General features: G+C 71.3%; 49 protein-coding genes and 1 pseudogene (2 of these 50 only partly in view). 22 read left to right on the top strand and 28 right to left on the bottom strand.

All coding sequences use genetic code 11. The features are described from left to right. From RIU97_RS07735 to RIU97_RS07710, 6 genes are all read right to left on the bottom strand, one after another. Positions 1 to 492: the 5' portion of a MaoC family dehydratase gene (locus tag RIU97_RS07735; RefSeq protein ID WP_326587072.1), read on the bottom strand. It extends 21 nt beyond the left edge of the window; the window shows 492 of its 513 coding nt (coding positions 1-492); the start codon lies at positions 490 to 492; the stop codon falls past the left edge of the window. A 5-nt stretch (positions 493 to 497) separates the two neighbouring features. Continuing rightward, the gene (locus RIU97_RS07730; RefSeq protein ID WP_215146713.1) at positions 498 to 1,472 is read right to left on the bottom strand and encodes a CoA ester lyase; all 975 of its coding nucleotides are present in this window, start codon (positions 1,470 to 1,472) and stop codon (positions 498 to 500) included. Beyond that, on the bottom strand, positions 1,469 to 3,547 hold the full coding sequence (locus tag RIU97_RS07725) for a protein meaA (protein WP_404954489.1): 2,079 nt from the start codon (positions 3,545 to 3,547) through the stop codon (positions 1,469 to 1,471). Before RIU97_RS07725 ends, RIU97_RS07730 begins: the two co-directional genes overlap by 4 nt. Positions 3,548 to 3,578: 31 nt before the next feature. Beyond that, positions 3,579 to 4,916, bottom strand: a complete 1,338-nt coding sequence (gene ccrA, locus RIU97_RS07720; RefSeq protein WP_404954487.1) for a crotonyl-CoA carboxylase/reductase — start codon at positions 4,914 to 4,916, stop codon at positions 3,579 to 3,581. Positions 4,917 to 5,306: 390 nt separating this feature from the next. Continuing rightward, positions 5,307 to 6,119: a TetR family transcriptional regulator gene (locus RIU97_RS07715; protein ID WP_404954485.1), complete on the bottom strand. Its 813-nt coding sequence runs from the start codon at positions 6,117 to 6,119 to the stop codon at positions 5,307 to 5,309. Positions 6,120 to 6,282: 163 nt separating this feature from the next. Beyond that, positions 6,283 to 8,079 (bottom strand): 3-hydroxyacyl-CoA dehydrogenase family protein, encoded by a 1,797-nt coding sequence (locus RIU97_RS07710; protein ID WP_404954483.1) that lies wholly within the window; start codon positions 8,077 to 8,079, stop codon positions 6,283 to 6,285. Between the two features lie 429 nt (positions 8,080 to 8,508). Between RIU97_RS07710 and RIU97_RS07705 the strand changes: the two genes are divergently transcribed. Continuing rightward, entirely contained in the window at positions 8,509 to 9,060 is a 552-nt protein-coding gene (locus RIU97_RS07705; RefSeq protein ID WP_404954481.1) for an adenylosuccinate lyase, read from the top strand. Positions 9,061 to 9,103: 43 nt separating this feature from the next. Here the strand turns inward: RIU97_RS07705 and RIU97_RS07700 are convergent, their stop codons facing one another. Continuing rightward, positions 9,104 to 10,687, bottom strand: coding sequence for an alpha/beta hydrolase (locus RIU97_RS07700; protein WP_404954479.1), 1,584 nt, complete (start codon positions 10,685 to 10,687; stop codon positions 9,104 to 9,106). Between the two features lie 112 nt (positions 10,688 to 10,799). Then, complete coding sequence (locus tag RIU97_RS07695) at positions 10,800 to 11,639, bottom strand: radical SAM protein (protein WP_404954477.1); 840 nt, start codon at positions 11,637 to 11,639, stop codon at positions 10,800 to 10,802. A 552-nt stretch (positions 11,640 to 12,191) separates the two neighbouring features. On the opposite strand from RIU97_RS07695, the gene RIU97_RS07690 reads away from it, so the two are divergent. Continuing rightward, positions 12,192 to 15,134, top strand: a complete 2,943-nt coding sequence (locus RIU97_RS07690; RefSeq protein ID WP_404954475.1) for a hypothetical protein — start codon at positions 12,192 to 12,194, stop codon at positions 15,132 to 15,134. Between the two features lie 7 nt (positions 15,135 to 15,141). Here RIU97_RS07690 and RIU97_RS07685 read toward each other — a convergent pair whose 3' ends face one another. The 5 genes and pseudogenes from RIU97_RS07685 to RIU97_RS07665 all read right to left on the bottom strand — a co-directional run. Beyond that, a complete protein-coding gene (locus tag RIU97_RS07685) occupies positions 15,142 to 15,621 on the bottom strand; it encodes a hypothetical protein (RefSeq protein ID WP_404954473.1) in 480 nt (159 codons plus the stop codon). 1 nt (position 15,622) lies between these two features. After that, complete coding sequence (locus RIU97_RS07680) at positions 15,623 to 17,686, bottom strand: hypothetical protein (protein WP_404954471.1); 2,064 nt, start codon at positions 17,684 to 17,686, stop codon at positions 15,623 to 15,625. A gap of 164 nt (positions 17,687 to 17,850) precedes the next feature. Then, positions 17,851 to 19,596 carry a hypothetical protein gene (locus tag RIU97_RS07675; RefSeq protein WP_404954469.1) on the bottom strand — a complete coding sequence of 582 codons (1,746 nt, stop codon included), beginning with the start codon at positions 19,594 to 19,596 and terminating at the stop codon, positions 17,851 to 17,853. Next, positions 19,596 to 21,062: a tyrosine-type recombinase/integrase gene (locus RIU97_RS07670; protein ID WP_404954466.1), complete on the bottom strand. Its 1,467-nt coding sequence runs from the start codon at positions 21,060 to 21,062 to the stop codon at positions 19,596 to 19,598. The genes RIU97_RS07675 and RIU97_RS07670 overlap by 1 nt, the downstream gene beginning before the upstream one ends. Positions 21,063 to 21,166: 104 nt before the next feature. Further along, a pseudogene (locus RIU97_RS07665) lies at positions 21,167 to 21,391 on the bottom strand (radical SAM protein); the annotation flags it as partial. 257 nt (positions 21,392 to 21,648) lie between these two features. Here RIU97_RS07665 and RIU97_RS07660 point away from each other — a divergent pair. The 5 genes from RIU97_RS07660 to RIU97_RS07640 all read left to right on the top strand — a co-directional run bounded on the left by RIU97_RS07660 (position 21,649) and on the right by RIU97_RS07640 (position 26,732). Next, the gene (locus RIU97_RS07660) at positions 21,649 to 21,822 is read left to right on the top strand and encodes a hypothetical protein (RefSeq protein ID WP_404954463.1); all 174 of its coding nucleotides are present in this window, start codon (positions 21,649 to 21,651) and stop codon (positions 21,820 to 21,822) included. Positions 21,823 to 21,897: 75 nt separating this feature from the next. Next, the gene (locus RIU97_RS07655; RefSeq protein ID WP_404954460.1) at positions 21,898 to 22,341 is read left to right on the top strand and encodes an SRPBCC family protein; all 444 of its coding nucleotides are present in this window, start codon (positions 21,898 to 21,900) and stop codon (positions 22,339 to 22,341) included. A 147-nt stretch (positions 22,342 to 22,488) separates the two neighbouring features. Beyond that, the gene (locus RIU97_RS07650; protein WP_404954458.1) at positions 22,489 to 23,322 is read left to right on the top strand and encodes a M55 family metallopeptidase; all 834 of its coding nucleotides are present in this window, start codon (positions 22,489 to 22,491) and stop codon (positions 23,320 to 23,322) included. Between the two features lies 1 nt (position 23,323). Beyond that, positions 23,324 to 24,685 (top strand): M20/M25/M40 family metallo-hydrolase, encoded by a 1,362-nt coding sequence (locus RIU97_RS07645; RefSeq protein ID WP_404954455.1) that lies wholly within the window; start codon positions 23,324 to 23,326, stop codon positions 24,683 to 24,685. A gap of 13 nt (positions 24,686 to 24,698) precedes the next feature. Next, positions 24,699 to 26,732 (top strand): prolyl oligopeptidase family serine peptidase, encoded by a 2,034-nt coding sequence (locus RIU97_RS07640; protein WP_404954452.1) that lies wholly within the window; start codon positions 24,699 to 24,701, stop codon positions 26,730 to 26,732. Positions 26,733 to 26,740: 8 nt separating this feature from the next. On the opposite strand, the gene RIU97_RS07635 is transcribed toward RIU97_RS07640, so the two are convergent. Next, complete coding sequence (locus tag RIU97_RS07635; RefSeq protein WP_404954450.1) at positions 26,741 to 27,286, bottom strand: hypothetical protein; 546 nt, start codon at positions 27,284 to 27,286, stop codon at positions 26,741 to 26,743. A 24-nt stretch (positions 27,287 to 27,310) separates the two neighbouring features. Further along, positions 27,311 to 28,108 carry a hypothetical protein gene (locus tag RIU97_RS07630; protein ID WP_404954447.1) on the bottom strand — a complete coding sequence of 266 codons (798 nt, stop codon included), beginning with the start codon at positions 28,106 to 28,108 and terminating at the stop codon, positions 27,311 to 27,313. A 34-nt stretch (positions 28,109 to 28,142) separates the two neighbouring features. Here RIU97_RS07630 and RIU97_RS07625 point away from each other — a divergent pair, with 34 nt between their 5' ends. From RIU97_RS07625 to RIU97_RS07615, 3 genes are all read left to right on the top strand, one after another. Next, a complete protein-coding gene (locus RIU97_RS07625) occupies positions 28,143 to 28,721 on the top strand; it encodes a GNAT family N-acetyltransferase (protein ID WP_404954445.1) in 579 nt (192 codons plus the stop codon). A gap of 4 nt (positions 28,722 to 28,725) precedes the next feature. Continuing rightward, entirely contained in the window at positions 28,726 to 29,625 is a 900-nt protein-coding gene (locus RIU97_RS07620) for an arginase family protein (protein ID WP_404954443.1), read from the top strand. A gap of 87 nt (positions 29,626 to 29,712) precedes the next feature. Beyond that, on the top strand, positions 29,713 to 31,707 hold the full coding sequence (locus tag RIU97_RS07615) for a DUF5107 domain-containing protein (RefSeq protein ID WP_404954440.1): 1,995 nt from the start codon (positions 29,713 to 29,715) through the stop codon (positions 31,705 to 31,707). Positions 31,708 to 31,774: 67 nt separating this feature from the next. On the opposite strand, the gene RIU97_RS07610 is transcribed toward RIU97_RS07615, so the two are convergent. Further along, entirely contained in the window at positions 31,775 to 32,593 is an 819-nt protein-coding gene (locus RIU97_RS07610) for a methyltransferase domain-containing protein (RefSeq protein WP_404954437.1), read from the bottom strand. Between the two features lie 190 nt (positions 32,594 to 32,783). Here RIU97_RS07610 and RIU97_RS07605 point away from each other — a divergent pair, with 190 nt between their 5' ends. From RIU97_RS07605 to RIU97_RS07590, 4 genes are all read left to right on the top strand, one after another. Beyond that, positions 32,784 to 33,356 (top strand): TIGR03086 family metal-binding protein, encoded by a 573-nt coding sequence (locus tag RIU97_RS07605; RefSeq protein ID WP_404954435.1) that lies wholly within the window; start codon positions 32,784 to 32,786, stop codon positions 33,354 to 33,356. A 115-nt stretch (positions 33,357 to 33,471) separates the two neighbouring features. Further along, positions 33,472 to 34,698, top strand: a complete 1,227-nt coding sequence (locus RIU97_RS07600) for an aminotransferase class I/II-fold pyridoxal phosphate-dependent enzyme (protein ID WP_404954433.1) — start codon at positions 33,472 to 33,474, stop codon at positions 34,696 to 34,698. Positions 34,699 to 34,747: 49 nt separating this feature from the next. After that, the gene (locus RIU97_RS07595) at positions 34,748 to 36,043 is read left to right on the top strand and encodes an MBL fold metallo-hydrolase (protein WP_404954431.1); all 1,296 of its coding nucleotides are present in this window, start codon (positions 34,748 to 34,750) and stop codon (positions 36,041 to 36,043) included. Beyond that, positions 36,040 to 36,339: a hypothetical protein gene (locus tag RIU97_RS07590; protein ID WP_404954429.1), complete on the top strand. Its 300-nt coding sequence runs from the start codon at positions 36,040 to 36,042 to the stop codon at positions 36,337 to 36,339. Before RIU97_RS07595 ends, RIU97_RS07590 begins: the two co-directional genes overlap by 4 nt. A 40-nt stretch (positions 36,340 to 36,379) precedes the next feature. Here RIU97_RS07590 and RIU97_RS07585 read toward each other — a convergent pair whose 3' ends face one another. The 3 genes from RIU97_RS07585 to RIU97_RS07575 all read right to left on the bottom strand — a co-directional run bounded on the left by RIU97_RS07585 (position 36,380) and on the right by RIU97_RS07575 (position 38,381). Beyond that, positions 36,380 to 36,838, bottom strand: a complete 459-nt coding sequence (locus RIU97_RS07585; RefSeq protein ID WP_404954427.1) for a MarR family winged helix-turn-helix transcriptional regulator — start codon at positions 36,836 to 36,838, stop codon at positions 36,380 to 36,382. Positions 36,839 to 36,969: 131 nt separating this feature from the next. Further along, positions 36,970 to 37,608, bottom strand: a complete 639-nt coding sequence (locus RIU97_RS07580; protein WP_404954425.1) for a DedA family protein — start codon at positions 37,606 to 37,608, stop codon at positions 36,970 to 36,972. Further along, positions 37,605 to 38,381: an MBL fold metallo-hydrolase gene (locus tag RIU97_RS07575; protein WP_404962784.1), complete on the bottom strand. Its 777-nt coding sequence runs from the start codon at positions 38,379 to 38,381 to the stop codon at positions 37,605 to 37,607. Before RIU97_RS07575 ends, RIU97_RS07580 begins: the two co-directional genes overlap by 4 nt. Positions 38,382 to 38,500: 119 nt before the next feature. Between RIU97_RS07575 and RIU97_RS07570 the strand changes: the two genes are divergently transcribed. The 6 genes from RIU97_RS07570 (at position 38,501) to RIU97_RS07545 (ending at position 46,252) form a co-directional block, all read left to right on the top strand. After that, positions 38,501 to 38,905: a hypothetical protein gene (locus tag RIU97_RS07570; protein WP_404954423.1), complete on the top strand. Its 405-nt coding sequence runs from the start codon at positions 38,501 to 38,503 to the stop codon at positions 38,903 to 38,905. A gap of 214 nt (positions 38,906 to 39,119) precedes the next feature. Further along, complete coding sequence (locus RIU97_RS07565; protein WP_404954421.1) at positions 39,120 to 41,234, top strand: phage holin family protein; 2,115 nt, start codon at positions 39,120 to 39,122, stop codon at positions 41,232 to 41,234. A gap of 75 nt (positions 41,235 to 41,309) precedes the next feature. Then, positions 41,310 to 42,710 (top strand): amino acid permease, encoded by a 1,401-nt coding sequence (locus tag RIU97_RS07560; RefSeq protein WP_404954419.1) that lies wholly within the window; start codon positions 41,310 to 41,312, stop codon positions 42,708 to 42,710. Between the two features lie 42 nt (positions 42,711 to 42,752). Next, positions 42,753 to 43,202, top strand: a complete 450-nt coding sequence (locus RIU97_RS07555) for an SRPBCC family protein (protein WP_404954417.1) — start codon at positions 42,753 to 42,755, stop codon at positions 43,200 to 43,202. 103 nt (positions 43,203 to 43,305) lie between these two features. Next, the gene (locus tag RIU97_RS07550; protein WP_404954415.1) at positions 43,306 to 44,367 is read left to right on the top strand and encodes an ATP-binding protein; all 1,062 of its coding nucleotides are present in this window, start codon (positions 43,306 to 43,308) and stop codon (positions 44,365 to 44,367) included. 61 nt (positions 44,368 to 44,428) lie between these two features. After that, positions 44,429 to 46,252 (top strand): DUF2201 family putative metallopeptidase, encoded by a 1,824-nt coding sequence (locus RIU97_RS07545; protein ID WP_404954413.1) that lies wholly within the window; start codon positions 44,429 to 44,431, stop codon positions 46,250 to 46,252. Positions 46,253 to 46,256: 4 nt separating this feature from the next. Here the strand turns inward: RIU97_RS07545 and RIU97_RS07540 are convergent, their stop codons facing one another. Together RIU97_RS07540 and RIU97_RS07535 are read right to left on the bottom strand one after the other, a co-directional pair. After that, positions 46,257 to 47,840 (bottom strand): RNA polymerase sigma factor, encoded by a 1,584-nt coding sequence (locus tag RIU97_RS07540; protein ID WP_404954411.1) that lies wholly within the window; start codon positions 47,838 to 47,840, stop codon positions 46,257 to 46,259. A 214-nt stretch (positions 47,841 to 48,054) separates the two neighbouring features. Next, positions 48,055 to 48,816 (bottom strand): methyltransferase domain-containing protein, encoded by a 762-nt coding sequence (locus RIU97_RS07535; RefSeq protein WP_404954409.1) that lies wholly within the window; start codon positions 48,814 to 48,816, stop codon positions 48,055 to 48,057. A gap of 266 nt (positions 48,817 to 49,082) precedes the next feature. Here RIU97_RS07535 and RIU97_RS07530 point away from each other — a divergent pair, with 266 nt between their 5' ends. Continuing rightward, entirely contained in the window at positions 49,083 to 49,928 is an 846-nt protein-coding gene (locus RIU97_RS07530) for a bifunctional 5,10-methylenetetrahydrofolate dehydrogenase/5,10-methenyltetrahydrofolate cyclohydrolase (RefSeq protein WP_404962783.1), read from the top strand. Positions 49,929 to 50,015: 87 nt separating this feature from the next. Here RIU97_RS07530 and RIU97_RS07525 read toward each other — a convergent pair whose 3' ends face one another. From RIU97_RS07525 to RIU97_RS07500, 6 genes are all read right to left on the bottom strand, one after another. After that, the gene (locus tag RIU97_RS07525) at positions 50,016 to 51,227 is read right to left on the bottom strand and encodes an MAB_1171c family putative transporter (RefSeq protein WP_404954407.1); all 1,212 of its coding nucleotides are present in this window, start codon (positions 51,225 to 51,227) and stop codon (positions 50,016 to 50,018) included. After that, positions 51,224 to 52,657, bottom strand: a complete 1,434-nt coding sequence (locus RIU97_RS07520) for an NAD(P)/FAD-dependent oxidoreductase (protein WP_404954405.1) — start codon at positions 52,655 to 52,657, stop codon at positions 51,224 to 51,226. The genes RIU97_RS07525 and RIU97_RS07520 overlap by 4 nt, the downstream gene beginning before the upstream one ends. 86 nt (positions 52,658 to 52,743) lie before the next feature. Then, on the bottom strand, positions 52,744 to 53,325 hold the full coding sequence (locus tag RIU97_RS07515; protein ID WP_404954403.1) for a toxin-antitoxin system, toxin component: 582 nt from the start codon (positions 53,323 to 53,325) through the stop codon (positions 52,744 to 52,746). Beyond that, positions 53,322 to 54,323 (bottom strand): hypothetical protein, encoded by a 1,002-nt coding sequence (locus RIU97_RS07510; RefSeq protein ID WP_404954401.1) that lies wholly within the window; start codon positions 54,321 to 54,323, stop codon positions 53,322 to 53,324. The genes RIU97_RS07515 and RIU97_RS07510 overlap by 4 nt, the downstream gene beginning before the upstream one ends. A gap of 164 nt (positions 54,324 to 54,487) precedes the next feature. Then, positions 54,488 to 54,919: a hypothetical protein gene (locus RIU97_RS07505; protein WP_404954399.1), complete on the bottom strand. Its 432-nt coding sequence runs from the start codon at positions 54,917 to 54,919 to the stop codon at positions 54,488 to 54,490. Between the two features lie 89 nt (positions 54,920 to 55,008). Next, positions 55,009 to 55,716 carry a helix-turn-helix transcriptional regulator gene (locus RIU97_RS07500; RefSeq protein ID WP_404954397.1) on the bottom strand — a complete coding sequence of 236 codons (708 nt, stop codon included), beginning with the start codon at positions 55,714 to 55,716 and terminating at the stop codon, positions 55,009 to 55,011. A 167-nt stretch (positions 55,717 to 55,883) separates the two neighbouring features. On the opposite strand from RIU97_RS07500, the gene RIU97_RS07495 reads away from it, so the two are divergent. Further along, on the top strand, positions 55,884 to 56,300 hold the full coding sequence (locus tag RIU97_RS07495) for a hypothetical protein (protein ID WP_404954395.1): 417 nt from the start codon (positions 55,884 to 55,886) through the stop codon (positions 56,298 to 56,300). Here RIU97_RS07495 and RIU97_RS07490 read toward each other — a convergent pair. Then, positions 56,286 to 56,959: the 3' portion of a helix-turn-helix domain-containing protein gene (locus tag RIU97_RS07490; RefSeq protein ID WP_404954393.1), read on the bottom strand. Its footprint extends 160 nt past the window's final position; the window shows 674 of its 834 coding nt (coding positions 161-834); the start codon falls outside the window, past its right edge; its stop codon occupies positions 56,286 to 56,288. The two genes, RIU97_RS07495 and RIU97_RS07490, sit on opposite strands and share 15 nt — an antisense overlap.

Genomic DNA, 56,959 nt, shown 5'->3' with positions numbered 1-56,959 from the left:
CTGGGGGCGGCCGGGCTGCTCGCCGCCGCGCTCCTTGATGTACGTCTCGGTCGGGACCATCACCTTGCGCCGGAAGACGCAGACGAGGGTGCCGTCCTGCTTGTAGCCCTTGGTCTCGACGTAGACGATGCCGCGGTCGTTCTTCGACTTCGACGGGGTCTTGTCGAGGACCGTGGTCTCGCCGTAGATGGTGTCGCCGTGGAAGGTCGGCGCCACGTGCCGCAGGGACTCGATCTCCAGGTTGGCGATGGCCTTCCCGGAGACGTCCGGCACGGACATGCCGAGCAGCAGCGAGTAGATGTAGTTGCCCACGACCACGTTCTTGCCGAAGTCGGTGGTGTTCTCGGCGTAATTGCTGTCCATGTGGAGCGGGTGGTGGTTCATGGTCAGCAGACAGAAGAGGTGGTCGTCGTACTCCGTGACCGTCTTCCCGGGCCAGTGCTTGTAGACCGCCCCGATCTCGAACTCTTCGTACGTGCGTCCGAACTGCATGGGGATCAGGCCTCCGGGATCTCGAACTTGCTGGTGCGCTGCATGCCCGCCGCGCGGCCCTTGCCCGCGATGACCAGGGCCATCTTGCGGCTGGCCTCGTCGATCATCTCGTCGCCGAGCATCGCGGAGCCCTTCTTGCCGCCGGCCTCCGAGGTGCACCAGTCGTACGCGTCGAGGATCAGCTCGGAGTGGTCGTAGTCCTCCTGCGAGGGGGAGAAGACCTCGTTGGCCGCGTCGACCTGGCCGGGGTGCAGCACCCACTTGCCGTCGAAGCCCAGCGCCGCCGCCCGGCCCGCCACCTCGCGGTAGGCGTCCACGTCACGGATCTGGAGGAAGGGGCCGTCGATCGCCTGCAGGTTGTGCATGCGGGCCGCCATCAGGATCCGCATCAGGATGTAGTGGTAGGCGTCCGCGCCGTAGCCGGGCGGCTGCATGCCCACGACCAGCGACTTCATGTTGATGGAGGCCATGAAGTCGGCCGGGCCGAAGATGATGGTCTCCAGCCGGGGCGAGGCGGCGGCGATCTCGTCGACGTTCACCAGGCCCTTGGCGTTCTCGATCTGCGCCTCGATGCCGATCTTGCCGACCTCGAAGCCCATGGTCTTCTCGATCTGCGTCAGCAGCAGGTCCAGGGCCACGACCTGCTGGGCGTCCTGGACCTTCGGCAGCATGATGCAGTCGAGGTTCTGACCGGCGCCCTCGACCACCGTGATGACGTCGCGGTACGTCCAGTGCGTGGTCCAGTCGTTGACGCGCACGACCCGGGTCTTGCCCGTCCAGTCGCCGTTGTTCAGCGCGTCCACGATCGTGTGGCGGGCGCCTTCCTTGGCGAGCGGCGCGCAGGCGTCCTCCAGGTCCAGGAAGACCTGGTCGGCCGGGAGGCCCTGGGCCTTCTCGAGGAACCGCGGGTTCGATCCGGGCACCGCGAGGCAGGAGCGGCGCGGGCGGAGACGGTTCACCGGGTGGACTGGCGTGGTCATGCGGGGACCTCCGTGCTTGCAAGGTGTGCGGTGTCGTGAAGGGGGTCGAGCTTGTTCGCTTTGCGGATCTCGTCGACGATACGTCCGATGATCTCCGTGATGCCGAAGTCCTTCGGGGTGAAGACGGCGGCGACTCCGGCCGCCTTGAGCGTCACGGCATCCGCGTTCGGAATGATGCCGCCGACGATGACGGGGATGTCACCCGCCCCCGCCAGACGGAGCCGTTCCAGGACGTCCGGGACGAGAGCGCTGTGCGAGCCGGACAGGATGGACAGTCCCACGCAGTGCACGTCCTCGGCCAGCGCCGCGGAGGAGATCTCCTCCGGGGTCAGCCTGATGCCCTGGTAGACCACCTCGAAGCCCGCGTCGCGGGCCCGGACGGCGATCTGCTCGGCGCCGTTGGAGTGACCGTCCAGACCCGGCTTGCCGACCAGCAGGCGCAGCCGGCCCGAGCCGAGCTCGTCGGCCGTACGGGCCACCTTCTCGCGGACCTCGTGCATCGGGGTGCCGGGCTCGGCGGTGACCGCGACCGGGGCCGAGGAGACCCCGGTCGGGGCGCGGAACTCGCCGAACACCTCGCGCAGGGCGCTCGACCACTCGCCCGTGGTGACACCCGCCCGGGCGCACTCCAGGGTGGCCTCCATCAGGTTCTCGGTGCCCGCCGCGGCCTCCTTGAGGCGCTCCAGGGCCTGCTGGGTGGTGGGGAAGACGAACGGATCGCCGTTTCCCTGCCGGTCCGAGGACTCCTGACGCTCCGCCCGCCAGCGGACGATGCGCTCGACGGTGAGCGCCTCCACCGCCGGGTCGACCGTCATGATGGCGCCGTCCAGGTCGGAGGTGAGCGGGTTCTCCTCGGTCTGCTGGAAGCAGTTGACGCCGACGATCTTGTCCTCGCCGGCCTCGATCCGCGCCCGCCGTTCGGCGTGCGAGGAGACCAGCTCGCCCTTCAGGTACCCGGACTCGACGGCCGCCATGGCGCCGCCCATCTCCTGGATCCGGTCGATCTCGGCCAGGCAGTCGGCGACCAGGGAGTCGACTTTGGCCTCGATGACGTGGGATCCGGCGAAGATGTCCTCGTACTCCAGCAGGTCGCTCTCGTGGGCGAGGACCTGCTGGATGCGCAACGACCACTGCTGGTCCCAGGGCCGGGGCAGGCCCAGCGCCTCGTTCCAGGCGGGCAGCTGCACGGCGCGGGCGCGGGCGTCCTTGGAGAGGGTGACCGCGAGCATCTCCAGCACGATGCGCTGGACGTTGTTCTCCGGCTGGGCCTCGGTCAGACCGAGCGAGTTGACCTGGACGCCGTACCGGAAGCGGCGCTGCTTGTCGTTCTCGATGCCGTAGCGCTCACGGGTGACCTTGTCCCAGATACGGCCGAAGGCGCGCATCTTGCACATCTCCTCGATGAAGCGGACGCCCGCGTTCACGAAGAAGGAGATCCGGGCGACGACCTCGCCGAAGCGCTCCTCGGGCACCTGGCCCGAGTCGCGCACCGAGTCGAGGACCGCGATCGCCGTGGACATCGCGTACGAGATCTCCTGGACCGGAGTGGCCCCGGCCTCCTGCAGGTGGTAGCTGCAGATGTTGATCGGGTTCCACTTCGGGATGTGGTTGACCGTGTACGCGATCATGTCCGTCGTCAGGCGGAGGGACGGCCCCGGCGGGAAGACGTGCGTCCCGCGCGAGAGGTACTCCTTGACGATGTCGTTCTGGGTGGTGCCCTGGAGCTGGGAGACGTCCGCTCCCTGCTCCTCGGCGGCCACCTGGTAGAGCGCCAGCAGCCACATGGCGGTGGCGTTGATCGTCATCGAGGTGTTCATCTGCTCCAGGGGTATGTCCTGGAACAGCCGCCGCATGTCGCCCAGATGGGAGACCGGGACCCCGACCCGGCCCACCTCGCCGCGGGCGAGGATGTGGTCGGGGTCGTAGCCGGTCTGGGTCGGCAGGTCGAACGCGACCGACAGGCCGGTCTGGCCCTTGGCGAGGTTGCGGCGGTACAGCTCGTTGGACGCCTCGGCCGTGGAGTGGCCGGCGTACGTCCGCATGAGCCACGGACGGTCCTTCTGGCGCTCTGTCATCTCAGGCGATCCTTATGGCCTTTGAGCCGACTCAGACGTTGCGGAAGCGGTTGATCGCATCGAGGTGCTGGGCGCGCATCTCGTGGTCGCGGACGCCGAGGCCCTCCTCGGGGGCCAGCGCGAGGACGCCGACCTTGCCCTGGTGGAGGTTGCGGTGGACGTCGTAGGCGGCCTGGCCGGTCTCCTCCAGGGAGTAGACCTTCGACAGGGTGGGGTGGATCTTGCCCTTGGCGACCAGGCGGTTGGCCTCCCACGCCTCGCGGTAGTTCGCGAAGTGGGAGCCGATGATGCGCTTGAGGGACATCCACAGGTAGCGGTTGTCGTACTCGTGCATGTAGCCGGAGGTCGAGGCGCAGGTGGTGATGGTGCCGCCCTTGCGGGTGACGTAGACCGAGGCGCCGAAGGTCTCGCGGCCGGGGTGCTCGAAGACGATGTCGATGTCCTCGCCGCCGGTCAGCTCGCGGATGCGCTTGCCGAAGCGCTTCCACTCCTTCGGGTCCTGGGTGTGCTCGTCCTTCCAGAACTTGTAGCCCTCGGCGTTGCGGTCGATGACCGCCTCCGCGCCCATGGCGCGGCAGATGTCCGCCTTCTCGGGGCTGGAGACCACGCAGATCGGGTTGGCGCCGCCCGCGAGGGCGAACTGGGTGGCGTACGAGCCGAGCCCGCCGCTCGCGCCCCAGATCAGGACGTTGTCGCCCTGCTTCATGCCGGCGCCGTTGCGGGAGACCAGCTGGCGGTACGCGGTGGAGTTGACCAGGCCGGGGGAGGCGGCCTCCTCCCAGCTGAGGTGGTCCGGCTTCGGCATCAGCTGGTTCGACTTGACCAGGGCGATCTCCGCCAGGCCGCCGAAGTTCGTCTCGAAGCCCCAGATGCGCTGCTCGGGGTCGAGCATCGTGTCGTTGTGGCCGTCGGAGGACTCCAGCTCGACCGAGAGGCAGTGCGCGACGACCTCGTCGCCCGGCTTCCAGGCGTTGACGCCGGGGCCGGTGCGCAGCACGACGCCCGCGAGGTCGGAGCCGATGATGTGGTACGGGAGGTCGTGGCGCTTGGTGAGCTCCGACAGGCGCCCGTAGCGCTCCAGGAAGCTGAAGGTGGAGACCGGCTCGAAGATCGAGGTCCACACGGAGTTGTAGTTGACCGACGAGGCCATGACGGCGACGAGGGCCTCGCCCGGACCCAGTTCCGGCACCGGGACGTTGTCCAGGTGAAGGGACTTGCGCGGGTCCTTCTCGCGCGTCGTCAGCCCCGCGAACATCTCCGTCTCGTCCTTGTGCACGGTGATCGCACGGTAGGAGTCGGGCAGCGGCAGGGCTGCGAAGTCTGCGGCGGTGGCGGACTGCGACTGAATCGCGTCCAGGATGTCCTTCACGGTAGAGCCTCCGGCTAGCGCTGATGAGGGTGCGCTGAGGTAAACGGGGTGCGGGGTGCAGGTGTGGTGTGCCGTCGGTCCGGCGGGTGCGGTGGTGCTGGGCGACGCCCGTGGTGAGGCGTGCGGTGCCTGGTGACGCAGGCAATCCGGGGCGCGTTCCGTGCGGTGTGGGCACGGGTCGCGGGGACATCCGGACGAGATTCAACGTATGGCACCCCGTGTCACCCGGCAAGGCACCGCGTGCCAAATCTTTCTCTCATTTGCCGATTGACCTGCACCGATGAGCGATGATCGATCAGAGTTACCCGCGAGTAGGGGCAAGCCGGACATACGCCGGACACAAAAAAGCGGCCGCCCCCGAAACGGGGGCGGCCGCTGTGACGAGAGTCGCTACTTGTTGCGCAGGGCCTCTTCGATGGTCCGCATGACCTCGTCGAGCGGAGCGTCCGTACGGGCCACCGCGACCAGCACCTCGCCCTCCGTACGGACCGCCGCGGGCGCGGCCGGCGCGGTGCTCAGGGTGCGGCCCGCGCCGATCCCCGTACCGAAGGTCTTCCGGACGATCGAGAAGGCGTGGTCCAGCTGCGCCTCCACGTCCCCCTGCCCGCCCGCCCGCAGCCAGCGCCGCAGCACGTGGTTGTGGGCGGTGACCACCGCCGAGGCGGCCACCTCGGCCAGCAGCGGGTCGTCGTTGCCGTCGTGGTGGTCGTGCTCGTCGAAGTGGGCCAGCAGGTAGCGCGTGAACAGCCGCTCGTACCGGGCCACGGAGGCGATCTCCCGCTCCCGCAGCGCCGGCACCTCGCGGGTCAGCCGGTAGCGCTCCACCGACACCGCGGGGGAGGCGGCGTACATCTTCATGACTTCCTTGATCCCGCGGCACACCGTGTCGAGCGGGTGCTCGTGCGCCGGGGCCACGTCCAGGACGGCCTCGGCGCGGGTCAGGGTGTCGTCGTGGTCCGGGAAGATCGCCTCTTCCTTGGACCGGAAGTGCCGGAAGAAGGTCCGGCGCGCCACCCCGGCGGTCGCGGCGATCTCGTCGACCGTCGTCGCCTCGTACCCCTTGGTCGCGAAGAGCTCCATGGCCGCGGCGGCGAGCTCGCGGCGCATCTTGAGCCGCTGGGCGGCCGCCTTGGTGCCGGCCGGGCTCTCCGGGGTGTCGGAGGCCGTGGCGGTGCGGGGCGAGGTCTTGGCGGGCTGGGACATAGAGCGAAAGTACTTCATTCGGGCAGGGGAGCGCGCCTGCGGGGGGTGGGAGAGGGGTGGATGCGGGGGAGAGCCCGCACTGGGCTCGGGAGGGTCAGTCCGCCGTGAGGGTCCGGCGGACCCGAGCAGCCCTCCCCACGCATCCGGCTCGTGGCCCGACCGGTTACCGGCGGGCGTACTCACGGAATCCGCGGCCGGTCTTCCGGCCCAGGCAGCCCGCCGCCACCAGGTGCTCCAGCAGCGGGGACGGGGCCAGGCCGGGATCGCGGAACTCCTTGTGGAGGACCTTCTCGATGGCCAGGGAGACGTCGAGGCCGACCACGTCGAGGAGCTCGAACGGCCCCATCGGGTAGCCGCCGCCCAGCTTCATCGCCGCGTCGATCTGGTCGATGCCCGCGTAGTGCTGCTCGACCATCTTGATCGCGTTGTTGAGGTACGGGAACAGCAGCGCGTTCACGATGAAGCCGGCCCGGTCCCCGCAGTCCACCGGGTGCTTGCGCACCTTCACGCAGATCTCGCGGACCGTGGCGTGCACGTCGTCGGCGGTCAGGACGGTCCGGACCACCTCGACCAGCTTCATCGCCGGCGCCGGGTTGAAGAAGTGCATGCCGATCACGTCCTGCGGGCGCGAGGTCACGCGGGCCACCGCGATCACCGGCAGCGAGGAGGTGGTGGTGGCGAGCACCGCACCCGGCTTGCAGACCTTGTCCAGGCCGGCGAACAGCTCCTGCTTGACCGCCAGGTCCTCGGCGACGGCCTCGACGGCCAGGTCCACCTCGGCGAAGGCGTCCAGCGAACCGGCCGGGGCGATCCGGTCCAGGGTCTGGTCCGCGGCCTCCTGCGTCAGCCGGCCCTTGGACACCGCACGGCCCAAGGACTTGCCGATGGCGGCCTTCGCCGCGTCCGCCTTCTCCTGGCTGCGGGCGGCCAGCACCACGTCGTACCCGGCCTGGGCGAAGACCTGGGCGATGCCGCTCGCCATGGTGCCGGAGCCGGCCACGCCGACCGAGGCGACCGGACGGCCCGCACCGAGCAGGGACCCGTCCAGCGGGGTCTGGAGGTCGCGGACGACGGTCGAGCTGCCGGCCGCCTCGTACGTGTAGAAGCCGCGGCCCGACTTCTGCCCGGTCAGGCCCGCGGCGGCGAGCTGCCCGAGGATCGGGGCCGGGGCGTGCAGCCGGTCGCCGGAGGAGGCGTACATGGCCTCCAGGACGGTACGGGCGGTGTCCACGCCGATCAGGTCGAGCAGGGCGAGCGGGCCCATCGGCAGACCGCAGCCGAGCCGCATCGCCGCGTCGATGTCCTCGCGGGAGGCGTACTTCGCCTCGTACATGGCGGCGGCCTGGTTGAGGTAGCCGAAGAGCAGGCCGTCGGCGACGAAGCCGGGCCGGTCGCCGACCGCGACGGGCTCCTTGCCGAGTTCGCGGGCCAGCTCGGTGACCGCCTCCACGGCCGGCGGGGCGGTCAGGACGCAGGAGACGACCTCGACCAGCTTCATCGCCGGGGCCGGGTTGAAGAAGTGCAGGCCCAGCACGCGCTCGGGGCGCTGGGACTCGGCGGCCAGCCGGGTCACCGAGAGGGCGTTGGTGCCCGTGGCCAGGATGGTGTCGGGGCGCACGATCGCGTCGAGCTCGCGGAACACCTGCTGCTTGACCTCGTACGACTCGGGCACGACCTCGATCACGAGGTCGGCCTCGGCGGCGGCGGCCAGGTCGGTGAAGGTGCGGAAGCGGGCGAGCACGTCCGCCCGCTCCTGCTCGGTGAGGCGCTCCCGGGTGACGGAGCGCGCGGTGGCCGACGCGAGGGCGGCCGCGGCCCGGCGGGCGGCGGTCTCGCTGACGTCGATGCCGATGACCTCGCGGCCGGCCCGGGCGAGGACCTCGGCGATGCCGGTGCCCATCGTGCCGAGGCCGACGACGGCGATGGTCTGGAGGGCGGGCTGACTGGACTGACGGTCCATCGAGGGACTCCAGTGGAAGAGGGTGACGACTGAGGGACGCGCGGTGCACAGCGCGCGGGTGCCGTACGGAAAGCCGTGCGGAGGGTCGTACGGAATGCCGTGCGGTGAAGAACCCCGGGCAGAGGGCCCAAGGGGAGGGAACCCGGCGGGAGGGCCCTGAGGGAGGGCAGCCCGGAGGGTGGAAGCGGTGCAACCCTGTCCCGGGGTCACACCGTGCGAGATCGAACCGACCGGCACGAGGCGGCTGCGTCACCAGGCCGCCCTCGTACGTGTTGTAAGGACAGTAACTCGCCGGTAACTGGTGCGCCAGAGCACGGAGATGTGACCTGTACCGCCCAAATGTACCGATCATCGATCATCGATCAACCAGCCTCCGCCGATCTCCCGGAACCCGGCGTGGCGCTCCCCGCGTCGGCCTAGGGTGGCCGCGTGAACGACGTGCTGGAGCGCCTGCGGGCGGAGGCGGGGCAGTCCCCCGATTACGAGGTGCTGCTCACGGCCGGCCCCGACGACCTGGCGGCCTCCCTGACCTCCGCCGGGCTGCCCCTGTGGGCCCGCGAACTGGCCGCGTACCGGCTGGGCCTCGCGGGCGACCGCCGGGCCTTCGAATCCCTCGTCCTGCTCCTCAACCACCGGGACCCGCCCCGCTGCGCGGCCGCCGCCGAGGCGCTGGCCGTCCTGGACGACCCGCGCACCGCCCGCGCGGCCGCGGCCCTCGCCACCAACGGCCTGCGCACGGCCTACGCCCTCCAGCCCGTCCGGCTGCTCACCGCCCTGCGCGCCCCCGAGTCCGTACCGGCCCTGCTGACCACCCTGTCGCGGCTGCTGTCCCCGAACGACCCGTACTGGCGGGTGGCCCTCGCCTGCGTGGAGGGGCTCGGCGCCCTCGCCGATCCCCGCGCGCGCGAACTCCTCACCCGCGCCCAGTCCCACCCGCGCCTCGCGGTGGCGGCCACGGCCGCGCTGCGCGCGCTCGCCTGACGGGACCGGCGCCGGCCGGCCCGCCGGCCGGCCGGCGGGCCGTTCAGCCCCGGAAGCCGAGCAGCCCGTGCAGGGCCGCGCCGCCCGCTGAGGGCGGGACCGCGCGGGTCGCCGCGGCCGGCTTCGGAGCCGCCTGGGCAGGACAGGTGGCGTCCGCGGCCTTCCCCGTCCTCAGGTACGCCGACACCTTCTCGTCCAGGCACTTGTTGCCGCTCAGGGCGATGCCGTGGTTGCCGCCGCCCTCCTCCACCACCAGGGCCGAGCCCTTCAGCTTGTCCCGCATGCTGAGCGCACCCCCGAACGGGGTCGCCGCGTCCTCCGTCGCCTGGAGGAGGAGGGCGGGCGGCAGATCCGCGTTGGTCACGTCCGGGGCCTGCAGCGCCTCCGTCGGCCAGAACGCGCACGGGGCGTTGTACCAGGCGTTGTTCCAGGTCATGAACGGGGCCTCGGCGTGCGTGCGCCACATGTCCGCGCGCCACTGGTTCCAGTCCCTCGGCCAGGCCGAGTCCCGGCACTGCACCGCCGTGTAGACGCTGTAGCCGTTGCCCGCGGAGGGCTCCACCGCGCCGAACCGCTCGTACGCCGCCACCAGCGGCTTCGGGTCCTGCTTCACCGCGTACGCCGCGAAGGCCTCGGCGAGGTTCGGCCAGTAGCCGTTGAAGTAGCCGCCCGGCATGAAGGTGTCCTCCAGCTCGGCCGCACCCACCTTGCCGCCCGCCGGCGTCTGCCGCACCCCCTCGCGCATCGCGTACCAGCGCTCCTCGACCGCCGCCGCGTCGGTGCCGAGCCCGTACGTGGCGTCGTGCGCGGCCACCCAGGCCAGGAACGCCTTGTGGCGGGCGTCGAAGGCCCGGTCCTGGGCCAGGTTGTCCTCGTACCAGACCCCGCCCGGGTCGACCACGGAGTCCAGGACGAGCCGGTGCACCCGGCCCGGGTGGAGCTTGGCGTACACCGCGCCCAGGTAGGTCCCGTACGAGTAGCCGAAGTAGCTGATCCGCTGCGCGCCGAGTGCGGCGCGCAGCAGCTCGATGTCCTGCGCCGCGGACACGGTGCCGATGTGCGGCAGCACGTCCGCGTGCTTGGTCCCGCAGGACTCGGCGAAGGCCCGCACCCGCTCCAGGTTGGCCCGCTCGGTCGCCGCGTCGCGGGGTACGGAGTCCGGGCGGACGGGGGCGAAGTGGCCGGGTCCGCAGTCGAGGGCGGGCTCGCTCTTGCCGACGCCCCGGGGGTCGAAGCCGATCACGTCGTACTGCGCGGCCACGTCCTTGGGGAGGGCGGAGGCGATGAATCCGGCCAGGCTGCGGCCGCTGCCGCCCGGTCCGCCCGGGTTGACCAGCAGCGGGCCCTGGGAGGTGGCGGCGGTGTGGGGGACCCGGGTCAGGGCGAGGGAGATCTGGCGTCCGGCGGGCCGGGCGTGGTCGAGGGGGACCTTGAGGGAGGCGCACTGCAGGGCGGGATAGCGCGGGGTCGCGCAGCCGGTCCAGCGCAGCGCGGCGGCCTGCTCCGCTCCGGCGGCCTGCTCCGCTCCGGGGGCCGCGGGCGCCGCGGTGACCGGGCTCGCGAGGGCGGCGGCGACGGTGGCGATCGACAGCAGGACAGCGGCGCGCTTCTTCAAGGGGTGGAGCATGGGGCCTCCCAGCCGAGGGTTCTGGGCGGAATCGTCCCGGAAACCATGCCTGGAAGGCGGGATTTGGCTGCTCATTGGCCCGATGTGATGAGCCTTCAGCGCCCGTCCGAGGTCACAGCAGGGTGAGCTGGGTGGCCCCGGCGGGAGCCTCCGCGGCGGGACGCTCGGGTGTCACGACCCGGTGGGCCTCGCCGCGCCGGGACGGCCCGATGCCGAATTCGGCCGCGAGTTCGTGGACTTGGCGGGTGATCTGGCGCTGGTACCAGGTGGGGGCGTACGAGCCGCCCGCGTACATCCGCCCGTACCGCTCCACGAGGTGCGGATGGTGCTCGCGCAGCCAGGCCGTGAACCACTCGCGGGCGCCGGGGCGCAGATGGAGTACCAGGGGTGTCACGGAGGTCGCCCCGGACTCGGCGATGGCGCGGACGGTGGCTCGCAGCTGCTCCGGGCGGTCCCCGAGGAAAGGGATCACCGGGGCCATCAGCACCCCGCACTCGATGCCGGCGTCCGTGAGGGTCCGTACGGCCCCCAGCCGGGCGGCGGGGGAGGGCGTGCCGGGCTCGACGGTCCGCCACAGCGAGGTGTCGGTGAAGCCGACGGAGACGGAGATCCCGACCTCGGTGAGCGCGGCGGCCTCCCGGAGGAGGGGGAGGTCGCGCAGGATCAGCGTGCCCTTGGTGAGGATCGAGAAGGGGTTGGCGTGGTCGCGCAGCGCCTCGATGATGCCGGGCATCAGCCGGTAGCGGCCCTCGGCGCGCTGGTAGCAGTCGACGTTGGTGCCCATGGCGATGTGCGCGCCGCTCCAGCGGGGCGAGCCGAGCTCGCGGCGCAGCAGCTCGGGGGCGTTGGTCTTGACGACGATCTGCGAGTCGAACCCGAGTCCGGTGTCGAGGTCGAGGTAGCTGTGCGTCTTGCGGGCGGAGATTATCCCGGCACTATTCGGGTCCCCCACAGGACGTGTCGCTTTATGGCTGCACAGGGTAACCAGCCCACACCATGAGCCGAGGCGAGTGTTGCGACGCTGGCGGGCAGGATGCCGCCGGCGTGGATCTGGTTGCGGTAGGTGCAACGGTCGTAGCTCCGACCCGCGATGAGCGCCTTTGGGCCATGGCAGGGACGGACGACGCTGCGGCTGAGAACCGGGACTGCCCAACGATGATGCGCCGTTTGGTTCGGCCGGCAGGACTTCAGCTTCTGTCAGGCTTCATTCGAGTTGCACAGCTTGCACCTGGTCACGCGTGGCTCTGTCTCATCGGGAATGGGCGGTCCTGGCACCCGGCCTGCGGTGCCGCGTGACGCCTGACGGGCGTCCACAATCCGTCCACTGCTTCCACGTAGAGCTGCCAGGCTCGTTGGCCGCCACGCCGTGATTACCACTGGCGCGAGCCGTCGGTGCAGCGCATCGTGGAACTAGTGGGCGTTGAGTGCGGAATGGGTGCACGGCGCGAGGCCGGAACCCGTTCCTCAGCGGAGCACGCACCGGCATTCCGGTCCGGAGTGAACAATGATTGAGCTTGAACCGCATAGTTTTTCCACCAGCGGAATCAAAATACTTGATCGTGCACTTGAACGAGCGTCGAATTCGCCGGAAGTTGCAAGCGCCTCAAGGCTACTTAGCGAGGGGGCGCGAAAAACGCTATGGGAGGAACTCGCCAAAAGCCGTGACGAAATGCTGTCGAGGGTAGCCCGAGAACGCCGCCGGCTGCAATCCGTTGAACTCGGACTGCGAGAGAGTGAATGGGCTGCGCGTCAGCAGTTTCCACCTATTATCGGTGGAGATAAAGATCTCGAAACCGCTGCAGGCAGGTTTGAGTCCAGGCACGGCGAAATTATCGCTCAGGCGCAAGAAGCAGGTGTTGACCTCTCTCCGTCAGTTTTGGAGATGAAGCCTTTTCAGCAGCTAGCACGGGAAACTCCAGGTGCCCCGAAGCGCCCAGAAAATTCTAGCCAAGAAATTTCCCTCAGCAAGCTTGTGAGCCAGCTACGCAATGAGGCACTTTCAGCACTCTCGGCCACGTCGATACTGGAGGAGGAAATATGGGAAGACTTTATTGAACCCCCCGGTAGAGAGGGGAGCGAACTGGCTCTCCAGTTTCTCCTTAAAGGTAAGCTTCAAAGGTTTTATCACCATTATCTTCAGTTTAAGAGAGCCGTGTCTCGGCGTGAGCAGTTGATTAGGTACTATCTCATGCTGCGCCTACGGGAGCCCGAGTACATCACAGGAATTGCCGAGCTCGAGTCATTGAGTCTTTCACTGGAAGACTCCTTGCTGAATGACGCCGTGCTTCCCGAGTTTCGCCGGCTACTCAACGAGAGTCTTACTGGTAGAAACGTAACCAGAATCCGAGTCCAGGATGCGCCGGGGCTGCACGACCCAAGCCCTGACACGCCTACACCCACTCGCGCTATCACTCGAATCCAAGAGTTGATGCAGAGCAACATGAATGGAATGAGCATTGGGCTCGCCGGACCTCGTGGTGCGGGAAAGACAACGGCGATAGAAGGATTCTGCACCGGAAGAATAAATTCAGGCGGTTCGGAAATCCGAGACGAGCTTCTCGGGGTCAAAGTGTCTGCGCCAGTGGCATACGATGCCCGAGAGTTTATTTTGCACCTCTTTTCTGAGGTGTGTCGAAGAGTGCTTGAATTGAATGGAGCGTCAGATGAGGTGGATGAACATGAATTGGAGGGCAAGTCGTGGGCTGGAGTGTATCTGATTTGTGGAGGGTTTGTTGGGTCGGTGCTCCTTGCTGTAGGAATGGCTATATGTGCACTCTCGCTCCGAACTGAGTTTACGGACGACTCGGCCATTGTCATGGCGTCTGGACTGACGATTCTGGGAGCTGCTGCACTAGTAACGCTGCGAAGATGGCCCCGAAAGCATAGTCGTGGTCAACTGCGCTTCTTTAGATACCGCGTCCGAATAAGGGCGGCCTCCCTTCAATTCGAAGGTTCGTTGCCCGGCGCAGACGTACTGATTGTCGCGGGTTCTGGGATATTGGCCAGTTGTGTGCAGCTGGTGGATCCTCGTGAACCAGCTGGATATCTGCTGGGTTGCGTAGCGCTTGCATTGAGCGCTGTGCCACTAGGAATCAATAGGGCTATTCATCGCGCTCCGGAGGAGACTCGACTTGCGCGCAACCCGCTGGAGGGATCCAAATATCCCTCTTGGCTAAGTGCATGTCTGCTCTGGAGCTTCACACTGCTCTGTTCATCCGGCGTGGCGATGGTCGCGCTCTCGATTTGGGAAAGACGCGTAAGTCTGGCAACCGTAATAGGTTGTGGTCTCGCACTCTTTGGCTGGGGCATTCTATGGATTCTCATGGGGCAGTCGCGGCATGCTCCCGGAATATCCTACACTGATATTGTTTCCGAGGCTGGCTTGGTGATACAGGCGCGCGCTTGCCTCGACGCTATCAATTTTCAGCGAATATTCAGCATGGAGCGGTCGGCCATCGTCCGTCTAGCCGGCACCCCCAAGCTTCCAGCGGGGTTCGAATCTCAGTTGAAGTCGGGGATGTCCTGGTCGAAGCAACCACAGAGCTATCCTGCTCTCGTAGACAGGTTCCGCGAATACATTGAGGCCCTGGGTCGCGAATACACTGTGATCATAGGTATTGACGAATTGGATAAACTGGGATCTGCGGCGACAGCAGAGAATTTCCTGAACGACATAAAGGGAATATTCGGGATCCGTGGATGCTACTTCTTGGTATCGGTCTCAGAGGAAGCCGCTGCGAGTTTTCACCGGCGTGGGGTCCCGTATCGTGATGTCTTCGACAGTTGTTTCGACGATATCGTGCATGCTGACTATCTGGACCACGAATCAGCTCAAAATCTTCTGTATGAGAGAGTTACCGACATTCCTCTACCGTTTGTTGGCCTCTGCTACGCTTTGTCGGGCGGCCTGGCGCGTGACCTTATCCGCACTGCGCGCAGCCTCGTGGAATGCGCGGGTGAAGAGATAGACGTGGCCACTGCGGCCGAATTGTTGTGTCGTGCCGAGGCGATATCGAAGACTCGCGGGATTCAGTATGAACTCTCGCTGATCTCGGGGAACCCTGCGGTCTCTGATCTTCTCACTCATGTGGCAAACATGACGCGAGGGGCTACGTCGACTACCCAATATTTGGCGTGGAGCGAGGTTGTGTCCCGCTGGGTCACTCGGATGGCTAAAGTTGCAGCGCGAGAGGCCGAAGGAGTCGGCGGCAATTGTACGTCCGCAGTTCACCTGGCTGCCGAACTGTCGGCCTTCTATCTATTTTTGGCAACTGTACTCGAGTTCTTCGGTGACGTCCTGGGTGGCATTAGGATGCAATCCGTCGAAGAGTACGGGAAGTATGTTGAATATCTCGACCTTCTTGCGTCGGTTCGCCAATCCCTGGCGGTGAATCCTCGAATATCGGTGAGTCGTGTCGAGAATATTCGCAGCGTATGGCATCCTTGAGAGTGGATCACATTTTCGAAGGGTCGTGTACGCGTAGGGTGCGCATGTTCCTGGGCTCAGATAGGTACTCCCTGAGGCTGATAATTTCTTCATGCTGGGCGGCCAGGCGAGAGAGTGCCTTCTTCTGGAAGTTGGTGAGTTCCTGGATCCTGTCGTTGCGTTTGGCTACGCGCTCCTGCAGGTCCTGGTTGGCTGCCTTGAGGCGGGCGATCTGGGCGTCCCGTGGGTCCACGACTTTCCCAGCCTCCTGAAGCATGGCGAGGCGCCGTAGGAATTCCTCGCCGAGATGCTGGTACGGGCCGGGTCGCTCCGAACCGTCGCGGTTTTTCTTTGCGTAGAATCCGGTGCGCGGGACGCCGGCCTCGGCCGCCAGTGTCTTCAGGTCCAGCTTCCCGCCGTTCTGGAGGTCGCCGCGCAGGAGACGGTCCATCGCCGCTCGGACAGCCTCTTCGTTTTGGGCCTTCACGTCGTCTGTCAGCCGTGCCATGTCACTGCCCATCCCTTGCTGAGGCGGTGAGCGCAGCGGCATCGATCTCTTCCAGTACCCGCCGACTTCGGTCCACATCAGCTTGGAGGGCCGCCTTCGCTACCTTGTTGCGGCCGATGGTTCTGAGGAAGACCTTCTGGCTGTCGTGACTGCTCTGCCAAACCTCGCGGTGGCACGGGTGGTGTGTGGCCTGCGAACACCGGGCGGAGTCGCACATCCCGACCATCGGTTTGCTGTCGGCCTTGGGTGTGGTGCCGGCGAGTTTCCAGCACAGCATCTTGTCCGGATCGCGGTTCCAGCAGTAGTTCGCCACCCCGACGTGCAGGTTCTTGGCCTCACGCTGTAGCAGGTTCTCTAGGCGGCGATCACTGTCCAGTACTTTGGCTTCGCCCGCCTCGTGTTCTCTGAGCTCGGCGTCGATGTGGGTAAACGCGGCTATCAGCCCTGACGCACCTGGCCCGGCTGGCATGACCCCCTTCTGGAAGTCCCTGAATGCCTCGCGCGTCAGCTCGACATGATGTTCTTCCTCTGCCTCCCGGACCTCCTCGAGGAAGACGCCCTGCGATCCGCCGGGTAGGTGCGCGTATCCCTCGGTGGTCGCCACACTTACGTGCTTGAGGTGGATCTTCGCGGCCAGCAGCCCCATGGGCCGGTGGGCCAGGGCGAGCGCCAACGTGCGTCGGAGCATACGGGCGTTGACCGGCCCCGCCGGAATGATCGGTAGTCCGAGGCGCTGACCGGCCGGTCCGTTCACCCATTCCCGGAACCCCGTGTAGGCCTTGCCGACGTCGAGCGTCTCGCCGCCGAACAACGCACTGTTGCTGTTGGGGTCTGAAAAGCGGATGGCGAGTTGGACGGCCCGGTACGGCTCCTCGATGACAACCCATTCCTCAGGGGTGCCTCCGAACTTACGGCCCTTGATCAATCGTGATCCGAGCCGGTGGCGGACGCCGCCGCCGATTGTCTCGGTCGGTGGTAGGCACGAGGACGAGTCGAGTTCTTCGAGTTCGCTGGCACGCATGCCGCTGATCGCGGCCGTGACCAGCAGGCAAGCCGACAGCACGACCTTGGACAAGGCCCGCAGCTCGCTTCCTTCTAGAGGCAGCGTCCACGGGATCTTGACCGACGGCTCGTCGTGGCGCGGGACGAGTTCGGCTCGCAGGCCACAGTCCCCGCCGACTCCCACCGCCGCTACGGCGGCCTCCCAGGCCGGTCTCAGCATCGCCAGGTCACGGGCGTTGAAGTTGCGGACGCCGATGACCATCTGCGCGAATCGCTGTGTGTTCACCGTCAGGAGCGGGTCGTCCCGTCGCCAACCCTTGTTGACGCGGAGACTAACCTTGTTGCCCACCAACCGTGGGAACGGCAGGCCGTCACGGGCATACTCCTCGATAGCGGCCAGGATTCGACTGCGGTCGGTTCCGGTCAGTGACCGGTGCTGTGGCATAGCCCTTGCGGATGCTGCGAAGTCAAGGAATTTCCTCAGCTCGGCGGCGACGTACGGGCCGATCGTGTCCACGATGTAGAGGGCGGAATCTAGCATCGGTTGGAACACGTTGTCCGGAACAGGCGGGGTCACATTTCCCGCGTTGCGTTGTATCCATCCTGCTACCTGTCCCGCGGGCCGCCCATCCCACGGGAAGAACCCCGATGTGTAGGCGTCCGCCGTGAACAGTTCCCCGTACCTGGCGAGGTACAGGATTGGCCTGACGATGCTAGCCAAGCTGCTGGGCTCGATCTCCCCGGTGCCGTCCATACGTCGCCTCCGGATCTCGAGGTAGGCGTCGCAGTGCTCCTGCCGGACGTCTTCCAGCGTCACGATGCCCTGCCCGGTGAGGTGGTTGAGCCAGTGGGTGAGCGCCATCAGCGTGCCGTAGACGCTGTTCGGTTTGATGGGCGTGCGAAAGGCGTGCGGAAGTTCAGCCACAGACTCGTGGTTCGGCACGAGCAAGGCGAGCACGAGTTCCTTCGCGACCAGCCGCCAAGCCGGATTGAGGATCGGGGCGAAGCTCCACCGCTTGTAAACCCGTCTCATGGACGCCGGTGCGTGAGCGAGGCCTTCCAAGATCCACAGATCCTCTTCGAAGCGAGGGCGGTGTGCGGTGGGAACCAGCTCCAGTCCGGCCGCCTCGCAAATGTCCACATGTGCGAATGGGGACCGGTTGGAGAGTGAGGACGGGATGGGTGCATATGCCCGGACTGGAACGGTTGGCATGACTGCCGCAATCGTCATGCGGTCAACTCCTCGGGCCGAAGCGGGATCTCCGCGTCACGATCGATGACGGTCATGGCGGCCCGTTCCAGTACGGCAGTTGGGAATCTGGCCAGGATGTCTCGCTCCAGCCGATCGGCGTACGGGCCGAAGATGGCGATGAACTGGGCATTGGTCATCTGGCGGAACTGGCGGGAGAAATAGGCCTTGAGTCGGAGTAGGTTTGGCGCATGCCGGGGCATGAACACCGACAGCGGGCAGAGCAGGCAGACCCAGGGCCGAGCCGGGCAAGGTTTCCCTTTTGGTCCGTGAATCCCGGCCAGCTGGTTCTTGCACGATGCGGTGAACACGTCCCGCTCGCCGCCAAGCAACTCCGCCAACTCATCTCCGTCCAGCCCGAGTCGTGCTGCTGCGTCCGGTAGGCCGGCGGCAACAGAGGCCAGTTCGTCTTGAGTCAGTACGGTCGGTGGCAGGGCCTTGCGTAGAACGTCGGCCTGGGCCTCCTCGACGATCGTCCCGATGGCGTCCTTCTGTGCTGGGGTCTGTGCGCTGGCGTAGTGGTCTCCTTCGACCCCTGGAGTGTGGTTCGGGTCGATCGTGGTGCGGCCCGTCCACGAACGTCGAGCACCGATGTTGATGTGGGTCTCGCGGATACGGGAGGCATGGATCTGGAGTGCCTGGCCTGAGTCGTCGAGTACGCCGTGGAGTGAAACCAGTTCCCGTTGCTGTTTCGCGCGGTCGCCGCCCTTGTCGATGTTCACGACGACGTAGGGCGATGTGGATTCGGCGAGAGCGGTCCGCCGCCGGGCGAGGAGCCAGAGGTCTTCGCGCAGCTCAGGTGCCGCGATGTTTCGGAGCGGGGCGGAGAGAGCCAGCCATCGTTCCAGCAGTGCGACAGCCCGCTTGGTGATCGTCACGGCCTCCGGGCCGCTTCGTCCCTTGACGTAGTCCATAAGCACGGTGCTGTTACCAGCCCAGGTGATGCCGTCCAGGCCGAGATCGGCGATGCCGTCCGGGACGACCCCTGTGTACATACCGAGAAGCAGGCGGTGGGCATGCATGACGTACGCGGACGGGTAGAGCGCACTCCTCAGCTTCGGTAGGTCTGCCTTCACCCACTGGCTCTTCTGGGTGCAGCCCGTGGCCGCGATGAGCTCTCTGCTGGACATTGGGCCGTGGTTGAGGAGTAGCCAGGCCACGTTCTCCCGGCTCATTCCGTACTCACGAGGATCGTCTCCTGAGGCAGCCAGTTCCAGCGCGCTCTTGTGACCCTGCCAGGCCTCGTTCGCTAGCCGTCGCATGACGTCCTGGAGTCGCTGCCACTCGCCGTCCGTGTACGGTTTGTGCGGCTCGGACGCCGGTCGTGATTTGAGCGCCCGGCCCTCCAGATGGACCCGTACTTCCTGGCGTAGTGCGCCGGTCTCCCGGTCGTACCCGGACAACAGCGCTCGGGTCTTCGCGCCGTGGTAGTAGTCGAATGCGAGCCAATGCTTCACCATGTTCGACCTGCTGAGATCTGCGGCTCGGCCGATGAATCCGTCCCTGGACAGGTGGGTGACCATCGTCTTCAACGTGGCGACGTGACCCCTGACGGTGGAGAGCTTGGTGATCCTCCCGTGCGGGTGGATACACGAGGTCAGGCCGAGGGCCAGATCAGTGGCCAACGCCAGGTTCTGGGTGTCATCCAGCCGCGCTGTCCAGCGGGTTCCGTCAGGGAACACGCACTCGACTCGAAGCGGTTCGTGGTGCACGGTTGCGGGCATCAGATGCCACCTTCATTGTCGAACTCTTCCGCAGCCTCGGCCCGTGCCGCCGAACCGAGCAGGCCGCTCCGTGATCCCGCCCGCTCATAGGCCTCCCGAAAGATGCGCTGCGTATCGAGACGCATCAGATAGACCTCTGTGGTGGAGGTGCTGGAATGTCCCAACAGGTCGCGCAGGACCAGGATTGGCTCGGACTTCGTCAGATACAGCGCGAGCGCGGCGTCCTCGTCGGTGTCCACGACCAATTGCGCGGCTTGCTGGTAGTAGCCCTTGATCAGAGCTTCCATGGTCGCCATCGCGAATGTGTGACGCAGGGTATGAGGCGTAACGGTGGGGAATCGCGGCTCAAACCGTTCCCGGATGCGCTGGGAGGTGCGCCGGAAGACGGTTCCCCAGTCGATGAACGGCTCACCGTTCGACTGCAGCGCCACCAGCGGCGAGGTGCCGTCGGGAGCCACCAGACGTCGTCGCTCGATCGGGCCGAGGCGACGCCAGGAGACAGCACGCCCGTTGACCTTGGCGCCTTCCCAGTGAGGGTCTGCGATGACTAGCGGGTCGCCGAGACGTGAATCTGGCTGGTAGGTGCTGCCGTGCGTCGCCACGTCCCGGTCCAGGTCGATGTACTGACGGACCTCGGCAAGGGCGCCGTAGTTGATCCAGGTTTCTCGCGGTTTTGTCCCCTTGGTTACCGCCTTCGCCAACGGCCACCGGATGGGGACACGGGTGCGCCGTGCCGGCAGGTCCGGAATCTCGTAGGTGAGCAGGTGCGTGAACTCCTGGGCTCGCAGCCCGGACGAGACCACCAGGCTGCCCATTGCCGCGTTACGGCCAAGGTGGCGGCCGCGGAAGCGGTCCGGCGCGGTGTCTTCTTCGCCGTCGGGCGTCAGACCTGCCAGCCCGCGTAGGAAGACGTCCTTGAAGTCGGCTTCCAGGTACTTGACGGTCACGTGAGGCTTCGCCCGCCTCACGGTCGCGAGGTTCCGCGTCTCTTCGTGGGGACCGGTCGAGCTGTAGTGGGTGACCTGGGCGTATGTGAACGGTACGTCCGTGCACAGACCCTCCCGGAGCGCCCACTTGTAGAACCCCGAGACGATGGTGATCCGGTTGTTCCAGGTGGACCCGTCCCAGCGGACCTCCAGTGGACCGTTGAACCGGTGCTCGGCGAACGCGCTCAGCACGGCGCGCAGCTGTTGCCGGTCAGCGAAGGGATGCACCTGGCGGCCGTGAAGGAACTCCAGCCAGGTGCGAAGGGCCTGCGCGTACGCCTTCCATGACTTCGCTGCGGGGACGCCCATCGTGGGAAGTTCCCGCAGCCATCGGTTGACGGCGACGGTGGGTCTGGGCGTCCCGTTGTCTTCGAATCGCAGATCCTCATCGATGAGAACGGGCGTGCCTTCCCGGATCAACGGCTTCCGGCCGAGGCCCCACATGTCCCACCCAGCGGGTGAGAAGTAGGTCAGGTACATGCGCTTCACGCTAGAAAGCGACACGCCTGATTGCCGAGGATTCCGATGGAATCACTCGGACGGGTGAGGCGCAGAAAGAGACACTGCAACTAAGCAAGGAGAACGAAGCAGTACACACAGGCGTGGCTGCAGCCGCGGTACGGGTTGACGGTCCATTCGAACGGCATGCGCGAGGCGCCGGGCACCCGGTTGACGATCGAGCGGGCCCGCACCTCGTGGAAGGTGATCCCGCGGAACTCGGGGGTGTCGAAGGTCCGCGTCACGACGGCGTCGGCCCCGAAGAGCGCGGCCGGACCCGCGGTGCCCTCGGTCAGGTTCTCCCAGCGCATGGTGCGCCTCCCTCGTAGCTCTGCAGAGAGAATAGAACAAATGTTCCCATGATCGTGCGGGCCGAGGAAACCGCTGGTCGGTGATGTGCGTGGGGTGGCAGGCTGCGCCCCATGGCGGGATGCAGACTCACGGTGTGCCTTCCGAGCGGGGCCCGGGACCGGCTGGAGGCGGCGATCGGCGAGGCGACGGCGCCCTTCCGGTACGACCGCGGCGGCGACATCTCCCACGACCTGCGGATCTGGGACCACTGGCGGATGTGCGGAGGCGCGGACCGGATCGGCTACCGGATCCGGCCGGGCTGCACGGAGCCTGCGACGACCCCGAGACCTGCCCGCACGCCCCGCCGGGGGCGGGCCGGGGCGGCCCGGGCGCGTACCTGGCCCGGCTGCCCGCCGACACCCTGCTCGTGTCCGTCCGCTGCCACGTCTGACCCGGATTTGGGCCACCGCCCCGGAGGTGGTTGGCTTCGCCGTGACGAGCGGACACAACTGCTGGAGGAACAGGCATGGCGCAGGTCGAGGCCACCACGGAGCGCATCATCGGAGCCGACGCGGAGACGGTCTTCGACACGCTGGCCGACTACAGCGGAACCCGGCAGAAGCTGCTGCCCGAGCACTTCAGCGAGTACGAGGTGCGCGAGGGCGGCGACGGCGAGGGCACCCTCGTCCACTGGAAGCTCCAGGCCACCAGCAAGCGCGTGCGCGACTGCCTGCTCGAGGTCACCGAGCCCACCGACGGACAGCTCGTGGAGAAGGACCGCAACTCCTCCATGGTCACCACCTGGGTGGTCATCCCGGCCGGCGAGGGCAAGTCCAAGGCCGTCGTCACCACCGTCTGGAACGGCGCCGGCGGCATCGGCGGCTTCTTCGAGCGCACCTTCGCGCCCAAGGGCCTCGCCCGCATCTACGACACCCTGCTCGCCAACCTGGCCGCCGAAGTCGAGGCCTGAGCCCGGCCGTTGCCGGTGGGGCCGGGTACACGGCCTCACCGGATCGGGTGAACTGAACGGACCCGCGGGGGCCGGGCGTGGCCCCGGGCCGGGGAGGGGTGCGGCGGTTAGTGTGGGGCCCTGCGCATCCGACCGCACGGGGGCCCGATGAAGATCCTCATCTCCGCCGACATGGAAGGCGCCACCGGCGTCACCTGGCCCGCCGACGTCCTGCCCGGCACCCCGCAGTGGGAGCGCTGCCGGTCGATGTTCACCTCCGACGTCAACGCCGCCGTGCTCGGCTTCTACGACGGCGGCGCCGACCAGGTCGTCATCAACGAGGCGCACTGGACCATGCGCAATCTGCTGCTGGAGCGGCTCGACGCCCGCGCGGAGATGCTCACCGGCCGCCACAAGACCCTCTCCATGGTCGAGGGCGTCCAGCGCGGCGACGTCGACGGCATCGCCTTCGTCGGTTACCACACGGGCGCCGGCACCGAGGGCGTCCTCGCCCACACCTACCTCGCCAACTCCATCACCGGGGTCTGGGTCAACGAGGTGCGCGCCAGCGAGGGGCTGCTCAACGCGCACGTCGTCGCCGAGTACGGCGTCCCCGTCGTCCTCGTCACCGGCGACGACCTCACCTGCGTCGACGCCGCCGGCTACGCCCCGGACGCGGTGACCGTCGCGGTCAAGGACCACGTCTCGCGCTACGCCGCCGTCTGCCGGACCCCCGCCCGCACCGCCGCCGACATCCGGGCCGCGGCCAAGGAGGCGGCCGCCCTGGCCGTACGGTACGAGCCGGTCGGCGGCGGCCCGTTCGCCGTGGAGCTGGAGTTCGACGCCGAGCACCTGGCCATGGCCGCGACGGTGGTCCCGGGCGTGGAGCGGTGCGGGGAGCGCAGGGTCGCGTACACCAGCGAGACGATGTACGAGGGGATCCGCGCCTTCAAGGCGGTCACGACGGTCGTCTCGGCGGCCGTGGAGGAGCAGTATGGCTGACATGCACGCAATCAATGACGGGGCACCCGCCGAGGCCGACGGCGCCATTGACGAAGCGGCCCTCGACGAGGCCGTCGAGTTCACCTCGGGCCTCATCCGGATCGACACCAGCAACCGGGGCGGCGGCGACTGCCGCGAGCGCCCCGCCGCCGAGTACGTTGCCGAGCGGCTCGCCGCGGCCGGGCTGGAACCGGTCCTGCTGGAGCGCACCCCGGGCCGCACCAACGTCGTCGCGCGGATCGAGGGCGCCGATCCCACCGCCGAGGCCCTCCTCGTCCACGGCCACCTCGACGTCGTGCCCGCCGAGGCCGCCGACTGGACCGTGGACCCCTTCTCCGGCGAGATCCGCGACGGAGTGGTGTGGGGGCGCGGCGCCGTCGACATGAAGAACACGGACGCGATGGTGCTGGCCGTGGTACGGGCCTGGGCGCGCGCCGGAGTGAAGCCGCGGCGGGACATCGTGATCGCCTACACCGCCGACGAGGAGGACAGCGCGGTCGACGGGTCGGGCTTCCTCGCGGAGCGGCACCCGCACCTCTTCGAGGGCTGCACGGAGGGCATCAGCGAGTCCGGAGCCTTCACCGTGCACACCGGCCCCGGCGGCCGGGCCCTCTACCCGATCGCCGCCGGCGAACGGGGCACGGCCTGGCTGAAGCTGACCGCGCGCGGCACCGCGGGGCACGGCTCCAAGCCCAACAAGGCCAACGCGGTCAGCCGGCTCGCCGCCGCCGTGGCACGGATCGGCGAGTACGAGTGGCCGGTCCGGCTCACCGACACCGTCACCGCCTGCATCACCGAACTGGCCGCCCTGCAGGACCTGTCGGTCGACCCGCGCCGGCCCGGCTTCGACCTCGACACGGTCCTCGGCAAGCTCGGCCCGGCCGCCGTCCTGCTGGAGGCGACCGTGCGCAACAGCGCCAACCCGACGATGCTGAGCGCCGGTTACAAGCTCAACGTGGTCCCCGAACACGCCACCGCCTACGTCGACGGACGGACGGTGCCGGGCGGCGAAGCCGAGTTCACCGCCACCCTGAACGAGCTGACCGGCCCCGACGTGGACTGGGAGTTCCACCACCGGGAGGTTTCGCTCCAGGCCCCGGTGGACGGACGGACGTTCGGGATCCTGCGCGAGTCCGTCGAGCGGTTCGACCCGGACGGGCACGTGGTGCCCTTCTGCATGGCGGGCGGCACCGACGCCAAGCAGTTCTCCCGCCTCGGCATCACCGGGTACGGCTTCTCCCCGCTGAAGCTGCCGCCCGGCTTCGACTACTGGGCCCTCTTCCACGGCGTGGACGAGCGGGTCCCCGTCGAAGCCCTGCACTTCGGTGTCCGCGTCCTCGACCACGCGCTGCGGTCCCTGTGAGCGGGGCCCGGTGATGGCGGCGCCGACCCGGCCGTACGGAAGCTGGCCCTCGCCCATCGAGGCCGCGCTCGCCGCCGCGCTCGACGGACGGCCCGAGTACGTCGGCACGGTCGGCCCCGAGGTGTGGTGGACCGAGCCCCGGCCGCGCGAGGGCGGCCGCCGCACCCTGGTCCGGCGCCGACTCGCCGACGGGGGCGCCGAGTTCACCGAGCTGCCCGCTCCGTGGAACGTGCGCAGCCGGGTCACCGAGTACGGCGGGCTGCCCTGGGCCGGAGCCGAACGGCCCGTCGGCGGCCCCCTGCTGGTCTTCGTCCACTTCGCCGACCAGCGGCTGTACGCGTACGAGCCCGACGCGCCCGGCGCCCCGGAGCCACGGCCCCTCACCCCCCTGTCCGGGACCGGCGGCGGACTGCGCTGGGCCGATCCGGTGCTGCGCGGCGGTGAGGTCTGGTGCGTGCTGGAGGAGTTCACCGGGCCCGCGCCGACCGATGTGCGCCGGGTGCTGGCCGCCGTACCGCTCGACGGATCGGCCGCGGAAGACCGTTCGGCCGTAAGGGAGTTGACGGACGGCCGGCACCGGTTCACCACCGGCCCCCGGCTCTCCCCGGACGGCCGGCGCGCGGCCTGGCTGGCGTGGGACCACCCCCGGATGCCCTGGGACGGCACCGAACTGAAGCTGGCCGAGGTCACCGCGGACGGAAGGCTGACCGGGGTCCGGACCGTGCTGGGCGGCCCCGAGGAAGCGGTGGCCCAGGTGGACTGGACGGCCGGCGGAACCCTCCTCGCGGTGAGCGACCGCGGCGGCTGGTGGAACCCGTACGGGGTGGACCCGGAGACGGGCGAGGCCGTCAACCTGTGCCCCAGGGAAGAGGAGTTCGGCGGCCCGCTGTGGAAACCCGGGCTGCGCTGGATCGCCCCCCTGCCCGACGGCGCCACCCGGGCCGCGGGTGCCGGGGGAGGGCTCCTCGCCGTCCTGCACGGCCAGGGTTCCCCGGTGCTCGGCATCCTGGACGCCGAGAGCGGCGACCTGGTCGACGCGGCCGGGCCGTGGACGGCCTGGCAGCCGACGCTCGCCGTGCACGGCACCCGCGTCTACGGGGTCGCCGCCAGCCCGCGCAGCGCGTACGAGGTCGTCGAACTGGACACCGCGACCGGGCACGCCCGGGTGATCGGCGCGCAGGGCGTGGACCCGGTGGACCCGGCCTACTACCCGGAGCCGCAGAGCCGCACCTTCCTCGGCTCCGACAACCGCCAGATCCACGCGCACGTCTACCCGCCGCACCACCCCGCCTGCCGGGCCCCCGCCGACGAGCTGCCCCCGTACGTGGTGTGGGCGCACGGCGGCCCCACCGACCACGTGCCGCCCGTACTCGACCTGCACATCGCGTACTTCACCTCGCGCGGAATCGGCGTGGTCGAGGTCAACTACGGCGGGTCCACCGGCTACGGGCGCGCCTACCGGGAGCGGCTGCGCGGGCAGTGGGGCGTGGTGGACGTCGAGGACTGCGCGGCGGTGGCCCGGGCGCTGGCCGCCGAGGGCACCGCCGACCCCGCCCGGCTCGCCATCCGCGGGGGCAGCGCGGGCGGCTGGACGGCGGCGGCGTCGCTGGCCGCCACCGACCTGTACGCCTGCGCCGCGATCATCTACCCGGTGCTGGACCTGCTGGGCTTCGCGGAGGAGACCCACGACCTGGAGTCCCGCTACGTCGAGAGCCTGGCCGGGCCGCCGCAGACCCTCACCGTGCTCTGCCGCGAGCGCTCCCCGGTCGCCCGCGCCGACCGGATCACGGCGCCGTTCGTCCTGCTCCAGGGCCTGGACGACGCGGTCTGCCCGCCGGCCCAGGCGGAGCGCTTCCTGGCCGCCCTGCGGGGCCGGCCGGTGCCGCACGCCCCTGTGCCGCACGCCTACGTGGCCTTCGCGGGCGAAGGCCACGGCTTCCGCCGGGCGGACACCATGATCCGGGCGCTGGAGGCCGAACTGTCCCTGTACGCCCAGGTCTTCGGCATCGACCGGACCGACGTCCCCCGGCTGGCGCTGGAGGCCTGAGCGGCCGGTCAGGCGGGGATGCCGGCGGGCCCGGGCGCGGTCCGCACGCTCCACCAGACGGAGTCGAGCAGCAGGGCGCCCGGGGCCATGCCCGCGACCGCCGCGATGACGGCCGCGGAGCAGCCGCAGGCGGCCAGCACCAGGCCGACGGCCCCACAGGCGGACATCGAGGCCGCCAGCAGCCGGAGCGACGGCATGCGCCAGACCGCCGCGAGGCCGAAGAAGTGCAGGCCGACGACCGGGGCGATCCAGCCGACCGTGGCCTGCGGGGCGTGCAGCAGGCGGTTGATGACGAAGAGGCCGGCCGCGACGACGGCCACCTCGGCGGCCACCACGAGGAGGTAGCCCCGCCCGAACCGCCGCGGCGCCGTGCCGCCGGTGGCGGCCGAGGGCACGCGGGAGCGGCGCAGCGCGATGAACAGCGAGATGAACGCGGCTATCGCGAGGAAGCGCAGGGGAAGGGCGACGGCCGCCGGCAGGGCTCCGGCGTTCGCCTGGACGAAGAAGACTCCGAATGCGGCGCCGATGAGCCCACTCGTCTGATGCGATGTCATGTCACCCAGCCTGATCGAAGTCGATCATGATGCGCAAAGCGGTGGGCCGCCGTGCTGTGCCGCCCTGCGCCGCAGGTAGTGGGTCCTCTCGCTGGTGCGCAGCCAGACCCGCAGCGGGCCGATGGCGGTGAAACCGCTGCGGACCGCGATGTCCAGGTCGGCCCCGCCCTCGTAGCCGACGACGTCCAGGTCCGGCCGGCGGGCGGCGATCGAGGTGAGGGCGCCCGCCCAGGCCGCCCCGGCCGTGGCCCCGTCACGGGCGAACAGGTTGGAGACGCCCACCACACCGCCTCCGGTGCTCGCGACCGCCCCGGCGACGATCCGGCCCCCGGCGTCCCCAGCGGCCCGGCCCGCGAGGAAGGCGATGCCCTCGCGGAGCAGGGACGGCCGGAACAGCCCGGTGCTCTCCTCGCCGTCCCAGGCGGCCTCCCAGGCCGCCAGTTCCCCGGCGCCGGTCACCTCGGACCACTCCAGGCCGGAGGAGGCCGCCTCCGGAAGCGGAACGCCGGCCGGGCGGTGGATCCACTGCGCCTCGAACAGCACCTCGAACCCGTCCCCGGCCAGGTCCAGGCAGGCGAAACTGTCCTTCACCGAGCAGCCGGGGGAGTCCGTGTCGATCCACTGGAGGACGGACTGCGCCGGGACGCCCGCGTCCAGGGTCACCGCATCGGGGTACAGCGGCGGGGTCCGGCTCGTGCTGAGCCACAGGTACTCGTCGTCGTACTGGGGCGACAGGCCGTGCGCCGCGCACACCGCGTCGCACCACACGGCGTTGTTCAGCGCGGCCCGGCGCAGCACCGTGCTCGTCTCGTCCTTGATCACGCGGTGATGGTGCCACACGGCCTAGCCTGGGGCGATGAGCTTTTCGACCTACCTCCGGGAGGGCGAGCGCGTGGCCCTGCGCCCCCTCCGGCTCGCCGACGGGCCCGAGTTCACCGCACGCGCGCACGAGAGCCGCGAGCTCCACCACCCGTGGCTGGCGCCGCCCGCCACCCTCGAGGAGTACGAGCCCTACGCGGCCCGGCTGACCGACGGCGAGGGCCGCGCCGGGTTCCTCGTCTGCGAGCGGGAGACCGGGGCCATCGCCGGCTTCGTCAACGTCAACAACATCGTGCGCGGGGCCTTCCAGTGCGGGGCCCTCGGCTACGGGGCCTTCGCGCACGCCGCCGGGCGGGGCCTGTTCCGCGAGGCCCTCGGGCTCGTCCTCGCCCACGCCTTCGCCCCGGAGCCCGCCGACGGCCTCGGACTGCACCGCCTGGAGGCCAACATCCAGCCGGGCAACACCGCCTCGATCGCCCTCGTGCGGGGCGCCGGCTTCCGGCTGGAAGGGCTCTCCCCCGACTTCCTTTACGTCGACGGGGCCTGGCGCGACCACGAGCGCTGGGCGGTCACCGCCGAAATGCCGCCCCCCGAGGGGGTCCGTCGCACAGGATGAGGGCATGCGAACCCTCGTGCTCCTCGACGCCCCGTCCAACCTCGGCCTGCGCCCGCCCGCGCCCGGCACCGTACCCGGCGTCTACAAGCTCGCCGGGGCCCTGCGCGAACAGGGCCTCCTCGCCCGCCTCGGCGCACGCGAGGGCGGGGTGGTGGTCCCGCCGCGCTACGACCGCGGCGACTGGCGGGAGGGCGACGGCGTGTTCCACGCCGAAGCCCTCGCCGCGTACACCGTCACGCTCGCCGACCGGATCGAACGCCACCTGCGCGCCGGTGAGTTCCCCGTCGTCCTCGGCGGCGACTGCTCGATCCAGCTGGGCGCCGCCCTCGCCATGCGCCGGATCGGCCGGTACGGACTGGCCGCGATCGACGGCTCCGCCGACTTCCGCCACCCCGGCAACGAGGCGGTGAACGGGCCCGTCGGCGCGGCCGGCGGCGAGGAACTCGCCCTCTCCACCGGGCGCGGCCAGGCCGGTCTCGCCAACCTGGAAGGGCGGGCCCCCTACCTGCGGGACGAGGACGTACGGCTCTTCGGCCTGCGGGACGGGGACCCGGACCTCGCGGAGCTGCACGCGGCCGGGATCTCCGCGGCCACCGTCGGGGAGATCCGCGAGCGCGGGGCCGGACCGGTGGCGCGGGCGGCGCTGGAAGGGCTGCACCCGCCGGACACCGCGGGGTTCTGGGTGCACCTGGACGCCGACGTGCTGGACCCGGCCGTCATGCCGGCCGTGGACAGCCCCGACCCCGGCGGGCTGGTCCCCGACGAACTCGCCGAACTGCTCGGCGTGCTGGTGCGTTCGCCGCGCTGCGTCGGGATCAACGTCACCATCTACGACCCGGACCTGGACCCGGACGGGCGTGCGGGCGCACTCCTGGCCGACCTGGTCGCGGGTGCCTTCAGGTAACCCTTGCGCACACCTTTGCGTAATCCTGACCGGTGGTGATCCGCGGAACCCCTGTGCACCGGCCGCCGTGGCGTGTTCCATTTCCCCATGGCCACCACCGTCCGCCGCGCCGCACTGACCCTTCCCGCAGCCCCGTTGGGCGCCGAGAACCCACTGCCCGCCCTGCGCGCGCCCGACGGCGTGCACGACCTGGACGAGCTCCCCCAGCTACCGCTGGGAGGTGCCCCCAGGCGCGCGGGGCTGCCGCGCGACATGGCACGGCAGATCGGGTACGAGCCGCTGCGCTCCCTGCTGCCCGTCCGGATCCGGGACGGGTACCGGCGGGAGCGGTCGGAGCGGGAGTTCGAGTCGGTCGTCATCGAGAACGAGCACCTGAGGGTCACCGTGCTCCCGGAGCTGGGCGGGCGCGTCCACTCGCTCGTGCACCTGCCGACGGGACGCGAACTGCTCTACCGCAACCCGGTGTTCCAGCCAGCCAACTTCGCGCTGAACGGGGCCTGGTTCTCCGGCGGCATCGAGTGGAACATCGGCGCGACCGGCCACACCACCCTCTCCTGCGCCCCGCTGCACGCCGCGCTCGTCCCCGCCCCGGACGGGGGCGTGATGGTCCGGCTGTGGGAGTGGGAACGCCTGCGCGACCTGCCCTTCCAGGTGGACCTGTGGCTGCCCGCGGAGTCGGAGTTCCTCTACGTCGGCGTCCGCGTGCGCAACCCGCACGAGCGGCCCGCGCCCGTGTACTGGTGGTCCAACATCGCCGTCCCCGAGGACGAGGGCACGCGCGTGCTCGCCCCCGCCGACGAGGCCTGGCACTTCGGGTACGAGCGCGCGCTGCGCCGCATCCCCGTACCGGAGTGGGAGGGCGCGGACCGCACGTACCCGCTGCGCAGCGGGTACCCGGCCGACTTCTTCTACGAGGTCGAGCCCGGGGCCAGGCCCTGGATCGCCTCGCTGGACGCGGCCGGGCAGGGGCTCGCGCAGACCTCCACCGGGCGGCTGCGCGGGCGCAAGCTGTTCGTCTGGGGCGCGGGCGGCGGCGGCCGGCGCTGGCAGGAGTGGCTGACCGAACCGGGCACGGGCGGCTACGCGGAGATCCAGGCCGGCCTCGCCCGCACCCAGCTGGAGCACGTACGGCTGGAGGGCGGCGGGGAGTTCAGCTGGCTGGAGGCGTACGGGCCGCTGGCCGCGGAACCCGCGGCGGTGCACGGGGCCGACTGGGCGGCGGCGCGCGGCGCGGCCGAGCACGCGCTGGCGCGGGCGCTCCCGGCGGAGCGGGTGGAGGCGGCGTACAAGGCGTGGCGCGAGTGCGCCGACGCCGAACCGGGCGAGCGGCTCGCGCAGGGCTCCGGCTGGGGCGCGCTGGAGGTGATGTGCGGGGGCTTCGCACTGCCGGGCACCCCCTTCGGGGAGTCCACCCTCGGCGAGGAACAGGCCCCGTGGCTGGAGCTGTGGCGCACGGGCGTCCTCCCCGCCCCACGGCGGGTGGTCCCGCCGGGCCCGAGCCTGGTCGCCGCGCACTGGCGGGACATGCTGGAAACGGCCCCCGCGGATCCGCTGACCGAGTACCACCTGGGCGTGGCGCAGTGGCACGCCGGGGACGTGGCGCAGGCCGTACGGAGCTGGGAGCGCGGGCTGGCGCTGGCGCCGTCGCGGTGGCCGCTGCTGAGGTGCCTGGCGGTGGCTGACGCGCTCGCCGGGGATCCGGCGCGGGCCGCCGACGGGTACGCGGCGGCCTTCGAGGACCTGGCGGGGGAGAGCCGCGGCGGCGACGCGTGGGCCCCGGCGGAGGCCGCGCTGGGCTGCGAGGCGATGACGGCCCTGCTGGCCGCCAACCGCCTCCCGGAGGCCCGCCGCGTCTGGGACCGGCTCCGGCCGGCCCTGCGGGAACAGGGCCGCTTCCGGCTCCTCGCCGCGCGGCTGCTGGCGGCGGAGGGTCATGTGGCCGCGGCGCGGCGGGCCTTCGAGGACGGCTTCGAGATCCCGGACCTCCGGGAGGGCGAGGAAACCCTGTCCGAGGTCTGGTCCGCCCTCACCGACCGCCCGCTGCCGGCGCGGTACGACTTCCGCATGCGGCCGCCCCTGTAGCCGCCCGCGCGCGCCGCCACCGCCGGGGCCGGCCCCTCTGGAAGCGGGGCCGCGCGGGCTACGGAGCTCAGGCCCGGCAGAGGATCTCGCCGTTCAGGACCGAGAACCAGGCGTCGGGGGCCGCGCCCCACACGCGCCAGGCCTCCGCGGCAGCGGCCAGGTCGGAGCCGGTCGCGTGGCCCCCGCCGGTGGCGATGGCGGCGTACGAGGAGGCCGTCGTACGGTCCGCCCACAGCGCCGACCACCACGCGGCCTCCTCCGGGGTGGCGAAGCACCAGGCCGTCGCCGACGAGGTCACGTCCGTGAAGCCGGCCTGCCGGGCCCACGCCCGCAGCCGGCGTCCCGCGTCCGGCTCGCCGCCGTTCGCGCGGGCGACGCGCCGGTACAGGCTCAGCCATTCGTCCAGGCCCGGCGTCGCCGGGCACCAGGTCATCGCCGCGTAGTCGGCGTCGCGCGCCGCCACGATCCCGCCCGGCCGGCACACCCGCCGCATCTCGCGCAGCGCCTGGACCGGGTCGCCCACGTGCTGCAGCACCTGGTGGGCGTGGACCACGTCGAAGGTGTCGTCCGGGAAGTCCAGCGCGTGGACGTCCGCCGTGCCGAACTCGATGCCGCTCACCCCGCGCTCCGCCGCGTGCGCCCGGGCCCGTTCGACCACGTCCTGTGCCGCGTCGACCGCGGTGACCCGGCCGCCCGGCGCGACCAGCTCCGCCAGGTCCGCGGTGATCGTGCCCGGGCCGCAGCCGACGTCCAGTACGGACATCCCCGGGCGCAGCTCGCCGATCAGGTACGCGGCGGAGTTCTCGGCGGTGCGCCAGCGGTGCGAGCGCAGGACGGACTCGTGGTGGCCGTGGGTGTAGACGGCGGTTTCCTTGGCGGGGTTCATGGCCGGACCCTCCTCGTCGAAGCGTTGGACCCACCGTAAGGGATCAGTTCGTCATTTGAGATCGACGTTTTGACATGTGGACACCAGCCTTGTGTGCCAAGGGGGTTGGGCAGGTCGGTGGCAGGGAAATGCAGGTGCGAGGAGAGTGGCTCCTGGGGGACGTGAGCCATGGCAGAGGACGGTGAGGGCCATGCCGGAGACGCTGCTCGAACAGCACGCCGAGGCGCTGCGGCTCTTCGGAGAACGGGTGCGGGCCGTCAAGGGCGACCAGTGGGACGCGCCGACCCCGTGCGCGGAATGGAACGTGCGGGAGTTGGTCAACCACGTCACCACCGAGCAGCTCTGGATCCCGCCGCTGGTCACCGAGGGCCGCACCGTCGAGGAGCTCGGCGACGCGTTCTCCGGCGACGTGCTGGGCGACGACCCGGTCGCGGCCTGGGACAGGGCCTCGGCCGCCGCGCACGCCGCCTTCGCCGCCTCCGGCGCGCTGGACCGGACCGTGCGGCTCTCGTACGGGCCCGCGCTCGGGTCGGCGTACTGCTCGGAGCTGACCGCCGACTGCGTCGTGCACACCTGGGACCTCTCCCGGGGCATCGGCGCCGACGACCGGCTGCCGGACGGCCTCGTCGAGTTCTCCGTCAAGGAGGTCATGCCGTACGCCGACGGGCTCGCGGCGAGCGGCATGTACGCGGCGCCGCTGGAGGTGCCGGCGGGTGCGAACGCCCAGACCAGGCTGCTCGGGCTGGTGGGGAGGAAGGGCTGACGCCCGGCGCCGGCAGCCAGGCAACGGGCGTACGGGGATAAATAATCGTATAAAGGTCAGGACCAGGGTCGGGGCCACCGGAGCGTGGCAGGACGAGGGTGGAAGGCGGCACACGGTGGCGGGGACGCAGCGCACGGCGACGGAGGGCCGCGGCCCGGTCCGGTACGGCCCGCCCGCGCCCCAGCCCGGCCTGCCCGTACTGCCCGAACTGGTCTCCGTCCTCGCCGCGGCCGCCGGGCGCGCCGCCCCCGAGCCCCCGGGCGGCGGGGCGGCCGTACGCGAGGCCGCCTGCCGGCACTGGGGGCGGCGCGGGCTCGCCACCTTCCCGGAGAACGTCGCCGCCGGACCCGGCGCCCCCGCACTGCTCCTCGCCCTGCTCGGGGCGTACGGGGGCGATGTGATGCTGCCCCGGCCCTGTCCCGCCTGGTGGACCCCGCAGGTCCGGCTGCTGGGACGGCGGGCCTACCACGTGCCGACCCCGGCCGAGTGCGGCGGCGTACCCGACCCCTACGCGCTGCTGGAGACCGTACGGCGGGTGCGCGCCGAGGGCGGCGACCCGCGGGTGCTGCTGCTGTCGGTCGCCGACGATCCGACCGCGACCGTGCCCCCGCCCGAGATGCTGCACGAGGCGTGCGAGGCCGCCGAGTCCGCCGGGCTGTTCGTCGTCAGCGACGAGAGCTGGCGCGACACCGTCCACCGGCCACACGACACCCTCGTCCTGAGCCCCGCCGAGATGCTCCCCGAACAGGCGGCCGTCCTCGTCGACCTGTCCGGCGCACTGCTGCCCGCCGGCTGGCCCGCCGCCGTGGTCCGCTTCCCCGGCACCGCGCGCGGGACCTGGCTGCGCGCCCGCACCCTCGACGTCCTCACCGCCACCGGCGCGCTGGTCGCCGGACCCGTGGCCGGCGCCGCCGCGCACGCCCTCGACGAACCCGACGCCGTCGCCGGACGCGCCTACGCGGCCGCCGCCCTGCACGGCGCTGTGGCCGCCGCCGCGCACCGCGAGCTCCTGGCGGCCGGGGCGCTGGCCCGGCCCCCGCAGGCCGGCCGGCACCTCTACGCCGACCTCACCCCGCTGCGCGCCGGACTCGCCCGGCACGGGGTCGGCGACGCCATGGAACTGGAGGACTGGCTCGGCGGCCGGCTCGGCGCGCCGACGCCCGGCGGGCAGCGCTTCGCGGACGAACTGGGCGCGTTGCGGGTCAGGCTGTCCACCGGGCCGCTGCTGGGCGCCACCCCGGAGGAGCGGCTGGCCGCGCTCACCGCCCGCGATCCGCTCGCGCTCCCGCACGTGCGGAGCTCCCTCGACCTGCTCGGATCGGTCCTGGCCGGGCTGGCCTGACCTCCGACACGCCCCTGTGAAACCCGACCCGGTGAACGGAGACTGCTCGATGAGGGACCGGACGGACGCCGCCCCCGCCGCCTCTGCCTCCGCCTCCGCGTCCACGGCGCCGGCCCGGCCCGCCGTCGGCCAGCGGCCCGCGCCCCGGCCGGAACCGGAACCGGAGCCGGAGCCGGAGCCGGAACCGGCATCGGAACCGGCATCGGAACCGGCACCCGCACCGCCGGCACCCGCACCGCCGGCACCCGCACCGCCGGAGCCCGAGAGCCGGTCCGCCCCGCGCCCGCTCGGCGAACACCGCCGGTGGCCCGGCTCCTTCGCGGACCGGCTGACCACCCCCCTCCCCGGCGTCCGCGCCTTCGCCCGGCTCGCCCGGGAGGGCGCCTTCCGGCCCCGCCCCGAAGGGCTGCACGGCATCCCCGACCTGCCGTACGAGCCCGCCCCACTGCCCGCCGCGCCCCCCGGCACGGTCTCCGTCACCTGGGCCGGGCACGCCAGCTGGGTGCTGCGGACCGGCGGGCTGACGGTGCTGACCGACCCCGTCTGGTCCCGGCGGATCCTCGGCACCCCGGCCCGGATGACCCCCGTCGGGGTGCGCTGGGAGGACCTCCCGCCGGTGGACGCGGTGGTGATCAGCCACAACCACTACGACCACCTCGACGCCCCCACGCTCAAGCGGCTGCCCCGGCACACGGCCCTCTTCGTCCCGGCCGGCCTCGCCGGCTGGTTCCGCCGCCGCGGCTTCACCCGGGTCACCGATCTCGACTGGTGGGAATCCGCCGAACTGGACGGCGTACGCTTCGAGTTCGTCCCCGCGCACCACTGGTCGAAGCGGTCCCTGATCGACACCTGCCGGTCGCTGTGGGGCGGCTGGATCCTCACCGACGCCCGGAGCCCGGCGCCGAGGAGGGTCTACTTCGCGGGCGACACCGGCTACGGCCACTGGTTCGGCGAGATCGGCCGCCGCCACCCCGGCATCGACCTCGCCCTCCTGCCGGTCGGCGCCTACGCCCCGCGCTGGTGGCTCGGCGACGTCCACGTCGACCCGGAGGAGGCCGTCCAGGCCTGCCTCGACCTCGGGGCCCTGCGGATGGCGCCCATGCACTGGGCCACCTTCGTGCTCTCCGCCGAACCGGTCATGGAACCCCTGCACCGCACCCGGGCCGCCTGGTCCCGGGCCGGGCTGCCCCGCGAGCACCTCTGGGACGTCCCGATCGGCGCCTCCCGCACGCTGCCCGGCCAGGAGGCCGCAGGAGATCGAGGGGCGGTCCGCGCATGCCCGGCCGTGGAGGGGGGATACGGATCCCGAAGCCATTGGGTATCGGGAGGGGACGAACCACGATGAAACGCGTTGTGTCACTGATCAGTTCCACGGCTCTGGGCATCGGCCTCGCGGTCGCGGGGGCCACCCCGGCCGCCGCCGATCCGTACGACTGCAGCACCTGGTACAAGTCCAGCACCACCGCCGCGGGAACGTGCACCAACGGAACCGGGGAGTTCCGCGTCTACACCCGGTGCGACCGGCCCCTCGCACGGGACTACACGGTGTACGACCCGACGTGGCGGCGCGTGGGCACCACGAGCACGGCGATCTGCCACAGCGGCGGCAAGCCGTACGGCGCGGGCATCCAGGTCCACTAGGAAGTGTCCTGCCGGTCAGGCCTGTTCCACAAGGCGCCCCCTAGTGGTGCCAGGCCTGGCCGTGCGTGTTGTGGATGAAGCGCTGCAGCACCTTGAGGGTGGTCAGGTACTCCTCGTCCGAGATGCCGGCGTGCCGCTCGGCCCACAGCTCCTTCTGCAGGGCCGCGGCCCTTTCGAAGAACTCCCGCCCCTCGGAGGTGATCCCGAGGAGCCCCTCGGCGTCCTGCGTGATCCAGCCCCGGGCGATGGCCGTGTCGATCTCCTCGGCCACCGTCGCCCCTCCCACGGCGAGATAGCCCTGCAGGGTCCCGGTCACCTCCTCGCGGGTCTTCGCCTCCGGGGCCTGGGCCACCTGGGCCAGGACCCACCACTGCGGCTGGGTGGTGCCGATCCCGGCGAGCGCGCCGCGGGTGCGGTTGACGACCGCGTCGTAGGCGGCCCAGCTCCAGTAGCCGATGGGCTGCTGGAGCAGTCCGGCGTCGTCGTGCGAGTACTCCATGGTGAATCCGCTCCGTTCGCTGTTCAAGCGCTGTTCAAGATCGCCCGTTGAGCAGGAGCCTAGGAACTCAAGTGCACTTGATGTCCAGAGCCTGGCGTCGGCGATTCCTTCGCCTCTCGGCGACCGCCGCCCTACGGCTCCTGCCGCCGGGCCCGCAGCCGGCGCCAGAGCGCCGGCCCCGCGCTGATCAGCAGGGTCAGGCCCACCGCCAGGGCCACGCCCTTCCACGGCTCCGAGAAGAGCGAGCCGCCCAGGATGCCGATCAGGCCGTACGTCGCCGCCCAGGCCAGGCAGGCCGGGGCGTCGCCGCGGGCGAAGCGGCGCAGCGGCATCTGCGCCAGCAGGCAGGCCAGCATCACCGGGATCCGGCCCGCCGGCACCAGCCGGGAGACCACCAGCACCATGACGCCGTGCTTGTCCAGCTTGGTCTGCGCCTGTTCCAGCCGCTCGGGCGTGGCCCGGCCGCGCAGCGCCGCCAGCCACCGCGAGCCGTTGCGCGACCGGACCCCGCGCTGCCCCAGCCAGTACAGCGCCAGGTCCCCGGTGAACGCGGCCAGCGCCGACACCGCGACCACCAGCAGCACCCCGAACGGCGGCGACTGGTGATGGAACGCCACCACCGCCGCCGAACTCACCAGCGCGCCCGTCGGGATCACCGGGACCAGCGCGCCCAACGCGACCAGCAGGAACAACGCCGGGTACCCCACCGCCTGCTGGGTGGTCTCCGGCGGCACCTGGCCGGCCGCCACCGTGAGTTCGCGCCAGGTCACGGCAGCCGCACCCGCTCGCCGTGCCCCGGTACCCGTACGGCCACCTTCGGTGCCAGCTGCCGGGCGCGCCGCTCGAACTCCTCGCCGGGCGCGTGGAATTCGTGCGGCCGCACCGCGTCCATCCCGACGGGCCAGTACGTCCCGTAGTGCACCGGCACCGCCGCCGCGGGCGCGAGCCGGGCCAGCGCCTGCGCCGCCCGCCCCGGGTCCAGGTGGCCCGGGCCCAGGTACGGGCCCCAGCCACCCACCGGCAGCAGGGCCACGTCCACCGGCCCGACCTCCTCGGCCATCGTGTCGAACAGCCCGGTGTCCCCGGCGAAGTAGGTCCGGGCCGCGCCCTGGACCACGTATCCGAGCGCCGGCGCGAGGTGCGGCCCGAACGGCAGCCGCCGCCCGTCGTGCCGCGCGCTGACCGCACGTACCCGTACGCCCTCCCGTACGGCGACCTCCTCGCCCGGCAGCAGCTCCGTCACCCGCAGCCCGCGCAGTCCGGCGGCCCGCGCCAGCCCCGGCACCGCCCGGCGCGCCCCGCGCGGCACCAGCAGCCGGGTGCCGGGCGCGAGCCGCTCCAGCGACGGCAGATGCAGATGGTCGGCGTGCAGGTGCGACACCAGCACCACGTCCGCCACCGCGGCCTCGGGCGGGGGCACCGCCCCGCGCCGCCGTCGCAGGTGCGCGAGCCGCCGTGCGAACAGCGGGTCCGTCAGCAGCCGGACCCCGGAGTCCTCGACGGTGCACGTGGCATGGCCCCACCAGGTGATCTCCACCGGCACCCGGCCCTCCCTCCCTCGCACCTCGTCCACGAGCCTAGATGCTGCCCCGGGGATCCGCCCGGAACCGGAAGTGCCGGGCCCCTCCTCTCCGGGGGCGGATCGGAGTAGGGTCCGGCGGCATGGAAGAGTTGCGCGTGGCCGCGATCGCCAGCCTGGCCCCGCTCGAGGACCTGGACGCCGACCCCTTCGCCGTGGACACCCGCGGCCAGCACGCCATGTGCGCGCGCTGGGCCGCCGACCGGGGCTACGTCGTCACGAAGCAGCTGCTCTTCTACGGGCTGCGTGCCGACCACTGCGGGCTCTGGTCCGACATCGACGCCGGGCAGGTCGACCTCTTCGTCGCCGCCAACCACCGCGTGCTGGCCCGCGCACTGCGCTCCGTCGAGGAGTTCACCGCCGAGTGCGAGCGGCGCGGCGTACGGCTGGAGACCGCCGGGGACGAGGAGCCGCAGTACACCTCCGCGATGAAGGCCGAGGTGCACCGCCGGCTGTCCATGCCGACCGCCGGCTACGACGGCACCTGACCGGCCCCCTGGCTGACCGGCCCCCTGGCTGACCGGTCCCTTGGCTGACCGGTCCCTTGGCTGACCGGCCCCCTGGCCGCGGCGGTCCCCGCCGCTCACCGGCCTCCGCCGGCCGGCCCCCTCCGCACTCCGGTGCGCCCTCCGTGTCACCCGGCCGGCGGGGCCCGGCTGTGCGAGCCTGGAAGCCGGGACGGGGCTCGCGGGAGGTGGCGGCGTGTGGCGGGGACGGTGGCGGACCACGGGCAGCGCCCTGGTGCGGGTGGTCCTCGTCTGGGCGGTGTCCACCCTCACCATGCTCGCCCTGGCCGGGATCCTGCCGGACTTCCGGCTCCAGTCCGACGACGGTGACAGCATCACGCAGATCGGGCTCACCGCCGCCTGGGGCGCGGGGGCCTTCGGCCTGCTGAGCGCGGTCGTCTGGCCGGTGCTCGTACGGGCCCTGCTGCTGGTGCCCGCCCTCGTCCTCGGGCTGCTCGTCTTCTTCCTGAACGGCTCGCTCCTGCTCATAGCGCTCAGCCTGATCCCCGCCTGGCGGGGCGAGGCGGCCCCCGAGACCGCGGTGGTCGTGGCCGCCGTGATGTCCGCGGTGGCGTCCGCGACCTCCACCGCACTCGCGGTGCGCGACGACGAGGCCTACCGGCGCCGCCTCTACCGGCTCGCCGACCGGCGCCGCCGCAGGCAGCGCCGGGCGGGCGCGCCCGGGGCCGGCGGGGCAGCGCCCGGCCTGGTCTTCCTCCAGCTCGACGGCGTCGGGTACGAGGTGCTGCGCGGCGCCTGCGGCAGCGGGCTGATGCCCACCGTCGCCGACTGGCTGGACCGCAGCCACCGGATCACGCCCTGGCGCACGGACTGGTCGAGCCAGACCGGCGCCAGCCAGCTCGGCATCCTGCACGGCTCCAACTTCGACGTGCCCGCCTTCCGCTGGTACGAGAAGGACACCGGCGAGGTGATGGTCTGCAACAGGCCCACCAGCGCGGCCGAGCTGCAGCGGCGGGCCGTCGCGCGCGCCGGGGACGGCGGACTGCTCACGCTCGACGGGGCCAGCCGGGGAAACCTGTTCAGCGGGGGCGCCGACCAACTGGCGCTCGTGCTCTCGGTCTCGGCCCGGCGGGGCCGGGCGAACCGGTCCCGCGCGGGCTACTTCGCGTACTTCTCCGATCCGGCCAACGCCGTCCGCACGGCCGTGTCCTTCGTCGCCGAGGTGGGCCGGGAGATCGTCCAGTCGCTGCGGGCGCGGATCCGCGGGGACCGGCCGCGGGTGGCGCGCGGCGGGCTGTACCCGCTGATCCGGGCCTTCGCGACCGTGGTCGAACGGGACGTGGTGGTCGCGGCGGTGATCGGCGACATGCTCGCCGGCCGCGCCGCGGTCTACGCCGACCTGGTCGCCTACGACGAGGTCGCGCACCACTCGGGCCCGCGCGGCCGGGACACCGACCGGGTGCTGGCGCGCCTCGACCGGAGCCTCGCGCTGATCGCCCGGGTCGCCGAGCACGCCCCGCGGGAGTACCGGATCGTGCTGCTCTCGGACCACGGCCAGAGCCCGGGCGAGACCTTCCTGAGCCGCTACGGACTGACCCTGAAGGACCTCGTCCGGGCGGGTTGCGGGCTGCCGGTCTCCCGCCGGGCCGGCCGCACCCGCAGCGGGGCCGAGGCCCGGGCGGCCGTGCTCGCGGCCCTGCACCGGCCGGTGGAAGAGGAGGAGGAGGCCCGTCCGGGGCCGGGCTCCGACCCGGTGGTGCTCGCGTCGGGCAACCTCGCCCTGATCTCCTTCCCGGACGTCCCCGGCCGGGCCTCGCGCGAGCGCGTCGAACGCGCGCACCCGGCCCTGCTGGCGACGCTGGCCAACCACCCGGGCGTGGGCTTCCTGCTGGTGGACGGGGTGGTGCTGGGCCCGGGCGGGGCGGTGGCCCGCCTCGACGTGCCCGGCGAGGCGGAGGAGCTGCTGTCCCCCTTCGGCCCCGGCGCGGCGCGGGCCGTCCGCCGGACCGATGCCTTCCCGCACGTGGCCGACGTCATGGTGAATTCGGCGTACGACCCGGACACGGGCGCGGTGCACGCCTTCGAGGAGCAGATCGGCTCGCACGGCGGGCTGGGCGGGGAGCAGGGGCACCCGTTCCTGATGTGGCCCACGGAGCTGTCGGACCCGGGGGAGGAGCCGGTGGGCGCGGAGGCGGTGCACTGCGTACTGAGGCGCTGGCTCCGGGAGGCGGACGGCCCGCAGGTCCCGCTCGGCCTGGGGCCTGAGCCGGCGGAAGATCCCCGGCCGGAAGCGGTCCACAGCGGAATCCTTCCTTCCGTCGAGGTGCCCGCACCGGACGAAACGCGCTGATTTGGTACCGCCCGCGCGGTGGCCGAGCATGTGTCGACCTGCCCAGCATGTGAGACACTCAGAGGCGCACCACCGATGACCAGCACCATCACCACCGCGGCCCCGGCTCCGGCCCCGGTTCCCGCCCCCGGGACCGCCGAGCCCCGCCCGCAGGGCGAGCGCCGCTTCGGCCTTCCCGTCGCGACCTGCCTGGTCATGGGCAACATCATCGGCGGCGGGATCTTCCTCCTGCCCGCCTCGGTGGCCCCCTTCGGCACCATCAGCCTCGTCGCCTTCGCCGTGCTCACCCTCGGCGCGATCGCCCTCGCCCTCGTCTTCGGCCGCCTCGCGAACCGGCACCCCCGGACCGGCGGCCCGTACGTCTACGCCCGCGCCGCCTTCGGCGACTTCGCCGGCTTCCTCGCCGCCTGGAGCTACTGGATCACCACCTGGGTCTCCAACGCCGCGCTCGCGGTGGCGGCCGTCGGCTACCTCGGCGTGCTCTTCCCCGCCGTCGGCGCGCACAAGTGGTCCATGTGCCTGGCCGCCCTCTGCGTGCAGTGGCTCCCGGCACTAGCCAACCTGGCCGGCACCCGGTACGTCGGCGCCGTCCAACTGGTCTCCACCGTGCTGAAGTTCGCCCCGCTGCTGCTCGTCGCCGTGGGCGGGCTGTTCTTCTTCGACCCCGCCAACCTGGGCCCCTTCCAGGCCACCGGCCAGAGCGCGGTCGGCGCCGTCTCCGCCTCCGCCGCGATCCTGCTCTTCAGCTACCTGGGCGTCGAGTCCGCCGCCGTCAGCGCGGGCGAGGTCCGTGACCCGGCCCTCAACGTCGGCCGGGCCACGATCCTCGGCACCGTCGGCGCCGCCACCGTCTACCTGCTCGGCACCCTCGCCGTCTTCGGCCTGGTCGCGCACGAGAAGCTGGTCTCCTCCGAGGCGCCCTTCAGTGACGCCGTCAACGCCATGTTCGGCGGCACGTGGGGCGGAACGGCCGTCGCCTGCGCCGCCGTGATCTCGATGGCGGGCGCGCTCAACGGCTGGACCCTCCTCAGCGCGCAGACCCCGTACGCCGCCGCGAAGGACGGACTCTTCCCCAAGGTCTTCGAGACGAAGAAGCGCGGCGTCCCCGTGGCCGGCGTCCTGGTCACGGTCGCCCTCGCCTCGGCGCTGACCGTCTACAACTACACGGTCGGCTCGCAGCGCGTCTTCGAGGTCCTGGTCCTCGTCACCACCTTCACCGCGACCGTTCCGTACCTGCTCTCCACCGCCGCGCAGATCTACTTCCTGGCTTCGGGCCGCTCCGAGCGGGTCCGGCCCGGCCGCCTGGTCCGCGACGCCGTCCTCGCCTGCCTGGCCTTCGCCTTCTCGATGTGGCTGGTCGCCGGCTCCGGTTACGCGGCCGTCTACCAGGGCGTGCTCTTCCTCTTCGCGGGCGTCCTCGTGTACGCCGTGATGGCGGCCCGCAGGCAGCGCGCCACCGATTCGCCCGCGGGGTAGTTTGGATGGAGGGGCCGGCCAGGGGGGCTCCAAGGGGTCGCCATGTCCGCGATCAGCAAGAGCATCGACATCGACCGCACGCCCGAGGACGTCTACTCCTACATCACGGACCCCACGCACCTGCCGGAATGGCAGGACAGCGCCGTGTCCGCCGTTCCCATGGGGGACCTCCCCGTCCACGTCGGTTCCCAGGTCCTCGTCACCCGGCAGATCGGCAGGCGGAGGATCCCCACGAGGATGGAGTACACGGCCATGGACCCGCCGCGGAGCTGGCACCTCCACGGCGTCGACGGGCCGGTCCGGCCGGACGTACGGGGCAGGATCGAACCCCTCGACGGCGGGGCCCGCTCGCGCGTCACCCTCTCCGTCGACTTCGAGGGACACGGTATGGGCAGGGCCCTCGTCCCCCTCGTGGTCAAGCCCATGGTCCGCAAGGAGATGCCCCGCGGCGAGGAGAAGCTGAAACACCTGCTGGAGCACTCCGCGCGCTGACCGCCACGGGGAGCGCCGGGCCCGAAAACCGGATGCCCGGGGGAGCGCGGTGTGCCCACACTGGGCGCACCACGCACCTGAACCCCCGAGGACATCCACGCCCGTGCAGGCTGCCGTCACCGTCACTCCCGCCCAGATCCCCGAACTGCTCCTCGGCCTCGCCACCGTCCGGCCGGTGTTCCTCTGGGGGGCGCCGGGCATCGGGAAGTCCTCGCTCGTACGGAAGTTCGCCGATTCGCTGGGCCTGGAGTGCGTCAGCCTGCTCGGCACCCAGCTCGCCCCCGAGGACCTGATCGGCGTACCGCAGATCCGAGACGGCCGCTCCGTCTTCTGCCCGCCCGAGTCCATCGCCCGCGACGAGCCGTACTGCCTCTTCCTCGACGAGCTCAACGCCGCGAGCCCCGACGTCCAGAAGGCCTTCTACTCGCTGATCCTCGACCGCCGGATCGGCTCCTACGAGCTGCCCGCCGGCTCCATCGTCATCGGCGCCGGCAACCGGGCCACGGACAACGCGCTCGCCCGGCCCATCGCCTCCGCGCTCGTCAACCGGCTGACACACGTCCACCTGCAGGCCTCGGCCGCCGACTGGCTCGTCTGGGCGGGGGAGAACGGCATCCACCCCTGGATCACCGATCACCTCACCGACCGCCCCGACCACCTCTGGGCGCAGCCGCCCAAGACCGAGGAGCCCTTCTCCACCCCGCGCTCCTGGCACATGCTCTCCGACGCCCTGCACTCCTTCGGGCCGGAGCTCGACGAGCAGACCCTGAAGGTGATCGCGCACGGCACCCTCACCCCCGCCCACGCCGTCTCCTTCTGCGGCTACGCCAAGATCGTCCGGCACACCTTCGGCATCGAGGCGATCATGAAGGGCGACGCCTCCTGGCCCACCCGCCCCGCCGACCGCGATCTCCTCTACTATCTCGCCGAGTCCTTCCGCGGCCGGCTGCTCAAGGAACTCCCCGCGCAGAAGGAACACGTCTCGCCCGCCGTGAGGCAGTCCGCGTACCGCTTCAAGTCGCTGCTCGTCCAGCTCGCCGAGATCTCCGTCGAGGTGGCCCAGACCGTCATCGCCGACGACGCCGACGGCCTGCCCGTGCTGCCCGCCTGGTTCCTGGTCGAGGCCGCCCGGGACATGCCCCGGCTGGTCGAGGCCCGCCGGTGAGCCGGCCCCGCCCGGCCGCGGGCGACCGGACCGCCCCGGCCCGCCGAAACGGGGCCGACGCGTGAGCCGGACCGGCCCGCGGGGCAAGAACGGCAAGGAGGCCAAGGCCGACCCCGCCACCCAGGCCTTCACCGAGGGCCTGACCCTGGTCAAGCGGAACCCGGCCCTCGGCGCGGTCGACGCCAAGATCTGCCGCCAGGCCGAGTGCCCGGTCAACCCGGTCGGGGGACTGGCCGTCGTTACCTCCAACGGCAGGATCCACGTCCACCCCACCCAGCGCGCCGAACCCGCGGAATGGGCCTGGACGATCGCCCACGCCCTGCTCCACCTCGGCTTCGGCCACGTACCCGCCGCCGCCGACCGGCACCGCCCCCAGCCCGACCGCTTCGACGTCGCCGCCCGCTGCGCCGTCGTCAACCGCTTCCTGCTGACCTTCCCCGTCGGCCGGGCACCCGACCACCTGCCCGCCGCGTACCCCGGCGGCGACGAGGAGCTGCTCGCCGCCCGCTGGCGCCGCGACGGCATCCCGGCCGCCTACGAGCGCTGCGGCACCTCCGGGGACCACCCCGACCAGGTCCTGGAGGCCTGGAACGCGGTGCAGAACACGCCGGTCCCCGACTGGGAGACCGCCTTCGCGCACGCCCTGACCCGCAGCGTCTCCGCCGCCATGGACGTCGCCGGCGGCCGCCGCGACCGGGTCACGGGAGAGCGGGTCCGCCAGCGCCCCTGGGACCGGGCGCTGAACTGGTTCGTCTCCTCGTACCCGCTGCTCGGCGGGCTGGCCGCCGGACTGACCGTCGTCGCGGACGCCGGACTGGCCCGTGACCGGAACATCTCCGTCGCCGCCGTCAGCGCCACCGCCGGGGAGATCTACATCAACCCGCTGCGCACCTTCGAGGACGAGGAATGGCGGTTCGTCCTCGCCCACGAGATGCTGCACGCCGCCCTGCGCCACGGCGAGCGCTGCGGCGCCCGCGACCCGTACCTGCACAACGTCGCCGCCGACTACGTGGTCAACGGCTGGCTCGTGGAGATGGGCGTCGGCACGATGCCCGAAGGGCTGCTCCACGACCCCGCGCTGCGGGACCTGTCCGTCGAGGAGGTCTACGACCGGATCACCACCGATCTGCGCCGCATGCGCCGCCTCGCCACCCTGCGCGGCAAGGGCCTCGGGGACATCCTGGGCGAGCCGCTGGCCCACCCGGGCAGCGGCCCGTACACGGACCTGGACGAGTTCTACCGGCGCGGCCTGGTCCAGGGCTTCGACCTGCACGGATACGGGGAGCGCGGGCTGCTGCCCGCGGGCCTCGTCGAGGAGATCCGGGCGCTCGCCCACCCGCCCGTCCCCTGGGACGCCCGCCTCGCCCGCTGGTTCGACGAGTACGTGCCGCGGCCGGAGGCCGTACGGTCCTACGCGCGCCCGGCGCGCCGCCAGGCCTCCACCCCGGACATCCCCCGAGCGGGCCGGTACTTCCCGCCGCAGGAGATCGCCCGCTGCACCTTCGGGGTGGTGCTCGACACCTCCGGGTCGATGGACACCGCCCTGCTCGGCAAGGCGCTGGGCGCCATCGCCTCGTACGCGGAAGCCCGCGACGTACCGGCGGCACGCGTCGTCTTCTGCGACGCGGCGCCGTACGACGCGGGCTATCTGCCGCCCGCCGAGATCGCGGGCCGTGTACGGGTGCGGGGGCGCGGCGGGACCGTGCTGCAGCCGGGCATCGACCTGCTGCAGCGGTCGGAGGACTTCCCGCCCGCGGCCCCGGTGCTGGTGATCACGGACGGGTGGTGCGACACCCTGCGGATCCGGCGCGAGCACGCCTATCTGGTTCCGCAGGGCGCTCCCCTGCCGTTCACCCCACGAGGGCCCGTCTTCCGACTGGCCTGACGGCTTAGTCGAGGTAGTCGCGCAGCACCTGCGAACGCGACGGGTGGCGCAGCTTCGACATGGTCTTGGACTCGATCTGGCGGATGCGCTCACGGGTGACCCCGTACACGCGGCCGATCTCGTCCAGGGTCTTCGGCTGGCCGTCGTTGAGGCCGTACCGCATGGAGACCACGCCCGCCTCGCGCTCCGAGAGCGTGCCCAGGATCGACTGGAGCTGCTCCTGGAGGAAGGTGAAGGAGACCGCGTCCGCGGGCACGACCGCCTCGGAGTCCTCGATGAGGTCACCGAACTCGCTGTCGCCCTCCTCACCCAGGGGGGTGTGCAGGGAGATCGGCTCGCGGCCGTACTTCTGGACCTCGATGACCTTCTCGGGGGTCATGTCGAGTTCCTTGCCCAGCTCCTCCGGGGTGGGCTCACGGCCCAGGTCCTGGAGCATCTGGCGCTGCACGCGGGCGAGCTTGTTGATGATCTCGACCATGTGCACGGGGATGCGGATGGTGCGCGACTGGTCGGCCATGGCACGCGTGATCGCCTGCCGGATCCACCAGGTCGCGTACGTGGAGAACTTGAAGCCCTTGGTGTAGTCGAACTTCTCCACGGCGCGGATCAGACCGACGTTGCCCTCCTGGATCAGGTCCAGGAAGAGCATGCCGCGGCCGGTGTAGCGCTTGGCGAGGGAGACCACGAGACGGAGGTTGGCCTCCAGCAGGTGGTTCTTCGCGCGGCGGCCGTCCTCGACGAGGATCTCCAGCTCGCGCTTGAAGGCGGGCTTGTGGTCCTCCTCCTCTTCGAGCTTGTACTCGGAGAAGAGACCCGCCTCGATGCGCTTGGCGAGCTCCACCTCCTGCTCGGCGTTGAGGAGCGGCACCTTGCCGATCAGCTTGAGGTAGTCCTTGACGGGGTCGGCGGTGGCGCCGGCCACCATGACCGTCTGCGCCGGGGCGTCGTCCTCGTCGTCGTCGGACAGGACGAAGCCCTGGGTGCCGCCGGCCTTGGGGGCCCCTTCCTCGGCCTCGTCGGCCAGGTCCTCGGCTGCCCAGTCCTCGCCCTCCGCCGCGGGGGTCTCGCCCTCGTCGGCGTCCTTGGCGCTGGTCTTCTTCGCCGCGGCGGTCTTCTTCACGGCGGTCTTCTTCACGGCGGTCTTCTTGACCGTGCGCTTCTTCGGCTCGGCGGCGGCCTCGGCCGACGCCTCGTCCGAAGTGGCGGCGGCCGGCGATGCGGATATCGCCGAGGCCGTGGCGGTGCTGGCGGCCGAGGTCTTGCGCGCGCCGATGGGGCGCGGCGTGGCGGCGGCCTTCTTGGCCACGGTACGGGCCGGGGCGGCGGCCGCCTTGCGGGGCTTCTTCGCGGCAGCCTTGGTGGCAGGGGCCGCACTGACGTGGAGGGCGACACCCTCCTCGTCCAGGACCTGGTTCAGGCTGCGCAGGACCCGCTTCCACTGGTCCACCGGGATGCGGCCGGCCTCGAAGGCCTGGCGCACATCGTCACCGTTGATGTGACCCTGCTCGCGGCCGCGCTCTACAAGCGCGACCAGGGCCTCGGATTCGGCGATCTCCGGAGGGAACGTACGGGACGGGCTGAGCGACACAAGGAGCCTCTCGTTGCGAACAGATAAGGGGTGGGCGGGACATCATCGCGCGAACTCGGGAAACAGACCCGAGGGGGGTCTGTATTCCGGGCCGCGCGAGGACACCTGTCGGTTCATCGCATGCCCGAGTCGATTCGTTACGCGCTGAATTGAGTGACCTGCGCCACGCTGTGGCCGCGCAACCCGATCCGGCGTGATTCCGTCCACCCTCCTTTCAGCCCTTTTTGCGGGCCTCGATGAGGAAGCGGGCGGTGTGCGCGACGAACGGTCCTTCGCGTTCGATCTGTTCGTGCAGCTCGCGCAACCGGTCCCGGAGCTGCCCGACCGTGAAGCCGGGCACCATCCAGATCACCTTCCTCAGAAAGTAGATCACGGCTCCGACGTCGTGGAACTCCGTGCGCAGGCGTTCGGAGCGCAGATCGACGACTTCGAGGCCGGCCCCGGCGGCCGCGGCGACCGCGTCGTCGGGGTGCCGGCCGCGCCGGACCTCCTCCGGCTGCGGGCCGAGGAAGAACTCGACGAGCTCGAAGACGCTCGCCGGACCGACCTGCTGCGAGAGGTAGGTGCCGCCCGGCGTCAGCACCCGCGCGATCTCCTCCCACCAGATGGTCACCGGGTGCCGGCTGGTCACCAGCTCGAAGGCCTCGTCGCCGAAGGGCAGCGGCGGCTCGTCCGAATCGGCGACCACCACCGCGCCCAGCGGGTGCAGCAGCCGGGTCGCCTTCTCGATGTTGGGCGGCCAGGACTCGGTGGCGGCCATCAGCGGGGGCAGGGGCCCGGACCCGGCGAGGACCTCGCCGCCGCCGGTCTGGACGTCCAGTGCCGACCGGACCCGGGACAGACGCTCGGCCAGCAGCCGCTGGTACCCCCAGGAGGGGCGCTGCTCGGTGGCCCGGCCGTCGAGCCACGAGAAGTCCCAGCCGTCCACGGAGACGGACTCGGCCTCGGCGACAAGATGGTCGAAAGTGCGCGTCATGTATCGATCGTCCCAGGTCGGGCGCCAGTCATCCACCGGATATGTCGACTACAGTGGACGCGGGCCGTGACTGGCGTTCGGGTGGATCACCACCGGGGAGCGGCCCGGCGTACCTGCGGCCTCCGGACCTGCGGATATCCGGACCTCCGGTACGTCGACTGCCGCGCGCCTGGGCGAACCGCGATCCGCAGCGACGTTCAGGAGACCCCGTGACGACTGCCCAGACTGCCCAGCCCGCCCGGGCCGCCGCCGAAACCGCTCGGCTGATGGACGGCACCGCCCTCGCCCGCCGCATCTCGGAGCAGACCGCCGCCTACGCGGCGAAGATCACCGAGCGCACCGGCACCGCGCCCTGCCTCGCGACCGTGCTGGTCGGCGAGGACCCCGCGTCCGTCACCTACGTGCGCATGAAGCAGAACCGCTGCGCCAAGGCCGGGATCACCTCGCGCCACGTCGAGCTGCCGGCCGGGACCACCACCGAGGAGCTGGTGGCCACCCTCACCGCGCTCTCCGAGGACCCCGAGATCAGCGGCATCCTGCTGCAGCACCCCGTCCCGCACCACATCGACGAGCGCGCCGCCTTCGAGGCCATCGCCCCGGGCAAGGACGTCGACGGGGTCACCATGCACTCCTTCGCCGCCATGGGCTTCGGGCTGCCGGGCTTCGTCTCCTGCACCCCCGGCGGGATCATGCGCCTGCTCGCCGCCTACGACGTGGACCTGACCGGCAAGCACGCCGTGGTCGTCGGCCGCAGCGCCATCCTGGGCAAGCCGGCCGGCATGCTGCTGCTGGAGCAGAACGCCACCGTCACCTACTGCCACTCCCGTACCCGGGACCTCCCGTCGATCGTGCGCCAGGCGGACGTGCTGGTCGCCGCCGTCGGCAAGGCCGAGTTCATCCGGGGCGAGGACATCAAGCCGGGCGCGGTGGTCCTGGACGCCGGGTACAACGAGGGCAACGTCGGCGACGTCCACTTCGAGTCCGCCGCCGCGCGCGCCTCGCTGATCACCCCGGTCCCGGGCGGTGTCGGCCCGATGACCATCGCCGTCCTGCTGGAGCAGACCGTCCGGGCGGCCGCCGCGCAGGCCGGTCTGGACCTCGCGGAGCTCTGACCGCGCCGCGCGTACGAGGACGTGGCCCCGGGCCCTCGGGTCCGGGGCCGTCCCGCTTCCCGGGGCGGGGACCCCCGGCGGCGGCCCCTATGCCCGTACGGCGGCGGCCCGGGCGGCGGCGACGATGGGGGAGGCGCGGAACTCGCGTGCCAGGGCGGTCAGGGGCTGGCCGGACAGCCGGGGCGGTACGGAGCCGGTGTCCGTTCCGGCGGTGACGGCATCCGCTTCGATGGCAGTGGCAGTGGCAGTGGCAGCGGTGGCGGCCGCGGTCCTGCGGCCGCACGCCGCGGCGAGCATGGCGGCGTCGGCGACGACCTCGGCCCGGGCCTCGCTCATGCCCTGCCCGCGCGCGGCCTCGTACGCCGCCCGGCGCACGGCCGGGTCGAACCAGCGGGTGAGGGCCAGGATCCCGTCGTCGATGACGGACTCGCGGTGGATCAGCCGGATCCCGACCGGTGACCACCAGGTGAGCGGAACCGTCCGCACACTGGACGCGGCGAAGCCCCGCAGGGCCTTCCACAGCGGGTGCAGCCCCCGGTACTCGCTGAAGTCCCGCCAGGTCGCCGACCCGCCGATCAGCGGCACGATGAAGCCGGTCGCCACCATCAGGGCCGCCCCCGCGGCCAGCGGCGGCGCCGCGTCCGTGGACAGGCCGTCCCAGTCGCGGCCGCTCCAGCGGGCGCCCAGCGCGGTCCACTTGGCGACGAGGTAGCCGAGGTCCAGCAGCCCGCCGGTCATGATCAGGGCCAGCCCGGTGCGCAGCGGCCGCAGGGAGGGGTGGGTGCGGCGCAGCCACCGCCCGGTCAGCACGGTCAGTGCCGAGCTGCCGACGGTGTGCGCCAGCAGGTAGCAGACGATCATCTCCCGGATCCACGGGGTGTCGGCGTAGTACGTGTCCAGGTCCCGCAGGCGCTCCACGGGCGCCTCGCCCATCGCGAAGAGGACGACGATCGCCACCGTGACCCCGCCGTACACGGCCACCGTCAGCCGGGTGGCCCGGCGCACCACGGCCGGCGGGCCGCCGCCCCACTGCAGGACCAGCACGACGCACGACCCGGAGAACGCGGTGATCAGGCCGAACACCAGCGGGGCCGAGAAGTTGGCCACCCCGGTGAAGCGGTTGACGGCCGCGATCGTCGGCGGCGCCGCCAGGATCAGGACGAGGCAGCCCATGACCAGCAGTGCGCAGACGGCCCGCATCGGCGGCTGGTCCCACCTCCGGCGCAGGGTGGGCGCTTTGACCAGCAGGATCAGGACCAGGAGCGCCCCGGGCACGTAGAGGATCAGGCCGCTCTTCACCGGGGCCGGCCGACGGGGTCGGCCGGATCCGCCCGCTGGTCGAGCCCGGCGACCGTCCGTTCGGCGGCGGTCAGCGGCGGCGCCTTCAGCGCGCCGCGGTCGGAGGCGCGCAGGACGTTCCAGACCACCGACGGCTTGAGCCAGTGCGCGGGCGTGCTGCTCATGGTGATGACCCGGAGGAAGGCTGCGGTCAGCTCCTGCTGGGTGGTGGCCCCCGTCATCAGCCGGCTGACGTACGCGTTGAGCAGCCCGGCCCCGGTCCGCGGCTTCATGCCGGTGGCGCCGGGGTAGAGGATGTCCTGCGAGGTGGCGAGGTCCCAGGCGGTGGCCACCTGCGGGGCGATCGCGCGCTGCGCCTCGCGCCCGAAGGCCGGGTGGGCGAGCCCCTGGGCCCGGAGCAGGGCGCGTACGGCCAGCAGCCCCTGGGCCGCGACGGTCATGCCCTGCCCGTACAGCGGGTTGAAGGTGGCGACCGAGTCGCCGACGGCGAAGAAGCCGTCGGGCAGCTCGACCTTCTCGAAGAAGATCCGCCGGTTCGCGGTGCCTTTGGTGACGGCCACGTCCGTGAGGGGCTTGCGGCCCTCCAGGAGCTCGCCGACGATCGGGTCCCGGACGCCCTTGGCGAACGGGATGAACTCGTCGGGGTCGCCGGTCGGCTGGCCGCCGCGGGTGCCGGAGAGGGTGGCCTGCCACTGGCCGTTCTCGATGGGCACGATGGTGGCCGTCCGGCCCGGTACGGGCACGCGGGGGTCGGACTGCACGTTGACTATCGGGAAGCCCGAATCGTGGGCTCCGGGGGGCGCCTCGAAGATGCGGGTCGCGTAGACCAGGCCGGAGTCGACCTCGGCCTGCCGGATGCCGCCGACGCCGAGCTCCTGCAGCCAGGTGCGGGCGCGCGAGCCGCGCCCGCTCGCGTCGACGACGAGGTCGGCGGGCACGAATCTGCCCTCCTCCTCCGGGGTGTCGACGCGGACGCCGGTGATCCGGGCAGCCGTGCCCTCCAGGCCGCGGACGCGGCTCTGCTGCAGCGTGGAGACCCCTTCCAGGGCGGTCACCCGGGCGCGGACGACCGAGTCGAGGAGGTCGCGGCTGCAGGAGATGTTGAACTGCATCTCCGCGCAGCGCGGGAGCCAGCCCTCGGCGGTCTTGGTGACCAGGTCGGTGGGCAGGCTGCGGCGGATCGCTCCCGCCGCCGTCCAGTCCTCGGTGATGCCGGGCAGGATGTCCTCGATCGCGCGCGCCCCGCCGGACCACATGACGTGGACGTGCCGGGCCTGGGGCAGTCCGCGGCGCGGCGCCGGGCTCTCCGGGAGGGTGTCCGCGTCGATGATCGTGACCGTGGCGTGCTCGGCCAGGACGGCGGCCGCGAGCAGGCCGGCCAGACTGCCGCCGATGACGACGGCGTGGCGGGGCGGGGAAGGCTGGGTCATCGTGTCGTGCTCTCTGTCAGGGCCGTGCTGAGGGCATCGGCGCAGGGGGTGCGGCGGGGGCGGCGTGCTCGTCACCGGCGTGACGCTCAACGCCCCCAGCCGAGCGAGGACTTGATGCGCTCGATCGCCTCGGGGACCTGTTCTTCCCGGGGAGGCGGCAGATAGGGCTTCAGGAGTTTGCCGAGGTACAGGCCGAAGATCTCGGCCCGGACCTCCGCGGGGTCCTCCCGGTCCGCGCGGGCGGCGGCCTGCCGGACCACCGTGCCCAGACCGGTGTCCGACTGCAGCAGCTCCGTGAGGCCGCCCCGGCCGTCCGTGTCGCCCGCGGCGCCCGTCAGCCGCGCGGCCACCGCCATGCCCGGCCCGTGGCTGTCGCAGGTGCCCTCGTCGACGTGCCACAACTCGTGGCAGGCGATGACGAGCTGGTGCTCGGGGCGGGTGTGTTCCTCGATGACGAGGAGATCGCGGGCGTCCATCTCCAGCCACAGCCCGCTGGCCGTGTCGGGCGGGAAGGAAGCGAAGCGGAAGTCGACCTTCCGTCCACCGCGCCGCCGGCCGTACGCGGTGCACAGCGCGCCGATGATCTCGGCGGCGCAGGCGGGCGGCGTGAGCCGCGCGTCGGCGAGCAGATCCCCGCCGAGCCTGCGCATCGCCCGTGTGGTCCTCATGGCGCTCCCCCCTCGTCGGGCTCCGCCGGACGGCCGAGCCGGCCCTCCCGCGCGAGCAGGTCGTCCAAGTGGTCGGCGAGCGACTTCCAGCCCCGCGGGGAGAGCCGGCCGGCCCGCGTCACGATGCTCCGTACGTCGTGCGCCCGCAGCACGGCCAGCATCGGGTTCTCCTGCTCCCGCTCAGCGGACTCCAGTTCGGCCTCGATCAGGGCGAGTGCGGTGGCGAGCGCCTCGGTGTCGTCGGCCAGCAGGAAACCGCCCTCGACCCCGTAGAACCGCTGGATCCCTGCGGCCGCGGCGAGGTTCGGCAGGCCCTCGCCCTGGGCGACGCGGGTCAGCGACTGGCCCGACGCGTCGAAGGACTTGGCGATGGCCGCCAGCGAATGGGCCTGGCCGTCCTCCCGTACGCGGGTCCGGCGCAGGTGCTCGAACCGGTGGTGCACCTGCTCCTTGAGGGGGAGCCGGGGCGGCTCGCCGTCGAGGGTGAGCCGGATGGCCCGCGGGGTCATGCCGGTGAGGTACGACAGGTGCTCCAGGTCGTCCCGGCCGTCCGGGACGGTGGCGGTGTCCGAGAGGGCGAGGGCCCGCTCCACCGCACTCTTGCTGTCGGCCAGCAGGAAGCCGGCGTAGACCCCGAAGAACCGCTGCACGCCCGCCGCGTGCCCCATGCGCGGCAGCCCGGTGCCCGCGTTGAGCGGCCCGAGGGAGGCCCCGGGCGCGTCGAAGTCGTCGGCGATGGCGGCGAGCGGCCACTCCCGGCCGTGCTTGTCCCGGCGGGTGGCGCGCAGCCGCAGGAACCGCTGGTGCACGCGCTGCTCCAGCGGCACTTCGGCCGCCGTGCCCGCCACCACCTGCGCTATGCGCCCGGGTTCGACCCCGGACAGATGGCTCAGCCGCTCCGCGTCCAGCACTCCGGCCGGATCCTGACCATGCCGCACCGACAGCGCCTCGACACGACGCCAGATCGCGGCGAGATCGGGTCGGGCGGCGGCTCGCACCGGCGGAATCTCCATATGTCGACAAGACGTTCGAGTGAATCGGGCTCCGCGAAGCCTAGCCCCCCGCCCCTGCCCGAACCAGGGGAACCCCAACGTTTCCTGCCGTACGACTCAAAAAGGGTTGGCATGACCTCCGAGGTGAACGCAGTTGGATGCCGTGGGCGTCAGGCGTCGAAGCGGCGGTTGCCGGTGAGCGACCAGACGGCGGAGATCCGCCCGTCCGTGACCGCGAACATGTCGATGCCGCTCTTGACGACGACGTCCCCGCTGCCGTCGGCGTTGCTCTCGATCCACCGGCAGGCCATCTCTCCGCGCTCGGAGTCGACCAGCGGCGCGGCGTCGGCGGCGAACGTCAGGCCGGTGAGGGCGAGGCTGTTGGCCGAGATGAACGCGGTCAGTTCGTCCGGGCCGAAGGTGTGGGCGGAGCCGGTGCCGTCGAAGTCGTCAGCGAAGTGCAGCCGGAAGCCGGGGGCGAGGATCTGGTCGGCGAGGGCGACGTCTCCGTTCCAGAGCGCCGTCCAGCCCTCCACCAGCCGGGTGCCGGCCTCCCGGGTCAGCGGTGCGGAGTCGGTGATGGGGGTCGTCGTCACAGACATGGGTGCCTTCCATGGTCGGTTCGTGGTCACCCAGCCTCCGGGCCGGGGGCGACAACCCCCTGTCGGTGTTTAGCTCTCCGGGCGGCGGCTCAAGCGAAACCATAGAGCTCGTCAAGTGCGACGAAATCCCATCCGAGGGTGTCCAGTTCGGACAGGTCCACCGGACGCGGCTCCGCCGTCTCCTCCAGCGCCCGCGCCTCGCGGATGCGGTCGAGGCGGAAGCCCCGCACGGCGGAGCGCAGCCGGCACCAGCCGATGAGGTACCAGTGGTCGCCTCCGAGGAAGCCCAGGGGCTCGACGGTGCGGTCGGTGACCTCGCCCTCCCCGTCGGCGTAGCACAGCTGCAGCAGCCGGCGGGTCGAGAGCGCCTCGCGCAGGGTGTGCGGGAGCGCGGACGGCCGGACGGGGTTCACGGCGAGCCGTACCCGGGCGGCGAGCTCGCGCGCGGCCTGACGATCGCGCTGCGGCATGACGGCGAACACCTTGTACAGCGCCGAACGGGCGTCCGCGGCGAACGGTGTACCGGACAGCCCGTGCAGGGCGACGGCCAGCGCCGCCGCCTCGGCCGGGGTGATGGTCAGGGGTGGCAGGGTGTGGTCCTTGTCCACCACGTACCCGCCGCTGCGGCCCGGTTCGGCGTAGAGCGGCACACCGGACTGCTGCAGGGCGCCGAGGTCGCGCTCGATGGTGCGGGTGCTGACGCCGAAGCGCTCGGCGAGCCACCGGGCGCTGCGCGGCCGGGGCGAGACCGCGCGCAACTCCTCCACCAGGGCGTACAGACGCTCGGTACGGTTCACAGCCAAGGACCGTAGCCGATGCCCGGGGCAGCGGGCCGTTACCTGCGAGGTAATCGACCCCCTCCGGGCTGCCGGGCACAGTGGGGTCATCGGGTTCCGGGGCCGCGCACTCGGCCCCGGAAACCGTGTCCCACCCGGCCGTTCGACCTCGATGGAGGGGATCTCCCATGTCCGCGACCCTGCTCGGCAGCATTGCCCGTACCGGCGTCCCGCAGGTCATGCTGCGGCGCTTTCTCGCCCTCGACTCCGTCGTCACCACCGGCAACGGGCTCGCGTACGCCGCCTTCTCCGCCCCGCTCGGGCGGCTGCTCGGGGTCGGGCAGGGGCTGTTGCTCGGGCTCGGGGTGCTGCTCGTGGTGTACGGGGCCGCCGTCGGGTTGCTCGCCTCGCGGCGGCAGCCCCCGGCGTTCCCGGTGAAGCTCGTGATCGAGACCAACTACGCCTGGGCCACCCTGAGTCTCGTCTCCCTCGCCGTGTGGTTCACCCCCACCGCCGCCGGGGCCGTGTGGATCCCGGCCCAGGCCCTCACCGTCGCCGGCTTCGCCCTGCTCCAGCAGCTCGCCCTGCGCTCAGTCGGCAAGTGAGCGCAGGTACTTCACCGTCGCCGGGTCGGCCGGGAGCATGGTCTCGATGGCCAGCTCGGCGACGGTCACGTCCATCGGCGTGTTGAAGGTCGCGATCGACGACACGAAGGACAGCAGGTGGCCGTCGTGCTCGATGACGAGCGGGAGCGCGATGTACGGGACGGGCTCGGACGGTTCCCCGTCCCCCGGGCGCTCCGCCGCCGCAGGCACCGGGTACGCGGACACCTCCTCGTACAGCGCGCGCAGCGGCTCGGAGCGGGCCAGCGCGATCTGGCGCTCCATCTGGGCCAGCAGGTGCCCGCGCCACTCCCCGAGGTTGTGGATCCTCGGGGCGAGGCCCTCGGGGTGCAGGGTGATCCGCATGGCGTTCAGCGGCGGGGTCAGCAGGTGCTCCGGCAGTCCGTCGAGCAGCATCGCGATGCCCCGGTTGGCGGCGACGACGTCGTAAGTGGCGTCGACGACGAGCGCCGGGTAGGGCTCGTACCCGGTCAGCAGCTGCTGGATGCCCTCGCGCAGGGTCTCCATGGACGGGTCGTCCAGCGCGGTCTGGGCGTAGCGGGGGGCGTAACCCGCCGCCAGCAGCAGGGCGTTGCGCTCCCGTACCGGCACGTCGAGGCGGTCGGCGAGCCTTAGCACCATCTCCTCGCTCGGCCGGGACC

Source organism: Streptomyces sp. 147326, assembly GCF_045000215.1.
Classification (GTDB): Bacteria; Actinomycetota; Actinomycetes; order Streptomycetales; family Streptomycetaceae; genus Streptomyces.
Note: the sequence above shows the minus strand (reverse complement) of the source record. Positions and strands in the feature narration are given on the sequence as shown.

Bases quoted from the DNA above. Each gene is read 5' to 3' on its own strand.
- RIU97_RS07730 (WP_215146713.1), bottom strand. From the start codon at position 1,472: ATGACCACGCCAGTCCACCCGGTGAACCGTCTCCGCCCGCGCCGCTCC.
- RIU97_RS07725 (WP_404954489.1), bottom strand. From the start codon at position 3,547: ATGACAGAGCGCCAGAAGGACCGTCCGTGGCTCATGCGGACGTACGCC.
- RIU97_RS07715 (WP_404954485.1), bottom strand. From the start codon at position 6,119: ATGTCCCAGCCCGCCAAGACCTCGCCCCGCACCGCCACGGCCTCCGAC.
- RIU97_RS07710 (WP_404954483.1), bottom strand. From the start codon at position 8,079: ATGGACCGTCAGTCCAGTCAGCCCGCCCTCCAGACCATCGCCGTCGTC.
- RIU97_RS07700 (WP_404954479.1), bottom strand. From the start codon at position 10,687: ATGCTCCACCCCTTGAAGAAGCGCGCCGCTGTCCTGCTGTCGATCGCC.
- RIU97_RS07690 (WP_404954475.1), top strand. From the start codon at position 12,192: ATGATTGAGCTTGAACCGCATAGTTTTTCCACCAGCGGAATCAAAATA.
- RIU97_RS07685 (WP_404954473.1), bottom strand. From the start codon at position 15,621: ATGGCACGGCTGACAGACGACGTGAAGGCCCAAAACGAAGAGGCTGTC.
- RIU97_RS07675 (WP_404954469.1), bottom strand. From the start codon at position 19,596: ATGCCCGCAACCGTGCACCACGAACCGCTTCGAGTCGAGTGCGTGTTC.
- RIU97_RS07670 (WP_404954466.1), bottom strand. From the start codon at position 21,062: ATGTACCTGACCTACTTCTCACCCGCTGGGTGGGACATGTGGGGCCTC.
- RIU97_RS07655 (WP_404954460.1), top strand. From the start codon at position 21,898: ATGGCGCAGGTCGAGGCCACCACGGAGCGCATCATCGGAGCCGACGCG.
- RIU97_RS07650 (WP_404954458.1), top strand. From the start codon at position 22,489: ATGAAGATCCTCATCTCCGCCGACATGGAAGGCGCCACCGGCGTCACC.
- RIU97_RS07645 (WP_404954455.1), top strand. From the start codon at position 23,324: ATGCACGCAATCAATGACGGGGCACCCGCCGAGGCCGACGGCGCCATT.
- RIU97_RS07640 (WP_404954452.1), top strand. From the start codon at position 24,699: ATGGCGGCGCCGACCCGGCCGTACGGAAGCTGGCCCTCGCCCATCGAG.
- RIU97_RS07635 (WP_404954450.1), bottom strand. From the start codon at position 27,286: ATGACATCGCATCAGACGAGTGGGCTCATCGGCGCCGCATTCGGAGTC.
- RIU97_RS07625 (WP_404954445.1), top strand. From the start codon at position 28,143: ATGAGCTTTTCGACCTACCTCCGGGAGGGCGAGCGCGTGGCCCTGCGC.
- RIU97_RS07620 (WP_404954443.1), top strand. From the start codon at position 28,726: ATGCGAACCCTCGTGCTCCTCGACGCCCCGTCCAACCTCGGCCTGCGC.
- RIU97_RS07615 (WP_404954440.1), top strand. From the start codon at position 29,713: ATGGCCACCACCGTCCGCCGCGCCGCACTGACCCTTCCCGCAGCCCCG.
- RIU97_RS07610 (WP_404954437.1), bottom strand. From the start codon at position 32,593: ATGAACCCCGCCAAGGAAACCGCCGTCTACACCCACGGCCACCACGAG.
- RIU97_RS07605 (WP_404954435.1), top strand. From the start codon at position 32,784: ATGCCGGAGACGCTGCTCGAACAGCACGCCGAGGCGCTGCGGCTCTTC.
- RIU97_RS07595 (WP_404954431.1), top strand. From the start codon at position 34,748: ATGAGGGACCGGACGGACGCCGCCCCCGCCGCCTCTGCCTCCGCCTCC.
- RIU97_RS07590 (WP_404954429.1), top strand. From the start codon at position 36,040: ATGAAACGCGTTGTGTCACTGATCAGTTCCACGGCTCTGGGCATCGGC.
- RIU97_RS07585 (WP_404954427.1), bottom strand. From the start codon at position 36,838: ATGGAGTACTCGCACGACGACGCCGGACTGCTCCAGCAGCCCATCGGC.
- RIU97_RS07570 (WP_404954423.1), top strand. From the start codon at position 38,501: ATGGAAGAGTTGCGCGTGGCCGCGATCGCCAGCCTGGCCCCGCTCGAG.
- RIU97_RS07560 (WP_404954419.1), top strand. From the start codon at position 41,310: ATGACCAGCACCATCACCACCGCGGCCCCGGCTCCGGCCCCGGTTCCC.
- RIU97_RS07555 (WP_404954417.1), top strand. From the start codon at position 42,753: ATGTCCGCGATCAGCAAGAGCATCGACATCGACCGCACGCCCGAGGAC.
- RIU97_RS07535 (WP_404954409.1), bottom strand. From the start codon at position 48,816: ATGACGCGCACTTTCGACCATCTTGTCGCCGAGGCCGAGTCCGTCTCC.
- RIU97_RS07530 (WP_404962783.1), top strand. From the start codon at position 49,083: ATGGACGGCACCGCCCTCGCCCGCCGCATCTCGGAGCAGACCGCCGCC.
- RIU97_RS07520 (WP_404954405.1), bottom strand. From the start codon at position 52,657: ATGACCCAGCCTTCCCCGCCCCGCCACGCCGTCGTCATCGGCGGCAGT.
- RIU97_RS07515 (WP_404954403.1), bottom strand. From the start codon at position 53,325: ATGAGGACCACACGGGCGATGCGCAGGCTCGGCGGGGATCTGCTCGCC.
- RIU97_RS07505 (WP_404954399.1), bottom strand. From the start codon at position 54,919: ATGTCTGTGACGACGACCCCCATCACCGACTCCGCACCGCTGACCCGG.
- RIU97_RS07495 (WP_404954395.1), top strand. From the start codon at position 55,884: ATGTCCGCGACCCTGCTCGGCAGCATTGCCCGTACCGGCGTCCCGCAG.